The organism is Delftia sp. 11MD, assembly GCF_050907895.1.
In the GTDB taxonomy this organism is placed as follows: Bacteria; Pseudomonadota; Gammaproteobacteria; order Burkholderiales; family Burkholderiaceae_C; genus Comamonas; species Comamonas tsuruhatensis.
Genome location: NZ_CP194333.1, coordinates 612,791 through 669,035, shown reverse-complemented (window position 1 = coordinate 669,035; position 56,245 = coordinate 612,791). Strand labels below are relative to the sequence as shown.

Here is a 56,245-nt window from a genome sequence, read left to right as displayed (position 1 = left end):
CAGTTCATCAATCCGGCCGGCCTGGAGCCGCGCGGCCAGAACCTGTTCACGGAAACCGCTTCCTCGGGCCAGCCCCAGCAGGGCCAGCCCGGTGTCAACGGCATGGGCATGATCAAGCAGGGCTACCTGGAAGGCTCGAACGTGAACGTGGTGCAGGAGCTGGTGACCATGATCCAGACCCAGCGCGCCTATGAAATGAATTCCAAGGCCATCCAGACGTCGGACCAGATGCTGGCCAAGCTGGCGCAGTTGTAATTGATCTCTCCCCCTGAGCGGCTTCGCCGCTTCCCCCTCTCTACTCGCTTCGCGAGGGAGGGGGACGACGCCCTCGCTGCGGGGCGGCCCTTGCTCGGCGTCCCTGACCTGGGCCGCGCCGGTCTCCGGGGTCACGCCACATGCCTATGGCTCGCCAGGTTCATGCGAAGCATGGATCACTGAAACACCGGGAACATCGCCATGACCCAACGAACCTTCTCCCTTTCCGCGACGGGCACGTGCCTGGCGCTGGCGGCAGTCCTGTCGGGCTGCACGACGCTCAATGACCCGCCGCCGGTGGACATGCCGTCCACGGCGCCGCCGGTGCTGCCGCAGCCCGCCCCGGTGGCGGGCAGCCCCACGGGCAGCCTGTTCAACGCGGCCAGCTACCGGCCCGGTTTCGAGAACCGGCGTGCGCGCCTGGTGGGGGACCTTGTGACGGTGCAAATCGTGGAGCGTGTGACGGCCAGCCAGAAGTCGGATTCGGGCCTCAAGCGGTCCAACAAGACCACGGCCGGGATTTCGGCGCTGCCGCTGTTTTCGGGCAATGCGCTGGCCAATCTCAAGGACCGCTCCAACATCGGCTTCAACAACAACAACGACTACACGGGCTCGGGCTCGACGTCCAGCGACAACACGTTCACGGGCGCCATCAGCACGACGGTGGTCGATGTGCTGCCCAACGGCCATCTGGTGATCGCCGGAGAAAAGCAGATCGGCGTGAACCACAACGTGGATGTGCTGCGCTTCACGGGCACGGTGGACCCGCGCACCATGCAGCCCGGCAGCCTGGTCGCATCGACCCAGGTGGCCAACGTGCGCGTGGAATCGCGCAGCCGCGGGCAGGCCGGGGAAGCGCAGTCAATTGGCTGGTTGTCCCGGTTCTTTTTGAACGTTATGCCGTTCTGATTCTCCGGAGAATGGACAGCATGAAAGTACTGTCCATGCTCCTGACATTGCGCCAAGCGCAGCGCCCCTTCTGGGTTGCAGCCGCCCTCGGCGCCAGCATGCTGACCCTGCCGGCGCATGCAACACGCATCAAGGAGGTCGCTGCCATCCAGGGCGTGCGCAGCAACCAGTTGACCGGCTACGGCCTGGTGGTCGGCCTCGACGGCACGGGCGACCAGACCACCCAGATGCCCTACACCAAGCAGGCCCTGGCCAACTACCTGGAGCAGATGGGCATCTCGCTGCCCGCCACAGGCAACGCGGGCCAGCTGCAGCTCAAGAACGTGGCGGCCGTGATCGTCACCGCCGAGCTGCCGGCCTTTGCCCAGCCAGGCCAGACCATCGACGTGGTCGTCTCCTCCGTGGGCAATGCCAAGTCGCTCAAGGGCGGAACCCTGGTGACCACGCCGCTGCGCGGTGCCGACGGCGAGATCTACGCGCTGGCCCAGGGCAACCTCGTGGTCGGCGGCGCCGGCGCCTCGGCCGGCGGCTCCAAGGTACAGATCAACCACCTGAGCGCGGGCCGCGTGCCGCAGGGCGCCCAGGTCGAACGCGCAGTTCCCACCCCGATCAACGAAGGCGACAGCATCACGCTGGGCCTGAACGCCACCGATTTCCAGACCGCCGACAAGGTGGTGCGCGCCATCAACCAGCGCATGGGCCAGGGCGTGGCGCAGGCGCTGGACGGGCGCACCGTGCGCGTATCCGCGCCCCAGGACCCGGGATCGCGCGTGCGCATGATTGCCGAGATCCAGGAGATGCCGATCGAGACCTCCAAGCCCTCGGCCAAGGTCGTGATCAACGCACGCACGGGCTCCATCGTGCTCAACCAGGCCGTGACCCTGGGCCCCTGCGCCATCGCCCACGGCAACCTGGCCATCACCATCAGCACCACGCCGGTGATCAGCCAGCCCGGCGCCTTCTCGCAGGGCCAGACCGTGGTGGCCCAGAAGTCCGACATCCAGATCAAGCAGGAGCCCGGCAACATCATCAACATGCCCGGCTCCCCGCAGCTCACCGACGTGGTGCGCGCACTCAACACGCTGGGCGCCACGCCCCAGGACCTGCTGGCCATCCTGCAGGCCATCAAGGCCGCAGGCGCTCTCAACGCCGAACTGGAGGTGATATGAGCATCGCACTTCCCAATGGATCGCAGACTGCGGCCAGCAATGCGCTGGCGGCCGACGCCCGGTCCCTCAACGCACTCAAGTTCGCGGCCGGCGAGAACAGCCCGCAGGCCGCGAAGGAAACCGCCAAACAGCTGGAATCGCTGTTCATGCGCGAGATGATCAAGAGCATGCGCGAGGCGACCATGAAGTCCGGCCTGCTCGACAGCGCACAGGGCAACCTCAGCACCGACATGCTGGACCAGCAGCTGTCGGTGGCCATGTCGGGCCAGCCCGGCGGACTGTCGGATGCCATCACGCGCCAGCTGGCCCGCACCATGGGCTCGGAAGCCGCCGAGGATGCCGAGATCTCCGTGCCCTCCACGCTGAGCATGAGCCGCATCGCCTGGCGCAGCACGGCCACCAATGCCAATGGCGCCGCCGGCGGCACCGCTGCCATCGGCGCCTGGAGCGGCAGCCGCAGCAGCGCGGCCCAGTCCGTCAACGCCTACGCACCCGCGCCCAAGGGCCGCGACAACTTCGTGGCCCACCATGGCGACGCTGCGGCGCGCGTGGCGCAGGAAAGCGGCATTCCGGCCGCCTTCATGCTGGGCCAGGCCGGCCACGAGACCGGCTGGGGCAAGAGCGAGATCAAGAACGCCGATGGCAGCAATGCCCACAACCTCTTCGGCATCAAGGCCGGCAAGGGCTGGACGGGCAAGGTCGCCGAGGTCACGACCACCGAATACATCGACGGCGTGGCGCGCAAGGTCACGGCCAAGTTCCGCGCCTACGGCTCCTACGAGGAGTCCTTCCGCGACTATGCGCGGCTGATCACCAGCAATCCGCGCTACGAGAAAGCCATGGGCAAGACCGACTCGGCCCTGGCCTATGCGACCGAGCTGCAGAAAGCCGGCTACGCCACCGATCCCGAATACGCCAGCAAGCTCAGCCGCGCCATCCAGAGCGCCGTGCAGAGCGCGGCACGCGCACAAGCCTAAACCGAGAACACGCCATGAGCCTTTTGAACGTCGGATCCCGCGCCCTGATGGCGAATCAGATCGCCCTGCAGACCACCGGCCACAACATCGCCAACGTCAACACGGCCGGCTACTCGCGCCAGAGCGTGGCCTTCCAGACCTCGCCGGGCCAGAACATGGGCAGCGGCTACATCGGCAATGGCGTGGATGTGAACACCATCCTGCGCAACTTCAACGAGTTGCTGAACCGCCAGGCGGCCACGGCCAGCGCCGTGTCGGCGGCCGATTCGGCGCGCGCCACCTCGCTGGCGCAGATGCAGGAAGTGTTCAGCGGCGGCAAGACCGGCCTGGGCGCGGCCATCACGGACATGATGAATTCGTTCGGCGATGTGGCCGGCGCGCCCACCGACCCGTCGGCACGCCAGGTGGCGCTCACGCGCATGAACGAGCTGGCGGCGCGCTTTCGCTCGGCATCGGCCCAGCTCGACGAGCTGGACTACAGCGCCAAGCAGCAGATGGGCAACGATGTGACCGTGGTCAACAGCCTGGCTGGCCAGGTGGCCACGCTCAATGCGCAGATCAGCCGCTCCATCGCCTCGGGCCAGACGCCCAACGACCTGCTGGACCAGCGCGACCAGCTGGTGCGCAATATCAACAAGTATGTGCAGACCAGCCAGATCCCCGCGGACGACGGCACCATCAGCCTGTTCGTGGGCGGCAGCCAGCCGCTGGTGCTGGGCTCCAGTTCGGCCCAGCTCACGCTCAAGGAGGCCACGGAGTTTCCGGGCAGCGGCAAGATGGCCCTGTACTTCCAGCAGCCCGGCGGCCAGAGCGTGGAGCTGACGCCCTCCATGCTGGGTGGCGGCGAGATCGCCGGCCTGCTGCAGTTCCAGGGCAGCGACCTGACCGAGGGCCGCAACCTGCTGGGCCGCATGGCACTGGCCATCGGCGACACGCTGAACCAGCAAAACAACCTCGGCCTGACGCTGTCGGGACAAAGCGGCAGCAATCTGTTCAAGCTGTCCATGGTCAGCAACGGCTCGACCACGGGCGCCCAGTGGACAGGTGCCACCACGCCGACAACCACGGTGGTCGATGCCAGCCAGCTCAAGGCCTCCGACTACCAGGTCGTCTTCGGCAGTACGGCCCCAGCGGGCAAGGTCATCCGCCTGTCCGACGGCAAGGTCACGGACTTCACCGACATGGCCGACCTGAGCTCCAAAGAGATCGACGGCCTGCGCTTCGACCTCAAGGCCGAAGGCGTGCAGGGCAACTCCATCCTGTTCCGCCCCATGGCGGCAGGCGCCCACGACATCCAGGCCGCCGTGCACTCGCCCAACGACCTGGCCGTGGCCAACCCCGTGGCCGCCAGCATCAAGTCCCTGGGCGACGCCACGCTGCAGATGGGCGGCATCCAGGTCAGCGCGGGCTTCGACCTGTCGACCTTTGCCGGCGCCGAGGTGTCGTTCAGCAAGAACGCTGCCGGACAGCTGGAGTACACCATCACCCCGGCACCGGCAGGCGGCATCCCGGCCACGGGCCTGTACACCTCCGGCCAGGCCATCCAGCTGGCGCCGGGCCTGCAGGTCAAGATCACCGGCACGCCCGCCATCAACGGAACCAACAGCGACAAGGTCACGCTGGGCAAGGCCACCGATCCGCAATACGGCACGGCCTACCAGCGCGATGCCGGCAATGCCAGCTCCTTCCTGGCGCTGCGCGACAGCAAGCTCTTCGATGGCTCGACCACGCTGAGCGACGGCTTTTCCACCGCCATGGCCCAGGTGGGCACCCGCACACAGAGCGCGCAGTACGCGGCCAAGCTGTCCGAGACCATCGCCAAGAACCTGGAGGCGGACCGCACGGCCGTCTCGGGCGTGAACCTCGACGAAGAGGCCGCCAAGCTGCTGCAGTACCAGCAGTCCTACCAGGCCTCGGCCAAGATGCTGCAGGTAGCGCAGAGCATTTTCGACAGCGTTCTGCAGACCGTGGGCCGCTGATCACAGGACAGGAGCATTCCACCATGAGCATCTCCCGCATTGGCACGGCCAACATGTACGAAAGCACCATCAACAACCTGAACTCGCGCAACACGAGTCTGGTGGACCTGATGGAAAAGACCACTTCCGGCAAGCGCGTGGTGCGCGCCAGCGACGACCCCGTGGCCGCCGCCCAGGCCGAGCGCGCGCTCACGCGCATCTCCCGCTCGGAAAACGACCAGCGTGTGCTGGGCCTGCAGCGCGATGTGATGGCCCAGGGCGAATCCAAGCTGGGCACCGCCCACGACGCGCTCAAGGACTTCCGCGACCTGATCCTGCAGTCCGGCAATGGCTCCTATGACCAGAAGGCGCGCGATGCGCTGGTGCAGCAGCTCGAAAGCATACGCAACCAGGTGCTGAGCTACGCCAATGCCAAGGACTCCAACGGCCTGCCCATCTTCCGCGGACTGGGCAGCAAGGAAGACCCTCTCACCAACGGCAACCCCGGCACCAATTCCCAGCTGCAACCGGGCCAGGCCACGGGCAGCGAAAACGGCCTGCCGCTGGCGCTGGACGGCTTTGCGACCTGGATGAACGTGCCCACGGGCAACGGCGTGTTCGCCGTGACGCGCCAGTCGCCCACGGGCAGCTCGGCCTATGCCGACCTGGGCACGGTGTCGGACCCCAGCGCCATCACGGGCGCCAGCTACACCCTGAATTTCACCAAGGACGCCACAACGGGCGCCCTGAGCTACACCGTCACCTCCGGTGGCACGACCGGCCCGGCCGTTCCCTACACGGCCGGAGACACCATCACCGTGGGCGGCATGTCGATGAAGATCTCGGGCAACCTGGCCACGGGCGACAGCTTCACGCTGGGCCCCAGCCAGCGCACCGACCTGTTCAGCGTGCTGGACAACGTGATCGCGGGCGTGAAGAACGGCGCCACCGATGCCGGCGCCATGCAGCAGGCGCTGGGCCGCGGCCTCAACGAACTCGACGCCGGCATGAGCCGCGTCCAGGCCATGCGCAGCTTCGCCGGCGACCAGCTCAACCGCGCCGACCGCCTCGAAGACGACATGAAGAACCAGGCGGACCAGCAGGAAGCAGCGCGCTCGCGGGCCGAAGACATCGATATGATCAAGGCCCTCTCCGATGTGGACATGCAGAAGGTGGGCATGCAGGCGGCCTTGCAGTCCTACGCCTCGATCCAGAAACTGTCACTGTTCAACTTCATCAACTGATAACCGCCCGCGCATGCATCCATGGTCCAGTCCGTCCTGAGCTCTCTGACCCTCGGCTATAGGCCGCTCTGGAACCAGGCCCGCCGTCTGGCGGGCGTGCAGCTTTATCTTCACGAGGAGCCCGGCGTCCAGGCCGACGTGGCCCACCTGCTGCGCATACTGCGCGAGACCTGGGGCACGCAGTCGCCGCCGGTGCTGCTGTCGCCCCAATCCCGCCAGGTGCTGTGCGACCTGCTGGAGAACGCCTCCAAGGGAAGCCCCTGGATCGAGGTGCGCGGCGACTGGCTGCAGGACTCCGCCATCTATGACCTGGTGCGCCAGGCCCATGCGCGCGGCCTGATGCTGGTCTGGCGCGGCCCGCTGTCCGACGTGCCCGACGCCCAGGCCGCCCACTGGTTTGCCAGCAGCCTGCTGCACCTGCCGCCCGAAGGCGCCTCGGGCATGCCCAATCAGACCGTGCTTGCGCTGCAGCAGGCCGCGCAGGCCGCCGAAGCGCCGACCAAGCTCCAGGCCCTCAAGCAGGCCGCCAGGCCCGCCCCCACCCTGCCCCCCCTGCAGCTGCTGGGCGGCCAGATGTATGAAGGGCTGGAAAGCCTGGCTCTGGCCGATCTGTGCCTGGACAGCTTCCATGCGGGCGCCATCGCCGGCTGGCCCGTGGCCGATGCATTGCATGCCCAGCGCCATCACCCCGCCCTGCCCAGCCGCGACACCGTGCTTGCGCTGATGCGTGCCGTCGATGCCGAGCAATCGCTGGAAGCCTTCGAGCAGATCCTGGGCGAGGACCCCATCCTGGCCTATCGCTTCATGCTCTACACCAACTCCGCGGCCCTGGGCCTGCGGGGCAATGTGGACTCGCTGCGCCGCGGCCTGGTGATGCTGGGCTACGGCACGCTGCAGCGCTGGCTGTCGGACCAGCTGCCCCACGCCTGCACCGAGCCCAGCCTGATACCCGTGCGCACCGCCATCCGGCTGCGCGCCAGCCTGACCGAACGCCTGATCGAAGCCGGCATCAGCCACGACCTGCAGCGCGAGGTCTATCTGCTGGGCCTGTTCTCGCAGCTGGACCAATTGCTGGGCGAGCCCCTGCCCACCGTGCTGCGCCGCGTACCGCTGTCCGAACGCGTCTTCGACGCGGCCGTGACGCGCACCGGCCCCTACGCGCCGGCCCTGATGATGGCCATTGCGCTGGAATCCGACGATCCCGCACCGATTCGCCAGCTGCGCGAAGACAACGACTTCGAGATCGAGGACGTCAACCGCAACCTGCTGCGCATGCTCAGCGAACTGCAGGTGCAGCCCGCGCCGGCGGCCTGATCGATATACGGCGACCCACAGCGGCCGAACCTGCGGCCTGATCTGCGGCCGCTGCCATCCGCAGATTCCACCCATGAAAAAACCGCCTGGATCTCAGGCGGTTTTTTCATGTCCGGCAGGAAGCTGCAGATGCAGCTGCCGCCGTCAGGCCATGGCTCAATGCATGGCGTGGGGCTGACCGTCGAACATGTGCTCGAACTGTGCCAGCCAGGGCTCGGCCAGCGTGCGGATCTGGGCATCGTTGCGCAGGATGCGCTGCATGATGCGGGCCTTCTCCTTGCGTTGCTCAGGCGCCAGCGGCTCGTCATGGGACTTGAGCCGCAGCTGCTCGATCAGCACGGCACAGGTGCCTTCGTAGCGCGTCACTCCCTCCCAATCCTTGTTCTGTGCGGCCTGCAGCATCTTGGCGCTGCTGTCTTCTATGGCCCGGTAAAAGTCAATCAATGTCAACTCCATTTCTAGGTCCCGGCAACGGCTGGCGTGTTGGCGATATCACGCCAACCATTGGCAATCGGAGCCAACACGTCCTGCGCGCTTTGCAGCAGCGCTGCGTCGTTGCGCAGATTGGCCAGCGTCAGCTGGGTGATGCTGTAGTCGTAGACGGAAATCAGGTTCTGGGCCAGCTCGCCGCCTTCATCGGGATTGACGGAGGCCTTCAGGCCTTCCTCCAGAATGCGCACGGCCTTGCCGATCTGCACACCCTTCTCGCCGATGTCGCCACGCTGCAAGGCTCCCTTGGCCGCGTTCAGCGCTTTCTCAAGCGCGTCGAACAGCAGCTGGATCAGTTGATGGGGCGATGCGCCGTCCACGGAGGACTGGACGCCGACCTGGGCATAGGCACTTGCAGCACGACGGTTGAGCGATGTGTACATGTTCGTTTCCTTGATGTCTTGTTCTTCGGCTGCAATGCCCGAAAATTTAGAGGCACCGGGCATTGGTTACAGAAAACAGGACCGCCGCTCCGCATGGCTCCTGTCTATTTATTCCACTGGGAAACCTGCTGGTTCATGTAGGCACTCAGCGCCGAATAGCCGCTCATCTTCTTGTCCAGCGAAGCGTACTGCTCACGCAGGCGCTTTTCCAGCGAATCGGCCTGGTCATTGATCCGGTCCTGGGACTTGCCGTTGCTCTTCTTGAGTTCCTGCAGGCTCTTGCTCTTGGTGTCGAAGGTGCCATCGAATTCCAGCGCCTTGCGCGTGAAATCCTTCATGCGCGCGGCCAGGCCCTGCGTATCAGGCTGCCCGTCTGTTCCCACCGCGGCAAACATCTTGCTCATGGACTCGGGGTCCTTCAGCGCTGCGTCCAGCTTGGTCTTGTCGCTGGCTGTCGTACCGTAGGCGAGCTTGCCGCCCTTTTGGATCTGAATGCCCATGTCCGACAGGCGCTTGAGCGTGTCCGCTGCGCCAGCAACCGTACCCGAGACCACGCTGCGCAGGCTGTTGGTCATGCCCACCGTGGTGGAGTCGCCCTGCAGCACGCCGGCGGCCTTGCTTTCGGCGTCGTACTTGGTCGAGCTGGCCAACGCGTCATTGAGCGCGTTGTAGGCATCCATGAAGGCCTGGATCTTCTTCTTCATGCCCTCAGTGTCCGAGGACACCGTCACCGTCACCGGGGTGGCGGCCGCCGTCACCTGGTTCACGGTGATGTTCAGGCCAGGCACGGTCTGCTTGAACTCGTTGGTGGTCGACTGCACCGTGATGCCATTGACATTGATCTCGGCATTCTGGGCGTACTGCGCCACGGAGCTCGTGGTTGCCTTGCCGTTGAAGGCCAGGGCCGACAGGCTGGCATCGCCACTGGCACCGACCGTGAAGCCGGCATCGGCACCCGTGGCACGCGAGCGCAGCACCAGGCGTTCACCCTGGGCATCCTTGAGCACCGACGCCACCACGCCCGTGCCCTTGCTATTGATGGCCTGGACCACGTCTTCCAGCTTGGCACCGGCCGCGATATCGATCTCCACGGGAGTGCCGGGATTGCTGAACTGGTCGCCAGTCTTGTCCCAGCTGCCCATGGTGATGGTGAGCTTGCCAGCCCCGAACTGGGTGGACGCCGGCATGACAGCGGTCGCAACAGACTGGCTGCGCGCCAGATCCGTCACCGAGATCACCGAAGATCCGGGCAGAGCATTGGCGTCCGTCACCGTGGCAGTCACGGCCGTATTGGTCGTGGTGGCATTGGTCAGGCGCCATGTATCGGCATCGGCCAGCGAAGTGGCCGCGTCCTGAAGCGTGGACATCAGGGACTTGATCTGCCCGAACGTGGATATCTTGGAATCCAGAACAGACGCTTTTTGCTGAAGCGGAACCAGTGACTGCCTTTGCAGGGCCACCAGTTTGGCGATCATCGTCTCGTCCAGGCCGCTGCCGCTGATGCCAGCTGAGCTCAAGGTGGCCATGACCATCCCTTTCTAAGTGCAGAACACCTCCGCGCCACAGCGCAGAACGCGTCCTTGCGAACACGCACACCAAATGCCCGAAGGCATTCCCCGGTATCTTATCGACCGGTTTCTCCCGAACCTGAGGCTTTTTTTGGCTACGCCTTGCGCAGCCAGGCTCAAAAGCCCCGCAGGCTCCCTCTTACTGGATCAGCTTGAGCACCGACTGGGGCAGCTGGTTGGCCTGGGCCACCATCGCTGTACCAGCCTGCTGCAGGATCTGCGTGCGGCTCAGGTTCGCGGTTTCAGCGGCAAAGTCGGCATCCATGATGCGCGAGCGTGCGGATGCGGTGTTCTCTGCTGCCACCTGCAGGTTGGAGATCACGGCCTCGAAGCGGTTCTGTGCGGCACCGAAGGTGGCGCGCGTGTTGTTGACCAGATCCAGTGCCGTATCAATTGCGGCCATGGACAGGCGAGCATCGGCAGCCGAGCTGCCTGCACCGATGAGGGACCCCAGCGAGCCACCGAGCGTAGGAGGCGTTCCAGCCGTGATATCCAGACCACCGGGCGTAGAGCCCGTCAGGTTCACGGCCATGATCGTGATCTGGTTGTCGGCGCCGGTATTGGCACCCACCTGGAACACGGTGGCATTGTTGTTGTCCAGCAGCTGGCGGCCGTTGAAGCTGGTGCTGCCGACGATACGGGCGATTTCCTGCGCCAGCTGCTGGAACTCCTTGTCCAGCGAACCACGGTCCGTCGTGCCGTTGGTGTCGTTGGCGGCCTGCACGGCCAGCTCACGCATCCGCTGCAGGTTGTCGCTGAGCTTGCCCAGTGCGCCTTCGGCCGTCTGCGCCATGGAAATGCCGTCATTGGCATTGCGCATGGCCACATTCATGCCTCGCACCTGGGCGTTCATGCGCTCGGCAATGGCCAAGCCTGCCGCGTCGTCCTTTGCACTGTTGACACGCAGGCCCGAAGACAGGCGCTGCATGGTGGTGCTCAGCGACGACTGGGACGTGTTGAGATTGCGCTGGGCGTTAAGCGAAACAAGATTGGTGTTGATGATGGATGCCATGGGGCAGCTCCTCGTTAGGCATGAACAATGGCCAACCGTTCGACGACCCCAAGCCGCCAGAACGCCAGAAAGCACGCCAGGACTTCCAGCTCTGCCTATCTGATGCCAACGATTGTGCGGAAAAGCCCTTGCGCCAAAGCGCCGATAAAGCCCATGATCGGACGCCAATTCACCTTTCGAACACCCTCTTCACCCACTCTTTCGCCCATAAAAAAACCCCAGGCAGATGCCTGGGGCCTGGAGAATTCCGGCCGCCTCTTGCTTGGAAAGGCCGCCGGACTCGCACTATCAGCGCAGCAGGGCCAGAACGCCCTGGGGCAGTTGGTTGGCCTGGGCCACCATCGCCGTGCCAGCTTGCTGCAGGATCTGCGAGCGGCTCAGGTTGGCGGTTTCCGAAGCGAAGTCGGCATCCATGATGCGGCTGCGGGCAGAAGCGGTGTTCTCAGCTGCCACTTGCAGGTTCGAGACCACGGCCTCGAAGCGGTTCTGGGTGGCACCCAGCACGGCGCGCTCGGAGTTGACCGTATCCAGAGCCGTGTCCAGGTTGCTGATCACGGTAGCCAGGGCAGTAGCGTCCAGAGCCGTGGTGGCGTTGGAGCCGATCGAGGCGCTGGTGATGCCGGTGATGTCGGTGTTCGTACCCAGATTGCTCGTGGTGACGGTGATCGAGTCGTTGGCCGAAGTGTTGGCGCCCACTTGGAAGTTGATGGCGCCAGCATCGGTGCTCAGGATCTTCTTGCCGTTGAAATCAGCGCCCTTGATCACGCGGTCGATTTCCTTGCCCAGCTCGACGAATTCCTTGTTCAGCGAAACCTGGTCCTTGGCGCCGTTGGTGCCGTTACGGGCCTGCACAGCCAGTTCACGCATACGCTGCAGAGCGTCGGTCACCTTGGACAGGGCGCCTTCAGCGGTCTGGGCCATCGACACGCCGTCGTTGGCGTTGCGCACTGCCACGTTCATGCCGCGGACCTGGGCGTTCATGCGTTCTGCGATGGCCAGGCCGGCTGCGTCATCCTTGGCGCTGTTGACGCGCAGGCCGGAGGACAGGCGCTGCATGGTGGTGGACAGCGAGCTTTGCGAAGTAGCCAGGTTGCGCTGGGCGTTCAGCGATTGCACGTTGGTGTTGATAGACATGGCCATGGTGACAACTCCTAGTAAAGTCAGTTACGTCGCCGCCACGGTGCCCTCGCTTATCGCAAGGCGGGCGGCGGCGGCCCAATCCGACCATCGGCCGCTTTCACATCGAATTACGCGGCTTTTGGTGGGCTCAGGACTTTTTGTCCCTCTGCTGAGTTGGTTTTCGGAGCTGCCCCGGCGAACTTTAGGGGGACTTCACAAGATTTTTTGCACTGCGCGGCATGGCCATCCGCGCGGTGCATGGTTCGCTGTTACAAAACGGGGGCCACAGGAGCGGCCAGACCCAGATCCTCATAGGAGACACGCAGATCCACAGGCTCCTGTCCCTGGCACCAGCGGGCCCAGGCCTGGCGCATCCCCATCGCCACCGAGCGCGCCACGATGTCCGCCTGTTGCGGCTCCTGGTCCTGCAGGCGTGCACGCAGCCCCTGGCGTATCTGCTGCAGCTGCGGCAAATGTGCCTGCCAGAACGCAGCCTGGTCCAGCAGTTGCGCCAGGTCCCGTGCTGCAAAGCCCTGGTCCAGGCCGACACGAGCCATCACTTCGGCCGACTGCCGCCCCGCCAGCAGCTCCCCCATCAGTGTCAGCGTGGGCACGCCCATCCACAGGGCGTGGTTGGTGACCACTCCGCCGGTGAAGGGCAGAGTATCCAGGCAGATATCTATGTCATGGTGCGCCTGCAGATAGTGCTCGAATCCCATCTGCTCCACAAAATCGACGCGCTGCGCGGCCACGCCCTCCTCGGCCAGCCAGTCGCGCAGGTGCTGCGGAGGACCGGAACGGGGGCAGGCCGCGATCTTCAGCCTCGCCGTGGGCAGTGCACGCAGCACCTCACCCCAGACAGAAACCACCTGGCGGTTGATCTTGGACAGGCGGTTGAAGGAGCCGAACGTCAGATGGCCGTTGCGCAGCGCCGGCAGTGGCGCCACGGCCTCCTGGTGGATGCCGCCATCGAAGACGTAGGCCAAAGGAACACGCATCAGCCGTTCGGTCAGCTGGGTCTTGAGCAGTTCGTCCTCCAGGATCAGGTCGCTGAGCACAATGTAGTCCATGCTTTCCAGGCCTGTGCTGCCCGGGTTGCCTATCCAGGTCATCTGCAGCGGCGCGGGCTTTGCGGCAAACAGATCCAGCCGGTGACCACGCGTATGGCCACTGAGATCGATCAGGATATCGATGCCGTCGGCCCGAACCAGGTTGGACAGCGACTGCACATTCATGTCCTTGATGCCGCGCCACAGCTGGAACAGGCCCTGGAATTCCTTGGTGACCTCATCGTGAATCTCGTTGTTGCAATAGGCAACGCACACCAGGTCGCCATGCCGGGACAGCTCGCGCATCACCGGCAGGAAGAACTTGGCCGCCGCATGCGCGCGAAGATCACCGGACACGAAGCCCACACGCAATGTCTTGCCGCGGTCACGGGCGTTCTCATGCCCCATGCCCCGCTGCCCCTCGGAATGCCGCCGCATGAGCGCACCATATTCGCGGTTGGCCCGCCCCACCGAGGCTGCACTGGCCTCAGGCGAATGGATCATGGCGAACAGGCGCGCGCTATAGGCGGGCTCGTAGTCCGGGTGCAGCCTGACCAGTTCATCCAGCTGGCGCATGTGGCGCAGGGCATCGCCGCAGCGGTCCCAGTAGGCGGCGCGCTGGAACATCAGCTCCCGGTCACCGGGAAGGCGTTCCAGCGCTTCGGTCAAGGCCCGGTCGAGCCGGAGCAGGTCACGCGTTTCCAGCAATACCTGGCAGCGCAGCATGTGCGCGCGGGCATTGTCAGGCTGGATGCGCAGCGCCTCTTCGAGCAGTTCCAGCGCCTGCTCCCATTTCTTCTGGGCAAACAGCGTGAAGGCCGTCTCGCAGTGGAGCACGGCATTGTCGGGGCGCAATTGGAGCGCCTTGCGCAAGCAGGTTTCAGCCTCTCCCAGCCGTCCTCCGGAGCACAGCAGCAACGCCAGATGCAGCAGCAGCTCCAGACTCTCAGGCTCGATCTGCAGCGCCATGCGATAGGCAGTTTCCGCCTGCAGCTCCCAGCCAGCCTCGCCCAGCACATGGGCGCTGGCCAGGCACAAACGCAGGTCCTCGGGCCGCTGCTGCATGAGCAGCACCAGGAACTGCGCACATTCCTGCAGCCGTCCGGTTTTCTGCAGCGCGGCCGTCAGCCGCGACAGTGTGTCCACATCCTCCGGGTCGAGCAGCAGCGCATTCACATAGCAGGGCAGGCTGTCCTCGATATAGCCCTGGGCGCACAGCGCATCGCCCAGATGCGAGAAGGCCTGGGTCCAATGCGGCCGCAGCGCCAACGCCGCACGCATCGCACGCTCGGCCTCGGCTGCGTGGCCTGCCTGCAGGCAGATGCCGCCCAGGTTGAACTGCACCTCGGCATCGCGCGGCAGCAGAACGGCTGCCTGGCGCGCTGCCTGCAGGGCCGCCTCGATGCGGCCGTTCGCATGATCGGCTGCCGCCTTGAGCTTCCAGACCAAGCCGCTCTTGGGATACTGGCGCACCAGCGAACCCGCCAGCTGGCTGACCTCGGCATGCTCGCGCTGGGCAAACAGCTGCCCCAGCAGCCGCAGCTGCGCCTCGGGCACCCGACCACGGCCATCGCCAGCAACCGGCGCCGCCTCGGGCTGCGCCGGCCCCAGCGGCCAGCGCGCGGCCTGCACCTCCAGGAACGCAGCTGCCTGCGCGCCCTGCACCAGGGCCACATCCTTTTCCAGCTGCTCCAGCGCAATCTCCTGCATGCCGTTGGCCCGTGCCACGTCGATCAGCGAGATGGCCATGTCCAGCAGCCCCTCGCGGATCAGCATGTGGATGTACAGGCGCCAGTAGCCAAAATCCGCAGGCCGCACGCCGATGGCTGCCTCCAGATAGGGCAGTGCCTCGGCACTGCGCAGCTGGTGCAGACCCAGCAGCTGGGCCATGCCGTGCAGCGCCTCGGCATGGGCAGGCTCCTGCTCCAGCACCTTTTCATAGGCCTGGCGAGCCTGCTCGAACTGCCACTGTTCATGCAACTGGCGGGCCTGCTGCAAATGCTCGTTCGTATTCATCTTGGTCATCAAGGTTGCGGGCAAGCGCCCCACCACAGGCCCGGCGCCCAGGCCGACACCCGCACAAATACCGCCATCGTGCAGGCAAGCCGGCAGGCACGGCCCCCGGATAAGCGGGCGCAAACCGCATTTCTTCCACCTTTGCCAGACGGACCGGTCACCAGCTGCTACAAAACAGGAAGCACGCCACGTGGCTGTATGCCATCATCCCCGGCTTCGCACGGACACAATCGCCTCTCGCAGCATCGGAACAGGCCCCGCTTTTACCTACAGTTCCAACCTTCCGGCGCAGGAGGGCTCTGCGAAAATTCATCGAAGCGTTTGCCCTCATAGGCAGGTGCGCAGCTCTTTTTCAGGAACATATCCCATGCCCTCCATTGACCAATTCATCGAAAGCTTTCTGACCGCCGTGGACTTCCAGGAAGCCGTAGCAGTCACCCCTGACACCGAACTCAGGAGCCTGCCCGAGTGGGACTCGCTGGCCGCGCTGGGCGTGATCGTCATGTTCGACGTCGACTACGGCAAGACCATCACGGGCGACGATCTCAAGAACTGCTCGACCATCACTGATCTCTACAAGCTGCTGGGATAAACACCATGGCGCTGTCCACTCTGCACAACGTCCGCTTTGCGGGCATGGCCAGTTGCGTGCCCAAGCGGGCGGTGTCCAATCTGGAGGATTGCCCACCGTCCATGCGCTCCGAGCGAGAACGCCTGGTTCGCAATATCGGTATCCAGACTCGGCGCCTATGCTCTGAGTGGCAATGCTTTTCTGACCTGGCCTTGGCTGCCGCCGAAAAGCTGCTCGAAGATCTGCAATGGCAGCGCGAAGAGATTGATGCGCTGATCGTCGTCACCCAGTCGCCGGACTACTTAATTCCGGCGACCGCCATCATCATGCAGGACCGGCTGGGCCTGCCCCATACAACCATCGCTTTCGACGTCAACCTGGGCTGTTCGGGCTATCCATTCGGCCTGCACCTGCTGGGCAGCATGATCTCAGCCGGTGGCATCAAGAAGGGCTTGGTGCTGGTTGGAGACAAGTCCGGCAGTGTCAAGGACCCTCTGTTCTCTGACGCAGGTACGGCCACCGCCCTGGAATTCTCGCCCGGCGCAGCACCCATGCACTTCGACCTCAATAGCGACGGAAGCGGTCACCGCGCCATCATGCTGCCGGCAGGCGGGCATCGTGAGCCTTTTGGCGTGGAGCACCTCATGGCGACACGCGATCAGCATGGTGTGCTGCGCTCACCCATGGACCTGATCCTCGATGGCCCGGCCGTATTGAGCTTCTCCACCCAGCGCATCCCGCCATCGGTCGAAAAGCTGTTGGAGCACACCGGGACATCCAAGAACAGCATCGACCATTTCATCTTTCACCAGGCCAATCGGATGATCAACGAGACCATCCGCAAGAAGCTGGGGCTGCCTGCAGAAAAGGTGCCTTCCACTTTGCACGACTTCGGCAACACAAGCGGCGCCTCACTGCCGGTCACCGTGACTGCCCGCCTGCACGAACAACTGGACGGAGCCCGGTCCAGGCTGCTGCTGTGCGGCTTCGGCATTGGTCTTTCCTGGGGAACGGCCATCGTGGACATAGAAAGCGCCCGCTTTCCAGCAATGGTCGAGCAATGAGCACCCCCGATCCCTTCTCGCTGGCGGGCAAGCGAATTCTCGTCACCGGCGCTTCTTCGGGCATAGGCAGGCAGATTGCCATTTCCTGCGCCGAGCAAGGCGCTGAACTGGTCATCACCGGCCGGGACCCTGACCGGCTGGCCTCCACCTCCGAGGCCCTGAAGGGCGATGGACATCAATCCATCGTTGCCGACCTTTGCAATACGGCAGATCTAGACAGTCTGGTCACGGCGGCAGGCGTGCTCCATGGCGTAGTGCACGCGGCAGGAATTTCCAAGCTCGTGCCGTTTCGCATGGTCAACGAGACGCACTTGGGCGAAATTTTTGCCAGCAATACGTTCGCACCGATTCTGCTGACCAAAGGGTTGCTCGCAAAAAAGCGCATTTCCCCTCAGGGCTCCATCGTCTTCATCACATCGGTCGCATCGCACATCGGCCCCATGGCCAGCGCTGCCTACGCAGCAAGCAAGGCAGCATTGCTGGGTGCCGTCCGCACCCTGGGGCAGGAAGTGGCGAGACAAGGCATACGAGCAAATTGCATTGCGCCCGGCTATGTTCGCACGCCCTTGCTCGATGGCTTGAGTCAGAGCGGAGCCAACATGGGCAGCCTGCTCGAATTGGCACCGCTCGGAATGGGCGAGCCAGAGGATGTCGCCTACGCGGCGGTGTTCTACCTCTCGGACGCAAGCCGCTGGCTGACGCGCAACTATTTCATCATCGATGGGGGCTTGACCATCCCCATGGACATCTACGCATGAGCGGCCTAGCACACGCCCCATTTTCCTTGCAAGGCAAGACGATTCTTGTCACGGGGGCATCTTCCGGCCTGGGCCGGCAGACAGCCATCACCTGCGCTCAGCGTGGTGCACATGTCATCATCACGGGCCGCAATGCCGACAGGCTCCAGGACACCTTTGCCCAGTTGCAGGGAACCGGGCATGTGCTGGCAGTGGCGGATCTGACCTCGGCGGCAGACCGCGAACGCTTGGTCACTTCCGCCCCCCAGATAGATGGACTGGTTCACTGCGCAGGCCAGCAAAGGCACTGCCCCATCCGCCAGCTCACCGAACAGGCAATGACCGAGATGTATAGCGTCAACTTTCTCGCCCCGGTCATGCTGACCCAGCGGCTGCTGCAGGCCGGCTCCATTGCCACCAGCGGCTCGATCATCTTTGTGCTGTCCACGGCTGCGCACATCGGCACCCGGGGCGTGGGACCCTATTCGGCCATGAAGGCGGGCCTGGGCGGAATCATCCGATGCTTGGCACTGGAACAGGCCAAGCGCAAGGTCCGGGTCAACGGCATTTCCCCCTCCGCAGTAGTGACTCCGATGTGGGGAGCCGATCAGTTGGAGGCGCAGAGGGCCCGGCACCCCCTTGGCCTTGGCACTCCCGAGGATGTGGCCAACGCAGCAGTCTATTTGCTGTCCGATGCAAGCCGCTGGGTCACAGGCACCAGCCTGATCATGGACGGAGGAGCCATTCTCTGATGCTGCAGACGCTGATCATCGGTGCGGGCGGCTGGGGCCGGGAAGTCCTGGCGCAAATGCAGGGCGATCCGGCCCGCGGGCAGGAGTGGGACATCAAGGGTTTTCTCGACAGCCGGCCAGGTATTCTTGGTGACACGGGCTGCGACACGCCCATTCTGGGTACCCCGCTGGACTACGTCCCGAGCCCGGGAGATGCTTTCGTGTGCGCCATTGGCGACCCCGCCGCAAGGCGTGCCTACGCCCAACCATGGCTCGAGCGCGGCGCAACTTTCATTCCCCTGCGCACCGGCGCCTTCCTGAGCCCACGGGTCCATCTGGGCGAGGGCAGCATCCTGTGCCACAGGGTCCAGATCAGCCCCGATGCCTGGATCGGCGACTTCGCGAACATTCACACCCTGACCGTCGTGGGCCATGACGTACACATCGGTGACTACGCCCAGATCGGGGCCATGGTATTTATCGGGGGTGGAGCGCGAATCGCCCCCCAGGCCGTGGTCCATCCCCACGCAACCATCCTGCCCGGCCTTCAGGTCGGCGAGGGCGCGACGGTGGGAGCCGGGGCCGTGGTCGTCAAGGATGTTCCTGCCGGCACGACGGTGTTCGGCAATCCCGCCAGGGTCATTTTCCACCCCACTTCGAACGAGAAATGAGCTGATGCGCTCTCGAATGCACCCCAGGTACTACCTTTCTCCCGAGATTTTCGAGCGAGAGCGCGAGAAAATCTTCCGTAAGGCATGGTTGTTTGCAGGACTCAAGACGCTGCTGCCCAAGAACAACTCATTCATCACACGCAAGATTGCCGGCATTCCTGTGGTTATTCAGAATTTCCACGGCGAATTGCGTGCGTTTGAAAATGTGTGTTTGCACAGAAGTGCGCCACTCCAGTCGGAGCCCGTAGGCTGCCGTCCCTTAGTCTGCGCCTATCATGCTTGGCGGTATGACGCTGATGGTAGTGTGGCGAACATCCCCGATTGCGAGAAGCTCTATCAATTTCCTCCTTCCGAAAAGCAGAGCCTCAAATTAAGAGAATTCTCTTTGAGAACGATAGGCAATATATTATTCATCAACCTGAATCCTCAACCTTTCCCGCTGGAACATCAGTTTTCTGCCGACTTCATAGAATTGTTGGAAAACAGTTCCGATGCCTATGACACTGAAGTCATGGTGACCACCTGGGAAGGAAAGTATAACTGGAAACTCGCTTACGAAAATCTACGTGATGCGAATCACCCTCGTTTCGTTCATACCAAGACGCTGGCCAAATCCGTCAAATTCAATCCCACAGTGAATATTACCCAGGCGCATGAATCATTGTCGGAGTTGATGAACATATCTTCTGAATCGCTAAAAAATGAAATGCAAAATTTCAGCTATGGCGGCCCAGACGCCCCCATTCCAGATCTAAAGCATTTCGGCTGGCACGATCTGGTGGAACGCTGGGGCTCTCAGGATGTCTACTATAACTGGCTGGCATATCCAAATCTTCACATCGCCAGTGCCAATGGCGGATACTCCTTTACATTGGAGCACCATATTCCAATATCACCGGAACGTACCGATCTGGAGATTTACTGGTTTACCTCGCGCAAAAAACAATCCTATGCATTCTCCAGTCAAACTCTTTTGGCTCAGATGCATGGCAGTAAAATTATCGTTGGCGAAGATATTGAAATAATGGAACAGGTACAGGCAACCCTGCACCCTGGCGCCCCCATTCCAACACAGGGTGCTTACGAATCGATAAATCGATTAGTGGAACGTTGGTATACAACCTTGATGGATACGCAACACTCAATTTGATGATGAATCGAGATCAGAGTAAAAATACATTCATATTCTACAAATGAAAGACTATTCACTCAAAAGCGGGGAAAGATACTCCACATTGGATCTCAACCTTATTGGAGGAGACCATCTATTGCGCTACAGATATGCAGCAAACCGTGCAAAGGAAATCTACCCCAGACCCTATGGTGCAGACATATTCTGCGGATCTGGCTATGGGGCAGAAATTCTCGCGAGCACCACTCAAGGCAGCATCTTGGCCATTGATGGCTCCACGGAAGCCATTGAAAATGCCAACAAAAAAATCCACGACCCGAACATAATATGGGCGGCAAAATTATTCCCCTTTAATTTACCCAAAGAAACTTTCGATTTCATCACAAGCATGGAGTCACTTGAACATGTAAAGGATTTCGAAGCATTTTTCTGGGTTCTTAGTCAATCTCTGAAGAGCGGTGGAACTCTTTTCATTTCTTCGCCGCATGAAGAAATCATGCCATATACAGGATATATATGGCACTATAAGCATTTTCTTCCTGAAGAAATCAGGAGTCTAGCCCGGCAAAACAATCTCATGGAAATCAATGCATTTTCCACCAACAGCAGTATTTTCAAAGACGGGAAGTCTTGCCTTTTTTATCCATTCCAGATGGGTAATGATCAGCCAGTAGATCTTGAAAAAGGCGACACTTTATTCTTCGAATTCAGAAAGAACTGAATATGCAGATCTATGCAGCGGGCTGGGCTTTACAAACACCCATACTCAACCACTTCAAGCGCTTCTTAAAATCAAACCCCCATCATTTGAGTTTGAGTGGAATTGTATATCCCAACAAAATACCTTCCGCCATTGAAGGAATACCTGTTCTTGATTTCAATGAAGTACTCAAGGAATTGGTATCGCCAGCCATTTTCATAGAATGCTTTCTACCATCCAATCAAAATTTATCCACAGATTTCCAGAAGTTTTTCCAGAAAAACAATATCAAATCTATAAAACTACCAGATTTCCTGAATTCACTGATAGGTGATGATAACGAAAACATTCTAACTCTTCCATTTCAGAGAATTTCCACAGCAGATCTACGTTCTCTGCGTAAATATCCAGCACCATCTTTTATTGGTGGAAATTTCTTGGATCCAGAATCCTTTACTACAGCTCAGACCTTGCATTCTGTTCTTTGTCAGTCAAAATGGGAAGCACTGATGAGTTTCGACAAGGACAAGAGTCTGTATCAAACGCTGCTTGAATCGCTGTCTTTGATACAAAAAACAAGACTTCCGGATAATTACAAAATAATAGATTCGCCAAATTTATTTCTAGGCACGCTTCTCAAACTCCGGCACCTGAACGAGAATCAGCCCTTCACCATTACACTGAGCGCCACCTTAGCCGCTCAACTGGGCGATTTGTTGGAATTTTATAAAAACTGCCTCAATAAAAGCCTGATTTTCGAAGACGATGCAGCAGAAAACCCAGCAACCACCGCCTATTTAAGCAGCTCCACATCATTCATTCACCAGCGACTCGATAGCAACCTAGCCACGCCTACCGCATTAATGATCATGCAGCGATCAATCATTGACTATAACAACCTAGCCAACGCCTTTAAAGGACAAGAGTTCCGCATCTCCTTGCGCCAAGTGGATACCCAGCCAGAGCATTTAATTGCAGCATTCTTCTCTTGATTCGAGAATACTCATGTCACGCAAATGGATCATAGGCAGCGGCACTTACCTGGATATTGTGTACTATGCTTGGAAGCGATCTCACCCTGAGATCTCCATTGAAAAAATCGAGATCACACAAAACCCAGACCATTCTTTCAAAATGGATACGCTGGATGCTTTGAGGCCAGATGAAGGAACGGCCTTTGTTGCTTTTGATGATCGCTTTGGAAATTTCAAGCGAATGGAATTGATGCAGGCAGTACTGGCTCTGGGCTTCAAGCTGGAGCCATACATCAGCCCAAGATCCATGCTTTCCGAAAATATTCAAGTAGGGCCTAATACGTTTATTGGGGATGGTGTTCTAATCAGTCATGGCACCCGCATCGACTACAACAGTGTTCTATTGCCAAGTGCACAGATAGGCAGCGAGGCACACGTTCGCTCTTCGTGCTGGATAGAGCCTGGAACCTTCATTGGCGATGGCGCGCAGATTGGAGCCCATAGTATTTTGCGCAGCGGTGCGATGGTCTCCGCTCAAGTAAAAGTAGGCCGAGGCTGTGAATTAGGCTGGCCACGACGCTATGATAAAGATATCGCCGCCAAAACAATATTCGACCCCCGTTACAATTCCCCGATTTACGTCTACGGATAGGATTTTGCTTTCGTCTTGCTGCCGGGCATGGCACAAGCACGGAACCATCGGCCTGCGCCGAAGCAACTCATTTCACGGGTCTCGCGTTCCAAAGTGTGGTGTCATGGCGAACTCCATTGCGTCCAGCATCCGCTGGCGCTGGTCTGGCGACATGCCGACGAAGAACGGTAATCCCAGCAGGGTACGGGACAATGCTTGAGCATGAGGTGTGTCAAGAACGATGCAGCGCTGCTGCAGCACGGGCATGTGCTCCAGCAGCGGCAGATACCAACGCCGTGTCGCAATGCGCGTCTGCTGACAAACTTGCTCAAGGCGATCACGCGCGGTTGCGGTCGGTAGGCGCGAACACAGCAGCGTGGGAGCCATCGTTGGGCCAGCACCATCTTGAGCCTGCCATACCAGCACTTGGCCGCTGGCCTGATGCAAGCTATGCATCAGTTCTGCCTGCAAGCGACGACGCTCGCTAGCATGTAGCTCCCAACAGTTCAGCATCTCCAGAGCAATCGCCGCGTGATACTCGCTCATCTTGGCATTTGTTCCCGCATATGCCAGTGCCCCGACAGCCAGCCGGCCAGCCGGATTCAGATTAATACCGAAGTTGGACAGTTGGCGCACTTTGCCAGCCAGCCCAGGTCGGGTGGAGACGACCAGACCGCCTTCGCCCGCCGGCAGGCTCTTGGTGGTGTGCAGGCTGAAGACCAAAGTTCCCTGCGCGCCGTTCAACCATTGACTGCCAAAGGCTGCGGCTGCGTCAATGACGACAGGCACTCCTGTGCTCTGCTCGAACTGCGCCCAGGCCTGCATGTCATGCGGCATGCCAAAGGTCGCCACCGTGAGCACCGCATCTATCCGCATGTGATTGCACGCAGCGTAAGCAATATACGGCGTCATCATCCAACTGTGCGGATCCACATCGGTCAATACGGGAACGAAACCAGCGCGCAACACTGCCGTGACACTGGCAACGAAAGTAAAAGAGGGCAGCAGCACACGAGCGCCAGCGGGTAAGTCCAACGCCTGCAGCACCAACTCCAGTCCCTGCGTGGCATTTGCCACCGTCGTCACCTGCTCTCCAGGCAGGGCAAAACGCACCGCAAATTCGGCTTCCAATTCACACACCAGCGGCCCAAAATTGGAGTAATGCCGAGCAGCTTGCATTCGCTCAAGCCAAGGCATCATGGCTTGAGGAGATGGCATGTCGGGCACCAGCAATGGCACCCAATCCGATCCAGTCATGTCTGTCATGCCAAAGCGTCCATTTGCGCCAGAAAATGCTCGATGTTTGCACCTGCATCCAGTACCTGATGGTCGCCTCGTAGCCAATTGAGCCACATCAGTCGATAGGATTTCTCTAGCTCTGCGGTACGCTCCAAATAGTTCATCAAGAAGCTGGAACCAAGCCGTGCCCGAGCTTCCCGGCGCGGCAACGTCAGAAGATCTGGACTATCCATAAGTTTTAACGCGACCTGCACGTAGTCATCCATATCTTTGGCAATCCCGCCATCGAAGCCCAGACCGTACAGGGTTCTTGCCGTCGAGGCATCCGCACCCCGTACCGCATCCACCGTCACGATCGGAAAGCCCATCCATAGAGCATGCAAGGTCGTGGTGCCGCCAGAGACAGGCAAAGTGTCAAGCGCCAAGTCAGCGATATGGCCCAATTCCATAAAACGGTCCAACGGCTGCTGGTGCAGTACGGAAACACGGTCCAAAGGCATACCAGCCCTCTCCACACGCGGCTGCATATGAGCCTGCGCCGAATCGGGATCCTGTTCCTTGACCATGATGATCAAGCGAGCATCGGGCCGTGCATGCAAGATCCGTGACCAGACCGTCAACATTTCATCAGTAAGCTTGGCCGAATTATTCAGAGAAATCAGCGTCGGATATCCGTTGCCAAGCATGGGTGGCTCTTCGCATAGCGGCGCATATTCGGGCGGTGCGTAGCTGACCATGCAGTGCAGTTGAAAAAGCTTCTCGGAATAGTAGGGACCGTGCGTCGGCGGTGCTATCGATGCATCCACCAACCGGTAATCCATGGCCTTCATCCCCAGCGTATGCATATAGCCCAGCCAGGTCACCTGCACGGGCGCGGCGCGGCGGGCGAAGACTTCCAGGCGGTGGCCCAGGGTGAAGCCGGACAGGTCCACCAGCACATCGATGCCGTCGGCGCGGATCTGTTCGTAGAGCTGGTCGTCGGTCTGCTCGACCACATCGTGCCAGTGCGGCACCAGGGCGCGCAGCTTTGCGGTCATCGCGTCGGGGCGGCCGCTGGAGTAGACGTGGATCTCGACGTTGTCCGGGTTGTGGTGCTCCAGCACGGGCCGCATGAAGAAGGCCACCGAGTGCTGGCGGAAGTCGGCCGTGACATAGCCGACCTTGAGCTTCTTGCGCGGGTTGCGATCGCGCGGGGGAAAGGGCTTGGCGTTGCGGGTCAGCGGGTCGGCGAAGCGCCGGCCCCAGTCACGCGCCACTTCCAGGGATTTGAGCGGGTCGCTGCTGGTGTGCGAGTGGATGTAGGCCCGCGTCATCCAGTGCGTGTTCTCGTTCTTGGCATGGCGGCAGGCGTCGTCGATCAGGTCGCAGGCCTCCTGCCTGCGGCCCGTGCTGAACAGGGCCAGGGCCAGCAGGCGCTGGGCGTTGGGCATGCGGGGCTCTATCTCCAAGGCCATCTGCAACGCTTCCATGGCCTGTGGCCAGATGCTCATGCGCACGTAGACAAAGCCGATGTGCAGCCAGACCTTGGAGTTGCGCGGCTCCCGGGCCACCAGCTGCGCCAGCTCCGACAGGGCTTCGAGGAACTGCGCGCGATCGACCATGGCGCGGATGCGGGTCAGCTCGCTGTCGATGCTGGGCGGCTGCGCAGGGGCTGCAAAAGCGTTGGCAAGGGGTGAAGATGGCATGGCGGTGGAGCAGAGGAAGTATCAGGCCGGCCCGCGGTCGGCACGCTTGTGCGCGCGGTGACACAAAGAATAAAACTGTGCCGACTATCCTCGCATGCGCGCCGCGCGATCCACCGTTAAGCGCCCGCCTTGCAAGATTCAAACAGGCACCGATTTGCCGGCCTTTTCAGGCTTTTGTCGCGCAGCGGCGCGTTTACACCTTCATCTCAGGGCTCTCAAGTATGGATGCCTGCGGCCGATAGCTTGACAAGCCATGGGTTCGTCGATGGCCGCCACCCCGCCACGGCCCAGTGTCAAAACAAGCGCGCATTTCCAAGCCAGTTCCGACTTTTCCATCGGGACACCTCTGACAGAATCCACTCCCATGCTTGTCATCATCGGATACATCGTCGCCTTCGGTTGCATCTTCGGCACCTATGTGCTGCACGGGGGCAACGTCCAGGTCATTCTCAAGGCACTGCCTTTTGAAATGATCACCATTGGCGGCGGCGCCATCGGCGCCTTCATCGTGTGCAACCAGCCCAAGGTGCTCAAGGCCACGGCCAAGGCCATCCCTGGCGTGATGAAGAGTTCGCGCTACACCAAGGCCCGCTTCATGGAGCTGATGGCCCTGCTGTACGAGATTCTGCAAAAGGCCCGCAAGGAGGGCCTGATGTCCATCGAAGGCGATGTGGAGGCACCCAACGAGTCGCCCATCTTCACCAAGTATCCCGAGCTGCTGGCGGACCACCATGTGGTGGAGTTCCTGACCGACTATCTGCGCATGATGGTGTCGGGCAATCTCAATTCCCACGAGATTGAGTCGCTGATGGACAGCGAGATCGAGGCCCACCACGCCGAAGCGCATGCCCCCGTCAACGCACTGACCCGCCTGGCCGGCGCCCTGCCTGCCTTCGGGATCATTGCGGCCGTTCTGGGCGTGGTGAACACCATGGGCTCGGTGGGCCAGCCTCCTTCGGTGCTGGGCGGCATGATCGCCTCGGCCCTGGTCGGTACCTTCCTGGGCATCTTGCTGGCCTATGCGCTGGTGGAGCCCATGGCCGGCCTGGTGGAGCAGCGCGCCCAGGACGCCGCCAAGGAACTGGAGTGCATCAAGACCACCTTGCTGGCCAGCATGCAGGGCTACAACCCCGCCACCGCCATCGAGTTCGGCCGCAAGGTGCTGTTCTCTACCGAACGCCCCGGTTTCCTGGAACTGGAAACCCACGTCAAGGGCAAGAAGTAATCCTGCACCCAGCAGCGTCAAGCCATGGCAGAGAAAAAGTTACAGCCGATCATCATCAAGCGCGTCAAGAAGACTGCGCATGCGCCCCACGGCGGCGCCTGGAAGATCGCCTATGCCGACTTCGTGACCGCGATGATGGCCTTCTTCCTGCTGATGTGGCTGCTGGGCTCCACGGCCAAGGGCGAGCTGCAGGGCATCGCGGCGTATTTTTCCTCGCCGCTGAAGGTGGCGATGGCCGGCGGCGACGGTGCAGGCAACAGCTCCAGCGTGATTCCCGGCGGCGGCAACGACCTGGCCAAGGTGCACGGCCAGGTACGGCGCTCCGAGGCGGCCGACAGCTCCAACCGGCGCACCAGCGTCGATTCGGGCCGCGCCGATCAGGCCCAGGTGGACTCCAACCGCATCAAGGCGCTCAAGGCCAAGGTGGACGCGATGATTACCAGCAATGCGCGCCTGAACGAATTCCGTTCGCAGATCCGCACCGACGTGACGCCCGACGGCCTGCAGATCCAGATCGTGGACGAGCAAAACCGCCCCATGTTCGACAGCGGCAGCGCCCTGGTCAAACCGTATATGCGCGACATCCTGCGCGAGGTGGGCGCGGCGCTGGCAGGCGCGGAAAACCGCATCAGCCTGTCCGGCCACACCGACGCGGCCCCTTACGGCAATGCCGACCGCGGCTACAGCAACTGGGAGCTGTCGGCCGACCGCGCCAACGCCTCGCGCCGCGAGCTGGTGGCCGCCGGCATGCCCCTGAACCAGCTGGCACGCATCACGGGCCTGGCCAGCAGCGACCTGCTGCTGCCCGACGATCCGCGCGCGCCCCAGAACCGGCGCATCACCATCACCGTGCTCACGCAGGAGGCCGAAAAGCGCCTGCTGGGCCACCGTGGGCCCGTGACGCGCAACGCCTTGCCGCCGTCATTGGCCGGCGGCAGCGGCGGCACCGCGAATGCAGCCACAGCCGAAGCCACGGCCGGCGAGACCGCCGCGCAGCCCGCTGCCGCCGCGCCCGCAGCCGCAGCCGCCCCTTCGGCGCCCGCGTCACCTGATCGTGTAACAAATTAAGGTTTGAGCCCGATGCTGCCGAAAAGCAGGAAAATTCCCACATTGCGCCAAGAAGGTTTCATATTGTTACCATCGCGGCGGATTCTTACCAGTACCGAGCACCTACCGACCGAAAGGGCCTCACGTGGCTAATGCCCTGCGTTTTTTGATCGTTGACGACTTCTCCACCATGCGGCGCATCGTGCGCAATCTGCTCAAGGAGAGCGGCTTTCCCGAAGCCGATGAAGCCGAAGACGGCGTCGTGGCACTGCACAAGCTGCGCAACAGCAAGTTCGATTTCGTGGTGACGGACATCAACATGCCGAACATGAACGGCTTCCAGCTGCTCACCGAAATCAAGCAGGACGACAAACTCAAGCACCTTCCCGTGCTCATGGTGACGGCCGAGGCCCGCAAGGAGGACATCGTGGCAGCGGCCCAGGGCGGTGCGGCAGGCTACATCGTCAAGCCCTTCACCAAGGCCACGCTGGAAGAGAAAGTCAACCTGATCCTCAAAAAGCTGGGCCTGTAGGGCGCGCGCCATGAGCAACCCGGATGTCCCCGACAGCGTCCACTACAAGGTAGGCGTTCTCACGCGCCAGCTGCATGACTCGCTCAACGAGCTGGGCTATGCGGACCGATTGCGCGGCAGCATGGGAGAGCTGCCGGATGCGCAAAGCCGCCTTTCCTACATTGCGCGGCTGACCGGAGAGGCCGCCGAGAAGGTCCTCAACCGTGTCGAGCTGGCCAAGAGCCAGCAGGACCGGCTGGCCGAGCGCGTGCGCGCCATGCGCGCGCAGCTGGTCGAGGATCCCGTGGCGGCCGTGGCCAAGGGCCGGGTGATGAACTTCCTCGAAGAGGTCGAGCAGGACACGCAGCAGGCCGATGAGCACCTCACCGAGATCATGATGTCCCAGGACTTCCACGATCTCACGGGCCAGGTCATCGCCCGCGTGGTGTCGCTGGCCGCCGACCTGGAGGACCAGCTGGTGCAGCTGCTCATCCAGACCTCGCCCAACCCGCAGCAGACGGCGCTGGAGCCGCTGGAAAAGCCCAAGGAGCACCTGGCCGGCCCCGTGGTCGATCCCGAGAAGACACCCGATGTGGTGACTTCACAGTCCCAGGTGGACGATCTGCTGGCCAGCCTGGGGTTCTGACACACCCCGGGGCGCCATGCGCCTTTGCATTTGCATTTGCACGGCAACCCTTCCCGCTGCGGGGCAAGGGTTTGCCGGCGTGCCGCTGCCTGCCGCACCACACCCCAGACAGCGCATAAGCGCCGCTTGAGCCCTGCTTATCGGGGCTTCGCCCATCCGGCTTGTTCCGACAATGACGCAAATCCTTCCGTCATTGCGCCATGGACTCCAGCCAAGACAAAAACCTGCCAGCCACCGAACGCAAACTGCAGAAAACGCGTTCTGACGGCCAGGGTGCGCGCTCCCGGGACCTGTCCCACCTGGCCATCCTGGGCACGGGCGCGCTGATGATGCTGATGGGCGCCGAGCCCCTGATCCAGCACCTGCGCATGGCGCTGGCCCAGCAACTGGCGTTCGACGCGCACACGGCCAAGACCCCGGCCCTGATGATGGAGCGCATGCTGTCCATGGGCAGCCTGGGCCTGAAGATTTCCCTGGGCGTTGCCGCCGTGACCACGGCCGCGGCCGTGCTGTCGGGCATGCTGGCCGGCGGCTGGATCCTGAGCCTCAAGCCCATACAGCCGCAGTTCAACCGCCTCAACCCGCTGTCGGGCCTGACCAATCTGTTTTCCAAGCAGCAGATGGTGACCGTGGCCAAGATGGTGGCGATGACGGCCATCCTCTCCTTCGTGGCCTGGAAGTTCCTGAGCAGCCACATCGCCGAGATCGCCGCCATCTCCTCCCAGCCTTCGGCCATGGCGCTGACCATGACCGGGCAGTGGCTGGCCAGCGGCGTGGCCCTGCTGCTGCTGGTGGTGTTCCTGATGGCCGTGATCGACGTGCCGCTGCAGGCCTACCTGTTCAAGTCGCGCCTGAAGATGAGCCACGAGGAAGTCAAGCAGGAGCACAAGGAGTCCGACGGCAACCCGCAGATCAAGAGCAAGATCCGCCAGAAGCAGCGCGAGATCGCCGACCGTGCCAGCGTCAACGCCGTGCCGCGCGCCGACTTCGTGGTCACCAACCCCACGCACTATGCCGTGGCGCTGCGCTACGACGAAAAGACCATGGCCGCCCCGCAGGTCATCTCCAAGGGCACGGACCTGGTGGCGCTGAAGATCCGCGAGGTCGCGGGCGCCCACAAGATACCGGTGCTCGAATCCCCGATGCTGGCGCGCGCCCTGTACGCGCACGCCGACCTGGACCAGGCCATTCCCGCCGCGCTGTACACGGCCGTGGCCCAGGTCCTGGCCTATGTCTACCGCCTGAAGGCCGCGCTGCGCGGCGAAGGCCCCATGCCTGGCGATCTCGGCGAACCCGCCGTGCCCGCCGAACTCGATCCGCACCAGGGCCGCCGCGCGCCCGCCGCCGCGACCACTGAAGGTACTGCTCCATGACGACGAATCCGCTCCAATCCCTGCAATCGATGTGGTCGGGCGAGAACACCAGGTTCGCCCAGGGCCTGATGGCGCCGCTGCTGGTGGTGGCCATCCTGGCGCTGATGGTGCTGCCGATTCCGCCGTGGCTGCTGGACACGTTCTTCACGCTGAACATCGCCGTGGCGCTGATGGTGATGATGGTGGCGGCCTACATGATCCGGCCGCTGGACTTTGCGGCCTTCCCCTCGGTGCTGCTGCTGACCACGCTGATGCGCCTGTCGCTGAACGTGGCCTCCACCCGCGTGGTGCTGCTGGAAGGCCACACCGGCCCCGGAGCGGCCGGTGCGGTGATCGAGGCCTTCGGCCACTTCCTGATCGGCGGCAACTTCGCGGTCGGCCTGATCGTGTTCGCCATCCTGGTGGTGATCAACTTCGTGGTGATCACCAAGGGTGCCGAGCGTATCGCCGAAGTCTCGGCCCGCTTCACCCTGGACGCCATGCCCGGCAAGCAGATGGCCGTGGATGCCGACCTGAACGCCGGCCTGATCGACGAAAAGGAAGCCAAGCGCCGCCGCGCCGAGGTGCAGGAGGAAGCCAACTTCTTCGGCTCCATGGACGGCGCCAGCAAGTTCGTGCGCGGCGACGCGGTCGCCGGCATCTTGATCCTGGTGATCAACATCATCGGCGGCTTCGCCATCGGCATGATCCAGCACGGCCTGTCGGCCGGCCAGGCCGCCGACAGCTACATCCTGCTGGCCGTGGGCGATGCGCTGGTCGCACAGATCCCCGGCCTGCTGATCTCGGTGGCCGCGGCCATGGTGATCTCGCGCGTGGGCAAGGAAACCGACATGGGCCAGCAGATCGCGCAGCAGCTGTTCATGTCGCCCAAGGTGCTGGGCATCACGGCCGGCGTGCTGGGCCTGCTGGGTGTCATTCCGGGCATGCCCCACGTCGTGTTCCTGAGCACGGGCGCACTGCTGGGCTGGCTGGCCTGGATGCTCTCGCGCCGCCAGCAGGAACGCGCCGCCCAGCAAACCCAGGCCCCCGCCCCCGTGGCCGCGCCCAGCGACGGCGAAGCCACCTGGGACGACCTGCAGCCCGTGGACCTGCTGGGCCTGGAGCTGGGCTACCGCCTGATCACCCTGGTGGACAAGGGCCGCCAGGGCGACCTGCTGACCCGCATCAAGGGCGTGCGCCGCAAGTTCGCACAGGAAGTGGGCTTTCTGCCCCCGGCCGTGCATGTGCGCGACAACCTGGAGCTCAAGCCCAGCGCCTACCGCATCACCCTGCGCGGCGTGATGGTGGGCGAGGGCGAGGCCTTCCCCGGCATGTTCCTGGCCATCAATCCGGGCGGCATCAGCACCCCGCTGATCGGCACCCAGACCACGGACCCGGCCTTCGGCCTGCCCGCCCACTGGATCGACGAACGCCAGAAGGAAGCGGCACAAATGGCAGGCTTTACCGTGGTTGATTCGGAAACCGTGATGGCCACCCATTTGTCACACTTGATGCAAGTGCATGCCGCCAAGCTGATCAGCCGTACCGAGACGCAGCAGTTGGTGGAGCATGTGGCCAAGCTGGCTCCCAAGTTGATCGAAGAAGTCATTCCGAAAATGGTGTCCATCACGACGTTCCAGAAAGTGCTCCAGCTGCTGCTGGAGGACTCGGTGCACGTCCGCGACATCCGCACCATCATCGAGACGCTGGCCGAGCACTCCTCGACCACCCAGGACCCCGTCGAGCTGGCCCGCCGCGTGCGCATTGCGCTGTCGCCGTCCATCGTCCAGCAGATCTACGGCCCGACCCGCGAGCTGAACGTCATCGCCATCGAGCCCGGACTCGAGCGCCTGCTGGTGCAGGCCCTGTCCAACCCCGGCGCCCCCTCACTGGATCCCGGCGTGGCCGAGATCCTCACCCAGAAGGCGGCCGACATGGCCAACCAGCAAGAAGAGCTGGGCCTGCCTGCCTGCCTGCTGGTCCCCGATTCCATCCGCAACTCCATTGCCCGCCTGGTGCGCCGCGTGGCGCCGCGTCTGCAGGTTCTCGCCCACAGCGAGATCCCCGAGACGCACACCATCCGCATCGGCTCGATTCTTAAAGGTGCATCCGCATGAACATCAAACGCTTCTACGCCCCTACCTCCCGCGAGGCCCTGGCCAAGGCGCGCATGGCTTTCGGAGCGGGCACCCTGATCCTGTCCAACCGCAGCACGCCCGACGGCGTCGAGGTCATGGCCACGGCCGAGGACACGCTGGAGCACAGCAAGGCCGCCGCCAGCAGCACGCCGCTGCAGCAGGCCATCGAACGCCGCTCGGCCGAGGAGACCACGGGCCTGCGTCCCCAGCTGCAGGCCCAGCTGATCCAGGCACATACCCAGCCGCGCACGGCACAGCAGCCTTCGCCGGCGCCCTCACAGGCGGCTTCGCTGGCAGCCTCGCTGTCGGCAGATGGTGCCGAGCCCGCCGGCCTGCGCCAGAGCGTGCAGGAAGACACTGAGCAACTGGCCATGAGCACCCTGTCCTTCCAGGACTACGTGCGCGAACGCATGCTGCGCCGCCGCCACGAGGCCGGCGTCGACGAGCCCCTGCCCAGCTTTGCCCAGCGCCGCAGCCTGGGCGACGCCCTGCGCGAAGCGCCGGCCGCCGCGCCCATGGCCGCACAGCAGCCGTTCAAGGCACAGCCCGCGCCTTCCGTGGCCCGCCACAATCCGCTGCGCGCCAGCGCCGAGGCGCCGCTGCGCGAGCCCCTGCGCAGCGAACCCGCTCCAGCCATGGCCTCCCAGGCGCTGCGCGATGAGCTGCAGTCCGTGCGCGACCTGATCGAAGAGCGCTTCAACACCCTGACCTGGCTGGGCCAGACGCGCCAGAACCCCATCCACGCCAATCTCACGCACAAGCTGATCCGCGCGGGCTACTCCCCCGTGCTGGCCCGCGCCCTGGTCGAGCACATGCCCCAGGACCTGTCCGCCGGCGACGCCGTGCGCTGGCTGATGCAGGTGCTGGAACGCAATCTGCGCACCGACGCCGGCCAGGAGCCGCTGTACGAGCAAGGCGGCGTCTTCGCCCTGGTGGGCTCCACCGGCGTGGGCAAGACCACGACCACGGCCAAGCTGGCGGCCCTGTGCGCGGCCAAGTACGGCGCCTCCAGCGTCGGCCTGATCACCCTGGACACCTACCGCGTCGGCGCCCACGACCAGCTGCGCTCCTACGGCCGCATGCTGGGCATGGTCGCCCACCTGGCCCATGACCGCGCCGCGCTGCAGGACCTGCTGGGCCTGCTGGCCAACAAGCAGCTGGTGCTGATCGACACCACGGGCGTGGCCCCGCGCGATCCGCGCAAGGACGAAATCCTGGACCTGCTGGACCTGCCCGGCGTGCAAAAGCTGCTGGCCGTGAACGCGGCCGGCCAGGGCGATGCGCTGGACGATGTGATGCAGGCCTTCAAGGCACGCGGCTCCAGCCAGGCCATCCTCACCAAGGTGGACGAGGCCGTGAAGCTGGGCCCCTCGGTGGACACGCTGATCCGCCACCAGATGCAGCTGCGCGGCGTGACCAACGGCCAGCGCGTGCCCGAAGACTGGGAGCGCGCCGATGCGCAGCAGCTGGTCTCCGCCTCCATGCGCGCCTCCACCCGCTCGGCCTTCGATCCCAAGGCGCTGGACCTGGACTTCTTCTTCACCCCGTCCAGCCCCAGCACCATGGACAGCGAGGTCAGCCATGCTTGAGACCTTCCCCCAACTGCACCAGGGCCTGGGCCTGCACGGCCAGCCCGGCGCCGCAGCACCGTCCAGCCTGCGTGTGCTGGCCATGCTGCGCGACACGGCGGCCGACCCTGAAGGCCAGTCCGAGCAATCCCTGCTGTGGCCGGTCTGCGCCAGCCTGCAGCGCCTGGGCATGCCCGTCCTTGTGCTCGATGCCAGCCAGGGCGAGGCGGCCGACGCGCCTGGCCTGGCCCAGCTGCTGCAGCAAAGCGCCTGGCAGGCCCGTACCGGCCTGCACCCCGACCCCCGTCACAGCTCGGTGGCCGTGCTGCCTGCCCGCCAGGGCCTGGAGCTGCTGCCCCTGCAGGCACGGCAAGCCGGCATGACGCCCATGCAATGGCTGCAGCGCCATGTGCGCGGCTATGCCATCGTCATGCTGTATGCCGATGCCGACACGCTGGCCCGCAATCTGCCCGGCCAGGCCGTGCACCCGCTGATGGTGCTGCCAGAACACGGCCCCCGCGTGCTGGGCTGCTACCGCCAGCTCAAGCAGCTGGCCGTGCATGCCGGCCTGCGCTGCCTGCTGGCGCCGCTGCTGCCCGGCGCTGACCCCGTGGATGTGACCAGCTACGATTGGCGCCGCGGACAGACCGGTGCCCGCAGCCAGGCCGAGGATGCGCAACGGCGCCAGTCACAGATCGACGCGCTGCTGCGCTGCGCACAGCGCCATCTGGGCCACGCGCCCGGGCTGCTGCCCGTGCGCCTGCACCATGCACCGGACCTGCAGCGCCTGGCGCTGCAGTTGCTCAACCATGCGGGCAGCGTATTGCCGCATGGCGGCCAGGACCTGGCCGCCGGCTACGCACCGCTGCCTGCATCCCATGCCTGGAGCCACTGACTGCCATGTACACCGCCAAAGGCCAACTCGACCGCGATGCACTGATCCGTCGGCACGTACCCCTGGTACGCCGGATCGCGCTGCACATGATCGCCAAGCTGCCTCCCAATGTGGAGCTTGATGATCTGATACAGGTCGGAATGATCGGCCTGGCCGAAGCCCTGTCCCGCTTCGAGAGCGAGCAGGGCGTGCAATTCGAGACCTTCGCCAGCCAGCGCATCCGCGGCGCCATGCTCGATGAACTGCGCGAGGGCGACTGGATGAGCCGCAGCTCGCGCAAGAGCCAGAAGGACATAGAGCACGCGCTGCACCGCCTGGAGCAGCGCCTGGGACGCACCCCGCTGGAGTCCGAGATCGCCGACGAGCTGGGCATGGACCTGGACGACTACCAGTCGCTGCTGGGCAAGGTGCGCGGCACGCAACTGGTCTACCTGGAAGACATGTCAGGCGGCGACGAGGGCGAGGACTTCCTCGAACGCCACGTGGCCGACAGCGGCGCCGACCCCTTTGCGCTGCTGCGCGACCACCGCCTGCGCGTGGCCCTGGTCGAAGCCATCAAGGCCCTGCCCGAGCGCGAGCAGTACATCATGGGCATGTATTACGAGCACGACATGAACCTCAAGGAAATCGCCGCCGTGCTGGGCGTGACCGAATCGCGTGTGTGCCAGCTGCACAGCCAGGCGATTGCGCGCCTGCGTACGAAGATGCGGGCGCACTGAAAGCTCCCCCTGAGCCGCTGCGCGGCTTCCCCCTCTCTACCCGCTTCGCGGGGGAGGGGGACGACACCCTCGCGGCGGGGCGGCCCTTGCTCGGTGTCCCTCGCTTTGGGGCGCGCCGGTTTTTGGCGCTGCACATCTGATCAGCGCTCGCGGGTCGATTCTGCTTCAGTCCCCTTCCCCTTCCCTCTTCCTCTTCCTCTCCCATTCCCTTTTCTATGCGCTGCCGCGCATGGCCTGGACTTCGCGTTCGAAGATGCGCCAGAAGGCGGGTTCCTGCGTGGTGGCGAAGTTGATGCGCATGCAGGTGCTGGGCTGGCGGCCTGCGTGGAACATGGAGCCGGGGGCGATGAAGTAGCCGGCGTCCAGCAGGCGCTGGGCCAGGGTTTCGGTGTCCACGCCGGTGTCCACCCAGCCGAACATGCCGGCCGGCTCGGCCGCGAAGCGGGCTCCGGCCTGCTGGGCCAGTGCCACGCTGCGCATGCGGGCCTGGGCCAGGTGCTGGCGCAGGCGCTCGGCATGGCGGCGCAGCTGGCCCTGGTCCATGCAGTGGGCCAGGGCGCGTTCCGTCAGTGCGGGGGTGGTCAGCGTGGACAGCAGCTTGGTGTCCACCAGGCGCTCCACCAGCGCAGGCGGCGGCGCCAGATAGCCCACGCGCCAGTTGGGCGCCAGCAGCTTGGCGAAGCCGCTCACGTAGATGCTGTGGCCCAGGCGGTCCAGCACGGTCATGCGTGCGGCGTGGTCGGGCGCGATCTCGCCATAGGTATCGTCCTCCACCACGTAGAAGCCGAATCGCCGCGCCAGCTGCAGCACCTCGTGGGCGCTGGCCGGCGACAGGCTGTAGCCGGTGGGGTTGTGCAGCACGCTCACGCTGACGTAGAGCTTGGGCGCGCAGCTTTCGCAGTACCGCTGCATCACGGCCAGGTCCGGCCCGTCGGGGCCGCGCGGCACGGGCAGCACGCGCATGCCCAGCGATGCCAGGCGCGCGAACTCCACGGCCCAGCCGGGCTCCTCCACCATCACCGGATCGCCCGGCTGCAGCAGGGCCCGGCTGACCACGTCCAGCCCATGCGTTGCGCCCATGGTGGTGATGATGTGCTGCGGCGCCGCCGCAATGCCCAGGCGCGCCAGGCGCCGCGACAGCGCCTCGCGCAGGCTGATGTCGCCCAGCGGGTCGCCATAGCCCACGCAGGAGTCGTGCAGGGATTTTCCCGAGCAGGCCTTGCGCATGGCAGCGGCCAGAAAGCCTGCCTCCAGCCATTGGGCCGGCAGCACGCCCGCGCCGGGCTGGGGCCTGCCGCCCACGCTCTGGTGGAACATGCCGCGCACCAGCATGGAGGCATTGATGCGCGTGCCCTTGGGCGCGCCGGTGGCCTCGTCCGCAGGCGCGGCGCGGGCCTGTTCGGACTGCAGCAGCGGTGCGTCCTGCACGAAATCGCGCACGAAAAAGCCGCTTTGCGGCCGCGCCTCGACCAGGCCCTGGGCCTGCAGCAGGTCATAGGCGGCCACCACCGTGTGCGTGCTCACGCCCTGCTGGCGCGCGCATTCGCGCACCGAGGGCAGGCGTGCGCCCGCCGGCAGCAGGCGCATGCGGATGCGCTCTCCCAGGCGTTCGGCCAGCTGGGTACTCAGGGTCTGCGGCGCCAGCCGCGAAAGGGGAACGGGCATGAGGGAGTCACCAAAACGTCACTGTATCGGGATGGGCGCCGATACAGAACATGCAATTGAGGGTTCAACTGTATTGGTACTGTACAGGTCTTGCACCTATATTGCAGGCATTCGTGCTGCGGAGCAGGCCTGCCGTGCCCTCCTCCCCAACAGCCCCTTGCCGCCTGTATGGAGACCTCCGGGGCCACCGCCTCATGCCACCGTCCGAACTCACCGCCTTGCTGCTGCTCGCCGCTTCCATGAGCTTCAGCCCCGGCCCCAACACCACGCTGTCCACGGCCCTGGCCGCCAACCACGGCCTGCGCCCGGCGCTGCGCTTCGTCCTGGCCGTGCCCGTGGGCTGGTGCTTGCTGCTGGTGCTGAGCACGGCCGGCGTGGGCGCGGCGATCGTGGCGGCACCGCTGCTGCTGTGGCTGGTCAAGGCCGCCGGCATCGGCTACCTGCTGTGGATGGCCTGGCGCCTGAGCCGCAGCGCACAGATGGCGTCACTGCAATCTCAGCAGCAGCTGCAGGTGGGTTTCTGGCAGGGCGTGGGATTGCAATTCGTGAACATCAAGGCCTGGCTGCTGGCCCTGGCCATCGTGGCCGGCTGGCTGGCGGGGCACGACGACCTGAGCGAGCGCCTGTCCGTGGTGCTGCCCGTCATGGCCGCCTATGCCTTCTCCAGCAATCTGCTGTATGCCTGCGTGGGCGCACTGCTGCGCCACTGGCTGGCCCAGGGACGCAGGCTGCTGTGGTTCAACCGTGCCATGGCGGCCATGCTGGCGCTGACGGCGATGTGGATGGTGGCCGCATGAGGGTCCGCCATCCACACCCAGGCAAAGGCCGTACTGGCCTGCCCAGCTATTGAAGGGAGGATGCGCAGACCCTTCACGGCCGCGACAAAATACCCTCATTGCCGGCGCAAGAGCGAAAGCACCATCCGCACTGCGCTCTTCACATGCGGCCGGCCCGTGCCCCACGACGGCATGGCAACCCATACCAGCCCGCCCGCATGGCGGGCACCGCAAAGACCTGGAACTGCTTTTTTTATGACGACCTGGACGCTGGCAGACCGTGCTGCCAAGATGAACCCCTCCGCCATCCGCGAAATCCTCAAGCTCACCGACCGTCCCGGCATCATCAGCATGGCGGGCGGCCTGCCCTCGCCGCTGGCCTTCCCGCTGGACGCGTTCACCCAGGCCTGCCAGACCGTGATGCAGCGCGATGGCGCAGCGGCCCTGCAATACGCCACCAGCGAAGGCTTCGCGCCCCTGCGCCAGGCCGTGGCCGACTTCCTGCCCTGGGAAGTGGACCCCGACCAGGTGCTGATCACCACGGGCTCGCAGCAGGCGCTGGACCTGATCGGCAAGGTCTTCCTGGACCGCGGCAGCCGCATGCTGGTCGAAAAGCCCACCTACCTGGGCGCGCTGCAGGCCTTTGCGCCGCAGGAACCGATTCCCGTGGGCGTGGACAGCGATGACGACGGCATCCTCGTCGAGGACTTCGCCGCCAAGGCCGGCACCGGCGCCGACAAGGCCCGCCTGGCCTACGTGCTGCCCAACTTCCAGAACCCCACCGGCCGCACCATGGCCGAGGCACGCCGCCAGGCCCTGGTGGACAAGGCGCGTGAACTCGACATCCCGCTGATCGAGGACAACCCCTATGGCGACCTGTGGTTCGAGCAGCCCCCTGCCCTGCCGCTGGCCGCGCGCAACCCCGAAGGCGTGATCTACCTGGGCTCGTTTTCCAAGGTGCTGGCCCCGGGCCTGCGCATCGGCTTCCTGGTGGCGCCCAAGTCCGTCTACAACAAGCTGCTGCAGGCCAAGCAGGCGGCCGACCTGCACACGCCCGGCTTCAACCAGCGCGTGGTCTCCGAGGTCATCAAGGACGGCTTCCTTGACCGCCACGTGCCCACCATCCGCGCCATGTACAAGCGCCAGCGCGACGCCATGCTGGCCGCGCTGGAACGCGAAATGGCCGGCCTGGACGTGCAGTGGACCCGTCCCGTGGGCGGCATGTTCCTGTGGGTTCGCCTGCCCAAGGGCATGGATGCGCAAAAGCTGCTGCCCGCCGCCGTGGAACGCGGCACGGCCTTCGTGCCCGGCGCGCCGTTCTACGCGGACGAGCCCCAGGCCAACACGCTGCGCCTGTCGTACGTGACGGTGTCGGCCGAGCAGATCGACAAGGGCATCGCCGCCCTGGCCGACGCCATCCGCTCGCAGCTGTCGGCCTGATACGCACAGCCCCGGCTGTTCCCTGAAAGCCGGCTTTGCGCCGGCTTTCTTCATCCTGCATTGCCCATCGCAACCCTGCCCCTTGCCATGACCTCCACCGCCGCTCCCCGCCAGCGCCCCTTCATGACCGTGGACGTGTTCACGGCACGGCCCTACCTGGGCAATCCGCTAGCCGTCGTGCTCGACGCCACCGGGTTGACCGATACGCAGATGCAATCCTTCGCGGCCTGGACCAATCTGTCGGAGACCACCTTCGTGCTGCCGCCCACCGAGGCCGGCCGCGCCGCAGGCGCCGACTACCGCGTGCGCATCTTCACGCCGGGCGGCGAGCTGCCCTTTGCCGGCCATCCCACGCTGGGCAGCTGCCACGCCTGGCTGGCGCAGGGCGGCGTGCCGCAGCAGGCGGGGCGCATCGTGCAGGAATGCGCCAAGGGGCTGATCTCGATTGCGCGCCAGGACGGACGCCTGGCCTTCCAGGCACCGGCCACCGACATCGGCGCCGTGGAGCCGGGCCTGCTGGCCGAGGTGGCTGCCGCGCTGGGCGCGGAGCCCGGCCAGATCCTGCGCGCCGCCTGGCTGGACAACGGCCCGCGCTGGATGGGCGTGCTCTTCGAACACCCCGACCAGGTGCTGTCGCTGGAGCCCGACCATGCAAGGCTCAAGGCGCTGAACACCAAGGTGGGCGCCTGCGCGTTGTACGAAAGCGCGCAAGATGCACCGACACTGATCGGCCGCAGCAGCCGCGAGGCACGCGCCTTTGCCACGGGCCAGCGCCCGGCCGGGGCCGATGCGGATGCCGCCCCCAGCCTGGAAGTGCGAGGCTTCGCCAGCCCCGTCGGCGTCACCGAAGACCCCGTCACCGGCAGCCTCAACGCCAGCCTGGCCCTGTGGCTGCGCGGCGAAGGCCTGCTGCGCGCGCCCTACATCGCCAGCCAGGGCTGCTGCGTGGGCCGCGACGGCCGCGTGCATGTCAGCGAGGACGCCCAGGGCGCGCTGTGGATAGGCGGCCATGTGGTGGAGTGCGTGAGCGGCCAGGTGCTGTTGTAGGGCCTGCCGGGCTGCTGGAATCTGTCGCCAAGGCGGCAGCCAGTCGCCCGCAGGACAAACGCCGGCGCCAGCGCTGGCCACAATCCGCGCCATGGGAACCCTCTATCTTGTGCGCCATGGCCAGGCCTCGTTTGGTGCCGAAGACTACGACCAGCTCAGCGAACGCGGCCAGGCGCAATCGCAAAGGTTGGGTGCCTACTGGCGAGAGCGCGGCCTGCGCTTCGACGCGGTCTACACGGGCACGCTGCGCCGCCATGCGCAGACGCTGGCCGGCATTGCCGAAGGCCTGGGCAGCCTGCCTGCCGAGCAGCACCGCACCCAGGCGCTTGCAGGCCTCGATGAATACGACAGCGGCGCGCTGCTGCAGGCCATCCATCCGGCGCCCCTGCCCAAGCCCGACACACCCGAGCTGTACCGCCACCACTTCCGGCTGCTGTGCGATGCCCTGGCCCAGTGGATGGCCGGCACCATCAGCCCCAAGGGCATGCCCAGCTGGAACGACTTCTCCGGCGGCGTGCGTCAGGTGCTGGAGCGCGTGCGGCACGAACATGCCGACGAAAACGTGCTGCTGGTCAGCAGCGGCGGCCCCATCTCCACCGCCGTGGGCCATGTGCTGGGCACCTCGCCGGAGGTCACCATTGCGCTGAACATGCGCATCCGCAACAGCGCCGTGACCGAGTTCACCACCAGCCCCAAGCGCCTGATGCTGCAGACCTTCAACACGCTCAACCACCTGGACACGGACGAGCACCGCAGCTGGATCACGCACGCCTGATCCAGCCCCGGCCAGGCTGCCACACGGCTATTGCGCCAGGGCATAGCAGCCAGAACACGGGCGATCTGGGCCGGCCTGCGCTTTTGCGCCACACTGGCCGGCCAGGAGACAAAAGACCCATGAACAAACGCCGCTTCACGCGCAGCGCCCTGGCCTGCGCGGCCCTGCTGCTGGCCGCCATCACCAGCCAGGCACAGCCCCTGTCGAACAAGCCCATCCGCATCGTCGTGCCCTTTGGCGCAGGCGGCGTGGCCGACGTCACCTCGCGCGTCGTTGCGCAAAAGCTGGCCTCGCAGCTGGGCCAGCCCGTCATCATCGACAACAAGCCCAGCGCGGGCGGCATCGTCGCAGCCGACACCGTGGCCAAATCCGCACCTGACGGACACACGCTGTTCCTCATGTCCAACGGCAGCGCCGTCACCGTGGGGCTGTTCAACCAACTGCCCTTCGACATGGTCAAGGACTTCACGCCGATTTCCACCCTGGGCTACTTCGACATCGGCGTGCTCACCGCCAGCGACTCGCGCTTCAGGAACCTGGGCGAGCTGGTGGCCTGGGCCAAGGCCCACCCCGGCAAGCTCAACATCGGCAGCATCGCCATCGGCAGCACCCAGCACCTGGCGGCCGAACTGTTCAAGACCACGGCCGGCATCGACGCCCAGATCGTGCCCTTCAACGGCACTCCCGCCGTGGTCACGGCCCTGCGGGGCAGGCAGATCGACGCGGCCGTCGAAATCCTCACGCCCATCATGGGCCAGATCAACTCCAAGGCCGTCAACCTGCTGGCCATCACCGGCGACAAGCGCTCGGCCCTGCTGCCCGGCGTGCCCACGGCACAGGAGTCAGGCATCAAGGGCTTCGTCGCCTCTTCCTGGAACGCCCTGGCCGCCCCCGCCAAGACCCCTCCGGAAATCATCGCCCGCCTGAACAAGGAAATCGCCGCCGCCGTGAACTCCCCCGAAGTCACGCAGAAACTGCGCGAGATGAACGTCCAGGCCCAGTCCAGCACGGCCGAGCAGACCGCGCAATTGCTGCAGTCGGAAATCAAGCGCTGGGGCGACGTGATCGTCCAGGCCAAGATCCCGAAACAGTAAAAAAGGCCGAGCGCAGCGAAGGCCCGCAACAACTCCCCGTATGTCAGCGCCTGCGGCGTGGTGGTTGCGGGGTTGCAGTCCTGCCGAAGGACAGGACTGCTTCGTCATCTGACTCGCCGTGATGTTTGAACGTAGCGCGCAGCGCGAAGAGAGTTTCACGGCGAACCCCGCAACCGTCACGGCGCAGGTGGCCCCGCAGCGCAGCGAAGGGGTCGCGGACATTTGGGTGTACGTGTCAAGGACATGGGTAACAACTCAGCTCACAGACATGGGTAACACTTCAAGCTCACATAGTCGTTCTGGGGTCCTCGCACATCCTCTTCGTTGAAGCAGCCCAGTCGCACCGGCCCCAGATACACATCCCACTGCCCAGCGGCCACCTCCTGCATCCCGATCCACTGCCCCGCCAGCAGGTAGCCTATGTAGATCCGCAGCGCTCGCCAGTAAATCAAGCCGTTGTGGCTGACCCGAACTCTTTCCCAATGCTTCGGGTACTGCAGCTCGGGTAGCTTTGAGGGGTATGGCCTGGTCGAGTCGCTGTAATGCTGGGCCGGCATGCTTTGCTGCAAGGCCTCATGCGGGCGCTGCTGGTTGTAGTGCTCCACAAAGGCATCGAGCTGCATCTGCAATGCCGCTTTGTCCGCCGCAGGCTCTTTGCCCAGGGCATGCTTGAGCGTGCGGTGCATCCGCTCGTGGCGACCGTTTTGCTGTGGCTTGCCCCTCTCGATGCGCTCCGGCCTGATGCCCAGCCTTATCCACCATATCGCCAGGCGTGACAGGCCCGCCACGCCAGTAGTCGCGAACGGCGGACCGTTGTCACTGCGTATGCGCTCGGGCAGTCCGTATTGCCGAAACACCTGTTCGAAGCTGCGTTTGGCATCCTCGTAGTTGGGGCTGTCGTAGACATGCACGGCCAGCAAATAGCGGCTGGCGTGGTCCATGATGGTAAATGGATAGCACCAGTGACCATCGGCTGTCTTGAACTGGCCTTTGTAGTCTGCACTCCACACCCCATTGGGCTGCTTGCTCGTTCGCAAGGGCTGGGCCGTAGGCACCGAGCGTCTGCGTACACGCCTGCTGCAAACAAGCCCCTCAGCCTTCAGCACGTTGTAGATGGTGGTTTTGCTGGGTGTCTCCTGTGGGCCCCAGCGCTGCAGGAGCAAAGCGTGCAGCTTCTTGGGCCCCATCTGTGACCTTTGCTGCGTGCGCAGCTCAATGATGGCCCGGCGCTGTGCATAGCTGATCGCCTGATTGTTCCCGTGGGGCCTGCGACTGCGTTCTTGCAATCCATCCATGCCCAGTTGGCGGTAACGCTCAACCCACTTGTAGGCCGTCTTGCGGCTGATGCCGTAGCGCCTGCACAGCTCGCTCAGCGGCACGCCACTGCGCAGATGGTCGGCTATGAAGAGCAGTTTCTCGTCCATGGGTGCGCACTCCTTCCAGGGCATGGTGATCGCTCCTTGGCTGCTGTTGGCTCCAGCTGCCAAGCTTGGATCTGTTACCCATGTCCTTGTACTGATGTGTCACCTATGAGTGTGAGTCGTACCGGGCACATTTCTTTGCCTACTTTCTTGCTGCGCCGCAAGAAAGTAGGTCGGCCGCCGGGCCGAGACCCGGCCTCGAAAAACCACCTTCCGGCAGGGTCCAAAAACGAACCCGCAACAAACCTACAACGGCTCCGGCGCCCGCCCCACCGTATCTGGGGCCAGTGCATGCATCTCCGAGAGCAACTGCACCAGCCCTCTAGCCGACGCCTGCACCATGGCTGCACCACGCTCGGCCGCAGCCCCGGCTGCATTGCCAACGGCGCCGCAAACGTTGTAATCCTCGATGGCCCAGCCCATCTTGGCGCTTCGCCCATTGCCCAGCAAGGCATGCCGCTGCGCCCGATCCTCCGAAGTGGAATGAAAGTCCCGCGCATGCTCCATGCGCACGGTCTCCGGCGCCAGGTGCAGCATCATCGATGTCTCCACCTCGCCGCCATGGATGCCGAAGCGGTGCTCATGCGCGCTGAACTGCGCATTGGCCGCATCGTCCACCAGGCCGAACCAGCTGCTGCTGTAGACCAGCAGGCCGTGGCGCATGCGCAGCTCGCGCGCCACGATGTCCATCACGCTGACCTGTCCGCCATGGCCGTTGAGCAGCAGCAGCCGGCGCACGCCGGCGCGTGCCACGCAGGCGCCCAGCTCGGTCCACAGTGCGATCACCGTGGCGGGCGACAGCGTCAGCGTGCCGGCAAAGGATTGGTGCTCCACGCTGAAGCCGATGTTCTGCGGGGGAAGGAACAGCGCGGGCAGGTCGGCCGGCAGCAGCGGCAGGGCCGCATCGATCACGCCCTGCAGCAGGCGGGCATCGACGGACAGCGGCAGGTGCGGCCCATGCTGCTCCACGGCGGCCACGGGCAGCACCGCCACGGTTTCCGCGGCAAGCCCCGCCTGGGCCAGCGCGAAATCGCGCGCCGATACTTCGGCCCACCAGCGCGATGGCCAGGTACCGAGGGACGTGTGTGGAGGCGGGGAGCTTGGCATGGCCATGATCTTAGCCCCCGCCCCGCGTCTCATTCGACCTTGAAGTTGGATTCCCTGACGATGCGCTTCCAGCGCTCGTTGTCGGATTCGATCAGCCGCGCGAACTCCTCGGGCGTGCCCCGGCGCGGCACATAGCTGTAGCTGCGCAGCTTGGCCAGCACGTCGGGCATCTGCATGACCTTGTCCATCTGCTGCGCGAGCTGGGCCACGATGTCGCGGGGCGTGCCCTTGGGCGCGAGCAGGCCCGACCAGGAGCTGAAGCCCATGCCGTCCACGCCGGCCTCCTTGATGGTGGGCACCTGGGGAAAGACTTCGGCGCGCTGGGGCAGCAGCACGGCAAGGGCCTTGACCTTGCCCGTGCGGATCATCTCCACCGAGGTGAAGGAGTCGAACGAGAAATCCACCTCGCCCGCCACCACGGCCTGCATCTGCGGCGCCGTGCCCTTGTACTGGGCGTTGACGATGCCCGGCGCGCCAATCACCTTCTTGAACTGCTCGGTGATCAGCGAAATCATGCTGCTGCCCGAGGACACGCTCAGCGGCTTGCCCTGTTTGGCCATGTCAACCAGCTCCTGCAGGCTGTTCACGGGCAGGTCCTTGCGCGCAATGAGGACGAAGCCCACGTCGCACAGATGGCTGATGGGCTCGAAGCTGGCCAGCGCCTCGTAGCTGGTCTTGTAGAGCACCGGGCTCAGGGTCTGCGCGCCGGCCGTGTTCATCAGCAGGGTGTAGCCGTCGGGCGTGGCGCGCGCGGCCAGTTCCGTGCCGATGACGCCGTTGGCACCGCCCTTGTTGTCCACCACGAAGGACTGGCCGGTCAGCTCCCCGAGCTTTTGCATGGCCAGCCGCGCCACCACGTCGGTGGTGCCACCGGCGGGAAAGGGCACGATCACGCGCACGGACTTGTCGGGATAGGCAGCGGCCGCGCGCGCGTGCTGCGGCAGCCCCCAGGCGGCGGCCGCTGCCGCGCCGGCGGCCAGGAATTGGCGGCGAGATGTCTCCTGCATGGCTTGTCTCCTTGTGTTGCTCTATCCCGGATGGGTGGCCGGTCCATGATGGGCAACGGACCTATCGCCTGTCCAATACCAAGCGCCTATGCAACGATATCTTTTGCCAATCGTCTTGCAACAACGCACAGAGGATTCCATGGCGCATGGCCGCTACCATCGCCGCCTGTAGCCAGGGGAACCAAAGATCCCGCCCCGGGCTCCCATAGTCCGCCATGCCACTCCAAACGCCTCCTCGCCACACCGCACCCCAGCGCCTCGCCTTCTGGCTTCTTGCCTTCCTTCTGGCCGCATCCAGCCTGCTGGCCTTCCAGGCCGGCGCGCAGATCCGCCTGAAAACCGGCAGCGGGGCGGCAGCGACCGTGGACACGCCGCGCGTGCGCGCCGAACTCGTGGCCCAGGCGCCCGAAGGCGTACAGCCTGGCCAGACACTGTGGCTGGGCCTGCTGATCACCCACCAGCCCGAATGGCATACCTACTGGAAGAACGCCGGTGACTCCGGCCTGGCCACCGAGCTGAACTGGCAGCTGCCTGCGGGCCTGACGGCGGGCGAGATCCAGTGGCCCGTGCCCGAGGCGCTGCGCGTGGGCCCGCTGCTCAACTACGGCTATGAGGGCCAGGTGCTGCTGCCCGTGCCCGTGCAGGTGGCCGCCGACTTCAAGCCGCCCGCGTCCGGCATGCTGGACCTGCGCCTGCATGCGAACTGGCTGATCTGCCGCGTGGAGTGCATTCCCGAGGAAGGCGATTTCCAGCTGCAGCTGCCCGTGCAGGGCAGCACGGCAGGCCAGGGTCAGGCCTTCACCCAGGCCTGGGCGCTCAAGCCCCAGGCACTGTCCGCGCCGGCCCAGGCCAAGGTGGTGCCGGCCAGCCAGCCAGCAGCAGAAGGCAGGACGCCCGCCGAGCGCGTGCAGCTGCGCATCGAGGGGCTGCCTGAATCCCTGCAGGGCCGCACGCTGGACTTCTATCCCGAATCCTCCGACACCTTCCACCACGCGGCCGAACTGGGCAAGGACTGGCAGCAGCATTGGGACGGCACAGCCTGGGTGGCCGAACTGCCGCTGTCCGACATGCGTGGCGACACTCCGGCCAAGCTGCCCGTGGTTCTGGCCCTGCCGCCCGCCGAGCGCGCCGCAGCGCTGGAGCAGGGCCAGCCCGTGGCCTGGCGCGCCGAGGCCCCGGTCGAGGGCCGCTGGACAGCTGCCGCCATGGCCAGCGTCTCGCCCGCACTGGCCGCTGCCCTGGCGGCCAACCAGGCCGCTGCGCCTGCTGCCAGCGCCACCAGCCTGTGGATGGCCTTGCTCGGTGGCTTGGTGGGTGGACTGATCCTCAACCTCATGCCCTGCGTCTTCCCGGTGCTGGCCATCAAGATCCTGGGCTTTGCACGCCATGGACAGGACCGCCGCGCCCAGCGCCTGGGCGGGCTGGCCTATACGGCGGGGGTGGTCCTGTCCTTCCTGGCCCTGGGCGGGCTGCTGCTGGCGCTGCGCGCGGCAGGCGAGCAGCTGGGCTGGGGCTTTCAGCTGCAGTCGCCGGCCATCGTGGCCCTGCTGGCAGCCCTGTTCACCCTGCTGGGCCTGAACCTGGCAGGCCTGTTCGAGTTCGGCTCCATGCTGCCCGGGCGTTGGGCTGCGGCGCATGCGCGCCACCCGGTGGCCGATGCCTTTCTGTCCGGCGTGCTGGCCGTGGCCATTGCCTCGCCCTGCACGGCGCCGTTCATGGGCGCCTCGCTGGGCTTTGCCATCGACATGCCGGCCCTGCAGGCGCTGACGGTGTTCGCCGCCCTGGGCCTGGGCATGGCCCTGCCCTATCTGCTGGCCAGCTTCGTTCCCGCCGTAGTGCGCTGGCTGCCACGCCCTGGCGCCTGGATGGACACTTTCCGCCGTGCCATGGCCTTTCCCATGTTCGCCACCGTGGTCTGGCTGGTCTGGGTGCTGGGGCACCAGAGCGGCATCGACGCCGCCACCGCGCTGCTGGCCCTGCTGCTGGCCTTCAGCGCCCTGGTCTGGACGCTGACGCTCAAGGGCCGCACGCGCGCCGTGCTGGCCACGCTGGCCGTGGTGCTGGGGGGCGCGCTGCTGGCCACCACCGCACCGCTGATCGCCACACCTGCCCAGGCGGAGGGCACGGGCATGGCGTCCGCTGCAGGCCAGCGCTGGCAGCCCTGGTCGGCCGCCCGCGTGGCCGAGCTGCAGGCGGCGGGCAAGCCCGTGTTCGTGGACTACACGGCCGCCTGGTGCGTGACCTGCCAGGTCAACAAGCGCACCACGCTCAACCATGAGGAGGTGCTGGCCGCCTTCGACAGGCACGGCGTGACCCTGCTGCGCGCCGACTGGACGCGGCGCGACCCGGCCATCACCGCCGCGCTGCAGCAGCTGGGCCGCAGCGGCGTGCCCGTCTATGTGCTGCATGCGCCGGGCAAGCCGCCGGTGGTGCTCAGCGAACTGCTGTCCAAGGGCGAGGTGCTGGGGGCGCTGGCCGCGCTTTGACGGCACCCCCTCCTGGGACAAACCCCGATTTTGGGTAGGTGCAAGACCTACATCTGTTGCAGTGCACGCCGTCCTAGACTGGATCCATCCGGGGAATACCGCAATCCGAACGCTAGGCGCCGCGGCTGCCGCCCGACTCCGGACCCGCCCGCGCGGCAACTGCCCGCCCTGCACGACACAGGAGGTGGGCCATGCATGCACTGATCACCCATTCGCACCCTTCGGGGGTGCACCATCGTTCACGCGGCAAGGGATTGCTGCTGGCGCTGGGACTGGCCAGCCTGGCTGTGGCGGGGATCGTCCTGCCCTTTGTGTGGGATCTGCTGGGCTTCGTCAACGGATTGCCCAAGATGGAGTGGCTGCAGTCCATCCTGGCAGTCTCGCCGGTGTTCAGCTGGCTGATGATGTTCGCCTGGGGCCTGGCCGTTCCCGTGGCGCTGATCTATGCGCTCTACCACCCGCAGACCCATCCCTGGGCCAACGCCGCCATGGTGGCGGGCGCCATGCTGGTGGCCATCACCTGGTACGTGCACATGCCGGCCGCATCGCAATGCACGGCCATGTATCCGCAGACCGGCATGGCCTGCTCGGTGCTGCAATGGGGCTTCAGCATGAGCCTGGGCGTGGCTACGGCGGCCTATGTGTTCCTGGTCTTCATGATTGCGCTGTCCTCGCTGGGGCTGCTGGCCGAATGCGTCTCGCGCAACGAACCGCCCAGGCCCTGAATCCGCAGGGTCTTGCGCAAGAGTCCCGGCAGCCGATTTTTTGCCGCCGGGCCGCCCCAAGGCAAAAAGCGGCCCCCTCGGGGGCAGCGGACCTTGCGCAGCAAAGGGGGCGTGGGGGCTTCTTTTATAATGGCGGCTGGGTGTCCAGACCGCATGGGGCGGCAGGACAGGTGTTGATAGCGCAGGTCGGGCCGCCTGCGCACCGGGGCCGCAAGGCCCCTTTGCTGCTTTGCACATGAACACCTACACGACCCCGCGGCCGTCCGGCCCGCGCACGCCCCTTTTCCTGTCTTTCGCCGATCGCGTCGGCGCCTTCCTGTCCCGCTGGTCCCATGCCGAGGCTGCGGGCGGCATCGTTCTGCTGCTGGCAGCTGCCGCCGCCCTGGTCTGGGCGAACTCCGGCTGGGCCGGCTCCTACGAGGCGCTGTGGCACACGCCGCTGAGCGTGGGCCTGGGCCCGTGGCAGCTGTCGCAATCCCTGCATTTCTGGGTCAACGATGCGCTGATGAGCGTGTTCTTTCTCGTGGTCGGCATGGAGATACGCCGCGAGATGCATTCCGGCGCACTGGCCCAGCCGCGCCAGGCGTTGCTGCCCGTGATGGCCGCGCTGGGCGGCGTGGTGGCGCCGGCGCTGATCTTCCTGGCCTTCAATGCCGCACCGCCGCTGCGCAATGGCTGGGCCGTGCCCACGGCCACCGACATCGCCTTTGCCATGGGCGTGCTGGCCCTGCTGGGCCGGGGCCTGCCGCCCGCGCTGCGCGTGTTCCTGTTGGCGCTGGCCATCATCGACGACCTGGTGGCCGTGCTCATCATTGCGCTGTTCTATTCGGGCGGGCTGCAGTGGAGCCAGCTGCTGGTGGCCGCCGCTGGCCTGGCCGGCGTGTTCCTGCTGCAGTCGCTGGGCGTGCGCCGCGCCTGGGCCTATGTGCTGCCGGGAGCCGTGCTCTGGTGGGGCATCTGGCAGACCGGCGCCCATCCCACGCTGGCCGGCGTGGTGCTGGGCCTGGTGACGCCCGTGCATGCGCTGGCCGGCCGCGAAAGCGCCGCGCCCGTGGAGCGTGTGCAGGCGGACCTGCATCCCTGGGTGGCCTTTGGCGTGATGCCGCTGTTTGCGCTGGCCAATGCCGGCGTGCCGCTGCAGGGGGCGGGCACCGCTGGCATCGATGCGGCGGGCACCTCGGCCGTGATGTGGGGCGTGGCCCTGGCCCTGGTGCTGGGCAAGCCGCTGGGCGTGCTGATCAGCTGCTGGCTGGCCGTGCGCCTGCGGCTGTGCGCGCTGCCGCCGGGCATGGGCTGGGGCGACACGCTGCTGGCAGGCCTGCTGGCAGGCATTGGCTTCACCATGGCCATCTTCATCGCCACGCTGGCCTTTGACAGCGAGGCCCTGCTCAATGCCGCCAAGCTGGGCGTGCTGTTGGCCTCGGCCACGGCCGCCGTGCTGGGGCTGGGCTGGGGGATGGTGCTGCGCCGGCGCCATGCTGCGGACGCGACAGTGCAGCCGGCCTGATCCGCATGCGCTGCGTACACTGCGGCGCATGAGTGATACAGCAACAGACTCCCGCCTGCGCGACATCCTCGTGCAGTGCCGCACCCTGGCCGTGGTCGGCCTGTCGCCGCAGCCCGAGCGGCCCAGCCACCAGGCCTCGCAGTACATGCAGCGCCACGGCTACCGCATCGTTCCCGTGAACCCCGTGGTGGCACGCGAAGGCGGAAGCATCCTGGGCGAGCCCGTCCATGCCAGCCTGGCCGACGCTGCGGCCGCGCTGGCCGCACAGGGCCTGCGCATCGACATGGTCGATTGCTTCCGAAAGAGCGAGGACATCCCGCCGCTGGCCGCCGAGGCCGTTGCCGTCGGCGCGCGCTGCCTATGGCTGCAATTGGGCGTGGTCAACGACAAGGCCCTGGAACTGGCCCGCGCTGCGGGCCTGTGGACCGTGCAGGACCGCTGCGTGAAGATCGAACACCAGCGCCTTCTGGCCGATGCCCCGCCCACTGCCCGGTAACTCAGGAATTGCCCATGAAAAAGGCCGCAGCCCCGAAGAGGCTGCGGCCTGCAATTGGCGTGGACCAAGGCCCGGTCAGTCCGGTGCAGGTTACCTGCCTCCGTCCGGGTGTCTGCTTCAGCCCACATCCAGCATCATGCACGGTCTTTGTGACAGCCCTGTGATGCACATCACGGTCCGGCCCATTGCACAAGAAGCCGGCTCCGCCCTCTCTTTCCGAAAATTCCCAATTTCCCCAAAACGCTGCGACGGCCTCAGCCGCGCCGCGTGAACAGGCGCAGGTAGCGCGAAGGCAGGTCCTGCATGCGCATCATGATGGGCAGGTCGGCCGTGTTGAAGTCGCTGTCCCAGGCCGGCGCGCCCAGCACCTTGGCCCCCGTGCGCAGGTAGCCCTGGATCAGCGCAGGCGGCTCCACGCTCATGCCGCTGGTGCTGATGGATGCCAGCTCCTCGGGCAGGGCCACGCGGGGACGCACCTGCAGCTCGGGCTCGGCCAGATGGGTCTGGCGCAGTTGCTGCCAGACGCGCGCCGGGCCCTCGCCATGGGCCAGCCCCGGGTACTGCATGGGGATGCTGGCGCAGCCGACCATGGCGTCGAGCCGGTTGCGCTGCATGAATTCGGCCAGCGCGCCCCACAGCGCCAGGATCACGCCGCCCTGGCGGTGCGATGCGTGCACGCAGCTGCGGCCCAGCTCCACCATGCGCGGGCGCCAGGCGGCGAGCGGGCCCAGGTCGAATTCCTGGTCGGAGTACAGGCCCCCGGCGCGCAGCGCCTGGGTGGGCGTGAGCAGGCGGTAGGTGCCGATGACCACGCCCTTGTCGGCATCGCAGACCATGAGGTGCTCGCAGAAGTCGTCGAAGGCGTCGATGTCGTGCCCGGCCAGCGGCGTCTGCAGCACGGCGCCCATCTCGGCGGCGAACACCGCGTGGCGCAGGCGCTGCACCTGGCGCACCTCGTCGAGATGGCGGGCCCAGCGCACATCCAGCCGCAGCGGTTTGTCCGCGGCCTGGGGTGGCTGGAGAAGCGCGGAAAGCGGGGGCTTGGCGACGTCGATCGCCGCGTTGCGAAGGGTGTCCAGAACGTCCATATGCCCGCCTTCCTCGTCATGTTGGACGCAGTCGGTGACCTGCCTGTGCCACTCGGTTTGCCTGCGTGCCGCCATTGTGGAAAGCGGCCATGAAAGTCCCGCGACGGTTGCGTTACAGCAACATGTCACACCGCACTGCAATGGTGCACTGCAGCAAATGCCTCTATGACAGGTGTTGCGCGCAAGTTGGTGCACGCAACCACAGGGTTGGCATGTCGTCAAGAATGAAACAAATTGTGCGTTAATGACAGGGCCGCATGCCCGGCCATTGCGGCTTGCGGAGTCCTCAGTCTTCCCTTGCCGCGCCATGCTCCAGACCCTTCGCTCCAAGATCCTTGCCATCAGCACAGCCACCGTGGTCGGCGCCCTTGCCATCACGGGGGCTGCCACGTACCACATCGTTCGCGGCAGCACTTTCCAGACCATTGAACAGGACCTGGACGCCATCACCGCCGGCAACACCATGGCCATCGACCAGTGGGTGGCCTCCAAGGCACGCGCCGTCAGCGCCGCCGCCGCCGTGATCGAGCACGGCGACCCGCAGGGCTTTGCCGCCCACATGGGCCAGGCCAGCGGCTTTCCCATCACCACGGTGGGCTGGGAAGACAAGACCTACAAGTCCACCACCAGCACTCCGCCCGACTACGACCCCACGGCCCGCCCCTGGTACAAGAGCGCCGTGCAGGCCGGCAAGCTGGCCCTGACCAAGCCCTATGGCGACTCCACCACGGGCGTGCCCTATGTGGCCTTCGTGGCGCCCATGCTGCGCGGCGGCGCGCTGCAGGGCGTGATCAGCGGCGCCGTGCCGCTGGAGGGCGTGCGCGAGGTGGTCTCCGCCATCCGCCCCACGCCCGGCAGCCTGGGCTTCGTGGTCAGCCGTGACGGCCAGGTGCTGGCGCATGCCGATGCCAAGCTGCTGCTCAAGCCCACCTCCGACATCTCCGAGCTGCTGACGCCGGCCGCGCTGACCGCGCTGGCCAGCGCCACGGCGCCGCTGGAAGTGAACCTGGGCGGCAGCGCCAAGCTGCTCAAGGCCCGCCCGGTGCAGGGCACGGACTGGCTGCTGGTGGTCGCGCTGGACAAGGCCGAGGCCACGACCGGCCTGCAAAGCGTGCTCAAGACGCTGGCCATCGCCATCGTGCTGCTGGCCTGCCTGGCCACGGCCGTGGCGGCGGCGCTGACGGCCCAGTCCTTCCGGCGCCTGTCCCAGGTGCGCGACGCCATGGACAAGATCGGCTCGGGCGGCGGCGACCTGACGCAGCGCCTGCCGGTGTCGGGCAATGACGAAGTGGCGCAGATCGCCTCGTCTTTCAACGGCTTCGTCGAGCAGATCGGCACCGTGCTCAAGGATGTGCGCAACGGCGTGGAGTCCATGAAGACCGCCACCGACGAGATCAAGCTGGGCAACCTGGACCTGTCCAACCGCACCGAATCCTCGGCCAGCAGCCTGCAGGAGACCTCGGCCTCGCTGTCGCAGCTGACGGCCAATGTGCGCCAGTCGGCCGAGGCGGCCGCCATGGCCACGCGCCTGGCGCAGTCGGCCAGCAGCTCGGCCACCAAGGGTGGCGACGTGGTGGGCAGCGCCGTGAGCACCATGGACGACATCTCCCGGGCCTCGTCCAAGATCGGCGAGATCATCGGCGTCATCGACGCCATCGCCTTCCAGACCAACATCCTGGCGCTCAATGCCGCCGTCGAGGCCGCCCGCGCCGGTGAGCAGGGCCGGGGCTTTGCCGTGGTGGCCTCGGAGGTGCGCAGCCTGGCCCACCGCAGCGCGGCGGCCGCCAAGGAGATCAAGACCCTGATCGACGCCTCCGGCGCCAGCGTGGCCATGGGCACGGAGCGCGTGCGCGCGGCCGGCCAGACCATGGGCGAGATCGTGGACGGCATCCAGCGCGTCTCCCAGATCATTGTCGAGATCAACGGCGCCATGACCGAGCAGAGCGTGGGCATCGGCCAGATCAACCAGGCCGTGGCCGACATGGACCGCGCCACGCAGCAGAACGCCGCGCTGGTGGAGGAGTCCACCGCCGCATCGTCCGTGCTCAACGAGCAGGCCCACCACCTGTCGCGCACGGTGGCCGGCTTCACGCTGGAAGGGCGTGCGCCTGCCCGGGACCAGTTGCTGCTCACGCACTGAGCCTTGACCAAGCGCCACTGAACCCCACCGGGGGCTGCGCGCTCAGGCCTGGGCCGGCGCTCCCAGGCGCTGGGACAGGCTGCGCGCCTGGGCCTGCAGCAGCCGGGCCGGCCGGCCCTGGGGGTCCAGGTCCAGCGTGGCCGAGGGGCCGATGGCGGCAATGGCCAGCACCAACTGGCCAAAGCCGTCGAACACCGGCACGGCCAGCGCGCTCACGCCTGACAGCAGCTGGTTCTCGACCCGGCTCAGGCGGCTGGCGCGGATGGCGGCCAGCTCCTTTGCAAAGGCGGGCTCTTCCAGGCTGTGGCCTTCCGCGTCCAGCAGGGGCGCAATGCGCCCGGGCTCGCCAAAGGCCGCAAAGATCTTGCCCGTGGCCGTGTGGCGCAGCGATGCGGGCGTGCCGTGGCGCATGGCCACATAGACATGGGTGGGCCCCTCTTCCACGCGAATGATGGTCGGCCCCTGGCCGCTCCACATGGCAATCGACACCGTGCTGCCCACCTCCTGCGCCAGCGCGGGCAGCTCGGCAATCGCCAGGCGCACGGGATCGGCCTGCTGCAGGCTGATCAGCCCCATCTGTATGGCCAGCGGCCCCAGGCCGTAGTGGCCGCTGGCGCGGTCCTGCTCCATCAGGCCCAGTTTGCAAAAGCTCACCAGGTAGGGATGGGCCTTGGCCGCCGTCATCTCGGCCTCGCGCGCCAGATCCTTGAGCGCCATGCGCCGGCCCGTGCGTGCCAGTGCCTTGAGCAACTGGCCGCCGACTTCCACGCTCTGGATGCCGCGCGGGCCGCGCGCGGGCTCGTCATCGCTGCTGTCAGGAAGGAAGACGGGGCTGTTCGGGGAAGAGGCGGCATCGGACATGGCAGGCATTGTGAAGGCTGGAACCCGGAGTTTGCGGCTCCGAGGGTTTTTCACTATGCCAAACGAATTGTTCAATGTTGAATTTTTCCCTAGCATTCAGGCATTCGATAAAAACAAATGCGTTTGTCCATTTCAAAAGCAGGATGCCCATGACCACCAAGACCTTTGCCTCCGCCGCCGACCTCGAAATCAAGCAGGTCAGCTTCGACAAGCTCTCCGAGCACGCCTACGCCTACACGGCCGAGGGCGACCCCAACACCGGCATCATCATTGGCGACGATGCCGTGATGGTGATCGACACCCAGGCCACGCCCGTCATGGCGCAGGACGTGATCCGCCGCATCCGCGAGATCACCGACAAGCCCATCAAGTACGTCACGCTGTCGCACTACCACGCGGTGCGCGTGCTGGGCGCCTCGGCCTTCTTCGCGGAAGGCGCCGAGCACATCATTGCCAGCCAGGACACCTTTGACCTCATCGTGGAGCGCGGCGAGCAGGACAAGGCCAGCGAGATCGGCCGCTTCCCGCGCCTGTTCCAGAACGTGGAAAGCGTGCCCGACGGCATGACCTGGCCCACCCTGACCTTCACCGGCAAGATGACGCTGTGGCTGGGCAAGCTGGAAGTGCAGATCCTGCAGCTGGGCCGCGGCCACACCAAGGGCGACACCGTGGTCTGGCTGCCCCAGGACAAGGTGCTGTTCAGCGGCGACCTGGTGGAGTTCGGCGCCACGCCCTATGCGGGCGATGCCTACTTCCAGGACTGGCCGCACACGCTGGACGCCATCGCCGCCCTGCAGCCCGAAAAGCTGGTGCCCGGCCGGGGCGCCGCGCTGCAGACGCCGGCCGAGGTGCAGGCCGGCCTGGCCGGCACGCGCGACTTCATCAGCGACCTGTGGACCGAGGTCAAGGCCG

At 64.9% G+C, this 56,245-nt stretch carries 50 protein-coding genes (2 of these 50 cut by a window edge); 36 read left to right on the top strand and 14 right to left on the bottom strand.

The features are described 5' to 3' along the window. The 7 genes from flgG to ACRSCF_RS03010 form a co-directional block, all read left to right on the top strand. Window positions 1–255, top strand: partial view of a flagellar basal-body rod protein FlgG gene (gene flgG, locus ACRSCF_RS03040; protein WP_012202560.1) — the 3' portion only. It extends 528 nt beyond the left edge of the window; the window shows 255 of its 783 coding nt (coding positions 529–783); the start codon falls outside the window, past its left edge; it ends in the stop codon at window positions 253–255. 201 nt (window positions 256–456) lie between these two features. After that, window positions 457–1,164, top strand: a complete 708-nt coding sequence (locus ACRSCF_RS03035) for a flagellar basal body L-ring protein FlgH (protein ID WP_012202559.1) — start codon at window positions 457–459, stop codon at window positions 1,162–1,164. Window positions 1,165–1,184: 20 nt separating this feature from the next. Beyond that, a complete protein-coding gene (locus tag ACRSCF_RS03030; RefSeq protein WP_016449310.1) occupies window positions 1,185–2,333 on the top strand; it encodes a flagellar basal body P-ring protein FlgI in 1,149 nt (382 codons plus the stop codon). Beyond that, window positions 2,330–3,310 (top strand): flagellar assembly peptidoglycan hydrolase FlgJ, encoded by a 981-nt coding sequence (gene flgJ / locus ACRSCF_RS03025; protein ID WP_016449309.1) that lies wholly within the window; start codon window positions 2,330–2,332, stop codon window positions 3,308–3,310. The genes ACRSCF_RS03030 and flgJ overlap by 4 nt, the downstream gene beginning before the upstream one ends. Before the next feature lie 14 nt (window positions 3,311–3,324). Beyond that, on the top strand, window positions 3,325–5,289 hold the full coding sequence (gene flgK / locus ACRSCF_RS03020) for a flagellar hook-associated protein FlgK (protein ID WP_034366512.1): 1,965 nt from the start codon (window positions 3,325–3,327) through the stop codon (window positions 5,287–5,289). A gap of 23 nt (window positions 5,290–5,312) precedes the next feature. Continuing rightward, window positions 5,313–6,512 carry a flagellar hook-associated protein FlgL gene (flgL, locus tag ACRSCF_RS03015; RefSeq protein ID WP_016454332.1) on the top strand — a complete coding sequence of 400 codons (1,200 nt, stop codon included), beginning with the start codon at window positions 5,313–5,315 and terminating at the stop codon, window positions 6,510–6,512. A gap of 21 nt (window positions 6,513–6,533) precedes the next feature. Next, entirely contained in the window at window positions 6,534–7,826 is a 1,293-nt protein-coding gene (locus tag ACRSCF_RS03010) for an HDOD domain-containing protein (protein ID WP_016449306.1), read from the top strand. A gap of 156 nt (window positions 7,827–7,982) precedes the next feature. Here ACRSCF_RS03010 and ACRSCF_RS03005 read toward each other — a convergent pair whose 3' ends face one another. From ACRSCF_RS03005 to ACRSCF_RS02980, 6 genes are all read right to left on the bottom strand, one after another. Continuing rightward, window positions 7,983–8,282: a flagellar protein FliT gene (locus ACRSCF_RS03005; RefSeq protein ID WP_016449305.1), complete on the bottom strand. Its 300-nt coding sequence runs from the start codon at window positions 8,280–8,282 to the stop codon at window positions 7,983–7,985. Between the two features lie 2 nt (window positions 8,283–8,284). Beyond that, window positions 8,285–8,698: a flagellar export chaperone FliS gene (gene fliS / locus ACRSCF_RS03000; RefSeq protein ID WP_016454333.1), complete on the bottom strand. Its 414-nt coding sequence runs from the start codon at window positions 8,696–8,698 to the stop codon at window positions 8,285–8,287. Between the two features lie 104 nt (window positions 8,699–8,802). After that, window positions 8,803–10,224 (bottom strand): flagellar filament capping protein FliD, encoded by a 1,422-nt coding sequence (gene fliD, locus ACRSCF_RS02995; RefSeq protein WP_016454334.1) that lies wholly within the window; start codon window positions 10,222–10,224, stop codon window positions 8,803–8,805. A 181-nt stretch (window positions 10,225–10,405) separates the two neighbouring features. Next, window positions 10,406–11,278, bottom strand: coding sequence for a flagellin domain-containing protein (locus ACRSCF_RS02990; protein WP_017404687.1), 873 nt, complete (start codon window positions 11,276–11,278; stop codon window positions 10,406–10,408). 288 nt (window positions 11,279–11,566) lie between these two features. After that, entirely contained in the window at window positions 11,567–12,418 is an 852-nt protein-coding gene (locus ACRSCF_RS02985; RefSeq protein ID WP_017404688.1) for a flagellin domain-containing protein, read from the bottom strand. A gap of 248 nt (window positions 12,419–12,666) precedes the next feature. Continuing rightward, window positions 12,667–15,471 carry a tetratricopeptide repeat protein gene (locus ACRSCF_RS02980; protein WP_244387759.1) on the bottom strand — a complete coding sequence of 935 codons (2,805 nt, stop codon included), beginning with the start codon at window positions 15,469–15,471 and terminating at the stop codon, window positions 12,667–12,669. A 358-nt stretch (window positions 15,472–15,829) separates the two neighbouring features. Here ACRSCF_RS02980 and ACRSCF_RS02975 point away from each other — a divergent pair, with 358 nt between their 5' ends. Genes ACRSCF_RS02975 through ACRSCF_RS02935 form a run of 9 tightly spaced genes read left to right on the top strand, consistent with a single transcriptional unit; the run spans window position 15,830 to window position 22,694 of the window. After that, the gene (locus ACRSCF_RS02975) at window positions 15,830–16,054 is read left to right on the top strand and encodes an acyl carrier protein (protein ID WP_034366508.1); all 225 of its coding nucleotides are present in this window, start codon (window positions 15,830–15,832) and stop codon (window positions 16,052–16,054) included. 5 nt (window positions 16,055–16,059) lie between these two features. Then, window positions 16,060–17,097: a ketoacyl-ACP synthase III gene (locus ACRSCF_RS02970; protein WP_034366506.1), complete on the top strand. Its 1,038-nt coding sequence runs from the start codon at window positions 16,060–16,062 to the stop codon at window positions 17,095–17,097. Then, window positions 17,094–17,855 carry an SDR family NAD(P)-dependent oxidoreductase gene (locus tag ACRSCF_RS02965; protein WP_034366503.1) on the top strand — a complete coding sequence of 254 codons (762 nt, stop codon included), beginning with the start codon at window positions 17,094–17,096 and terminating at the stop codon, window positions 17,853–17,855. The genes ACRSCF_RS02970 and ACRSCF_RS02965 overlap by 4 nt, the downstream gene beginning before the upstream one ends. Then, a complete protein-coding gene (locus tag ACRSCF_RS02960) occupies window positions 17,852–18,586 on the top strand; it encodes an SDR family NAD(P)-dependent oxidoreductase (protein ID WP_034366499.1) in 735 nt (244 codons plus the stop codon). Before ACRSCF_RS02965 ends, ACRSCF_RS02960 begins: the two co-directional genes overlap by 4 nt. Then, complete coding sequence (locus ACRSCF_RS02955) at window positions 18,586–19,236, top strand: acetyltransferase (RefSeq protein WP_034366496.1); 651 nt, start codon at window positions 18,586–18,588, stop codon at window positions 19,234–19,236. The genes ACRSCF_RS02960 and ACRSCF_RS02955 overlap by 1 nt, the downstream gene beginning before the upstream one ends. Window positions 19,237–19,240: 4 nt before the next feature. Next, window positions 19,241–20,386: an aromatic ring-hydroxylating oxygenase subunit alpha gene (locus tag ACRSCF_RS02950; RefSeq protein WP_082254170.1), complete on the top strand. Its 1,146-nt coding sequence runs from the start codon at window positions 19,241–19,243 to the stop codon at window positions 20,384–20,386. 43 nt (window positions 20,387–20,429) lie between these two features. Further along, window positions 20,430–21,089, top strand: a complete 660-nt coding sequence (locus ACRSCF_RS02945) for a class I SAM-dependent methyltransferase (protein WP_244387758.1) — start codon at window positions 20,430–20,432, stop codon at window positions 21,087–21,089. 2 nt (window positions 21,090–21,091) lie between these two features. Beyond that, the gene (locus ACRSCF_RS02940; protein ID WP_158528279.1) at window positions 21,092–22,060 is read left to right on the top strand and encodes a hypothetical protein; all 969 of its coding nucleotides are present in this window, start codon (window positions 21,092–21,094) and stop codon (window positions 22,058–22,060) included. Window positions 22,061–22,073: 13 nt separating this feature from the next. Then, on the top strand, window positions 22,074–22,694 hold the full coding sequence (locus ACRSCF_RS02935) for a UDP-3-O-(3-hydroxymyristoyl)glucosamine N-acyltransferase (RefSeq protein WP_082254168.1): 621 nt from the start codon (window positions 22,074–22,076) through the stop codon (window positions 22,692–22,694). A gap of 72 nt (window positions 22,695–22,766) precedes the next feature. On the opposite strand, the gene ACRSCF_RS02930 is transcribed toward ACRSCF_RS02935, so the two are convergent. Then, window positions 22,767–23,939 (bottom strand): DegT/DnrJ/EryC1/StrS family aminotransferase, encoded by a 1,173-nt coding sequence (locus ACRSCF_RS02930; RefSeq protein ID WP_052013946.1) that lies wholly within the window; start codon window positions 23,937–23,939, stop codon window positions 22,767–22,769. Beyond that, window positions 23,936–25,597, bottom strand: coding sequence for a hypothetical protein (locus ACRSCF_RS02925; RefSeq protein ID WP_034366490.1), 1,662 nt, complete (start codon window positions 25,595–25,597; stop codon window positions 23,936–23,938). Before ACRSCF_RS02925 ends, ACRSCF_RS02930 begins: the two co-directional genes overlap by 4 nt. 364 nt (window positions 25,598–25,961) lie before the next feature. On the opposite strand from ACRSCF_RS02925, the gene motA reads away from it, so the two are divergent. The 9 genes from motA to ACRSCF_RS02880 all read left to right on the top strand — a co-directional run bounded on the left by motA (window position 25,962) and on the right by ACRSCF_RS02880 (window position 35,698). Beyond that, window positions 25,962–26,822: a flagellar motor stator protein MotA gene (gene motA, locus ACRSCF_RS02920; RefSeq protein WP_016449292.1), complete on the top strand. Its 861-nt coding sequence runs from the start codon at window positions 25,962–25,964 to the stop codon at window positions 26,820–26,822. 24 nt (window positions 26,823–26,846) lie between these two features. After that, window positions 26,847–27,890 carry a flagellar motor protein MotB gene (motB, locus tag ACRSCF_RS02915; RefSeq protein WP_016449291.1) on the top strand — a complete coding sequence of 348 codons (1,044 nt, stop codon included), beginning with the start codon at window positions 26,847–26,849 and terminating at the stop codon, window positions 27,888–27,890. 124 nt (window positions 27,891–28,014) lie between these two features. Then, a complete protein-coding gene (cheY, locus tag ACRSCF_RS02910) occupies window positions 28,015–28,401 on the top strand; it encodes a chemotaxis response regulator CheY (RefSeq protein WP_012202534.1) in 387 nt (128 codons plus the stop codon). A 10-nt stretch (window positions 28,402–28,411) separates the two neighbouring features. Beyond that, window positions 28,412–29,026, top strand: a complete 615-nt coding sequence (locus tag ACRSCF_RS02905) for a protein phosphatase CheZ (protein WP_016449290.1) — start codon at window positions 28,412–28,414, stop codon at window positions 29,024–29,026. A gap of 200 nt (window positions 29,027–29,226) precedes the next feature. Further along, the gene (locus ACRSCF_RS02900) at window positions 29,227–30,399 is read left to right on the top strand and encodes an EscU/YscU/HrcU family type III secretion system export apparatus switch protein (RefSeq protein WP_016449289.1); all 1,173 of its coding nucleotides are present in this window, start codon (window positions 29,227–29,229) and stop codon (window positions 30,397–30,399) included. After that, a complete protein-coding gene (flhA, locus tag ACRSCF_RS02895) occupies window positions 30,396–32,495 on the top strand; it encodes a flagellar biosynthesis protein FlhA (protein ID WP_016454350.1) in 2,100 nt (699 codons plus the stop codon). Before ACRSCF_RS02900 ends, flhA begins: the two co-directional genes overlap by 4 nt. Then, window positions 32,492–34,105 carry a flagellar biosynthesis protein FlhF gene (gene flhF, locus ACRSCF_RS02890; protein ID WP_047327025.1) on the top strand — a complete coding sequence of 538 codons (1,614 nt, stop codon included), beginning with the start codon at window positions 32,492–32,494 and terminating at the stop codon, window positions 34,103–34,105. Before flhA ends, flhF begins: the two co-directional genes overlap by 4 nt. Further along, window positions 34,098–34,979, top strand: a complete 882-nt coding sequence (locus tag ACRSCF_RS02885) for a hypothetical protein (RefSeq protein ID WP_016449286.1) — start codon at window positions 34,098–34,100, stop codon at window positions 34,977–34,979. The genes flhF and ACRSCF_RS02885 overlap by 8 nt, the downstream gene beginning before the upstream one ends. A 5-nt stretch (window positions 34,980–34,984) precedes the next feature. Continuing rightward, the gene (locus ACRSCF_RS02880; RefSeq protein ID WP_012202528.1) at window positions 34,985–35,698 is read left to right on the top strand and encodes an RNA polymerase sigma factor FliA; all 714 of its coding nucleotides are present in this window, start codon (window positions 34,985–34,987) and stop codon (window positions 35,696–35,698) included. A gap of 213 nt (window positions 35,699–35,911) precedes the next feature. Here the strand turns inward: ACRSCF_RS02880 and ACRSCF_RS02875 are convergent, their stop codons facing one another. Beyond that, a complete protein-coding gene (locus ACRSCF_RS02875; RefSeq protein ID WP_016449285.1) occupies window positions 35,912–37,363 on the bottom strand; it encodes a PLP-dependent aminotransferase family protein in 1,452 nt (483 codons plus the stop codon). 194 nt (window positions 37,364–37,557) lie between these two features. Here ACRSCF_RS02875 and ACRSCF_RS02870 point away from each other — a divergent pair, with 194 nt between their 5' ends. From ACRSCF_RS02870 to ACRSCF_RS02850, 5 genes are all read left to right on the top strand, one after another. After that, entirely contained in the window at window positions 37,558–38,160 is a 603-nt protein-coding gene (locus tag ACRSCF_RS02870) for a LysE family translocator (RefSeq protein WP_016449284.1), read from the top strand. Window positions 38,161–38,394: 234 nt separating this feature from the next. Next, on the top strand, window positions 38,395–39,579 hold the full coding sequence (locus ACRSCF_RS02865) for a PLP-dependent aminotransferase family protein (protein WP_016454353.1): 1,185 nt from the start codon (window positions 38,395–38,397) through the stop codon (window positions 39,577–39,579). A gap of 87 nt (window positions 39,580–39,666) precedes the next feature. After that, complete coding sequence (locus ACRSCF_RS02860; protein ID WP_244387757.1) at window positions 39,667–40,626, top strand: PhzF family phenazine biosynthesis protein; 960 nt, start codon at window positions 39,667–39,669, stop codon at window positions 40,624–40,626. Window positions 40,627–40,717: 91 nt separating this feature from the next. Then, window positions 40,718–41,401, top strand: a complete 684-nt coding sequence (locus tag ACRSCF_RS02855; protein WP_034366477.1) for a histidine phosphatase family protein — start codon at window positions 40,718–40,720, stop codon at window positions 41,399–41,401. 119 nt (window positions 41,402–41,520) lie between these two features. Beyond that, on the top strand, window positions 41,521–42,495 hold the full coding sequence (locus ACRSCF_RS02850; RefSeq protein ID WP_034366474.1) for a Bug family tripartite tricarboxylate transporter substrate binding protein: 975 nt from the start codon (window positions 41,521–41,523) through the stop codon (window positions 42,493–42,495). 260 nt (window positions 42,496–42,755) lie between these two features. On the opposite strand, the gene ACRSCF_RS02845 is transcribed toward ACRSCF_RS02850, so the two are convergent. The 3 genes from ACRSCF_RS02845 to ACRSCF_RS02835 form a co-directional block, all read right to left on the bottom strand. Next, window positions 42,756–43,943: an IS481 family transposase gene (locus ACRSCF_RS02845; protein ID WP_411165089.1), complete on the bottom strand. Its 1,188-nt coding sequence runs from the start codon at window positions 43,941–43,943 to the stop codon at window positions 42,756–42,758. A gap of 219 nt (window positions 43,944–44,162) precedes the next feature. Continuing rightward, window positions 44,163–45,023 (bottom strand): creatininase family protein, encoded by an 861-nt coding sequence (locus tag ACRSCF_RS02840; protein ID WP_244387755.1) that lies wholly within the window; start codon window positions 45,021–45,023, stop codon window positions 44,163–44,165. 29 nt (window positions 45,024–45,052) lie between these two features. Then, window positions 45,053–46,030, bottom strand: a complete 978-nt coding sequence (locus tag ACRSCF_RS02835) for a Bug family tripartite tricarboxylate transporter substrate binding protein (RefSeq protein WP_016449278.1) — start codon at window positions 46,028–46,030, stop codon at window positions 45,053–45,055. A 215-nt stretch (window positions 46,031–46,245) separates the two neighbouring features. Here ACRSCF_RS02835 and ACRSCF_RS02830 point away from each other — a divergent pair, with 215 nt between their 5' ends. The 4 genes from ACRSCF_RS02830 (at window position 46,246) to ACRSCF_RS02815 (ending at window position 51,244) form a co-directional block, all read left to right on the top strand. Next, complete coding sequence (locus ACRSCF_RS02830) at window positions 46,246–48,516, top strand: protein-disulfide reductase DsbD family protein (RefSeq protein ID WP_244387754.1); 2,271 nt, start codon at window positions 46,246–46,248, stop codon at window positions 48,514–48,516. Window positions 48,517–48,707: 191 nt separating this feature from the next. Beyond that, window positions 48,708–49,241 (top strand): hypothetical protein, encoded by a 534-nt coding sequence (locus tag ACRSCF_RS02825; protein ID WP_016449276.1) that lies wholly within the window; start codon window positions 48,708–48,710, stop codon window positions 49,239–49,241. Between the two features lie 235 nt (window positions 49,242–49,476). Further along, window positions 49,477–50,748 carry a Na+/H+ antiporter NhaA gene (gene nhaA / locus ACRSCF_RS02820; RefSeq protein ID WP_244387753.1) on the top strand — a complete coding sequence of 424 codons (1,272 nt, stop codon included), beginning with the start codon at window positions 49,477–49,479 and terminating at the stop codon, window positions 50,746–50,748. A gap of 28 nt (window positions 50,749–50,776) precedes the next feature. Continuing rightward, entirely contained in the window at window positions 50,777–51,244 is a 468-nt protein-coding gene (locus ACRSCF_RS02815; protein ID WP_016454716.1) for a CoA-binding protein, read from the top strand. A 254-nt stretch (window positions 51,245–51,498) separates the two neighbouring features. On the opposite strand, the gene ACRSCF_RS02810 is transcribed toward ACRSCF_RS02815, so the two are convergent. Further along, a complete protein-coding gene (locus tag ACRSCF_RS02810; protein ID WP_034368458.1) occupies window positions 51,499–52,332 on the bottom strand; it encodes a GNAT family N-acetyltransferase in 834 nt (277 codons plus the stop codon). Window positions 52,333–52,639: 307 nt separating this feature from the next. On the opposite strand from ACRSCF_RS02810, the gene ACRSCF_RS02805 reads away from it, so the two are divergent. After that, window positions 52,640–54,472 (top strand): methyl-accepting chemotaxis protein, encoded by a 1,833-nt coding sequence (locus tag ACRSCF_RS02805; protein WP_017406066.1) that lies wholly within the window; start codon window positions 52,640–52,642, stop codon window positions 54,470–54,472. Between the two features lie 42 nt (window positions 54,473–54,514). Here ACRSCF_RS02805 and ACRSCF_RS02800 read toward each other — a convergent pair whose 3' ends face one another. After that, entirely contained in the window at window positions 54,515–55,333 is an 819-nt protein-coding gene (locus ACRSCF_RS02800; RefSeq protein WP_016449271.1) for an IclR family transcriptional regulator, read from the bottom strand. A 149-nt stretch (window positions 55,334–55,482) separates the two neighbouring features. On the opposite strand from ACRSCF_RS02800, the gene ACRSCF_RS02795 reads away from it, so the two are divergent. Further along, window positions 55,483–56,245, top strand: the 5' portion of a protein-coding gene (locus tag ACRSCF_RS02795; protein WP_016449270.1) for an MBL fold metallo-hydrolase. The gene runs 203 nt beyond the window's last position; the window shows 763 of its 966 coding nt (coding positions 1–763); its start codon is at window positions 55,483–55,485; the stop codon falls past the right edge of the window.

What these genes read in the sequence shown, in the direction of transcription:
- ACRSCF_RS03035 (WP_012202559.1), top strand. Translation starts at nt 457, where the DNA reads ATGACCCAACGAACCTTCTCCCTTTCCGCGACGGGCACGTGCCTGGCG.
- ACRSCF_RS03030 (WP_016449310.1), top strand. Translation starts at nt 1,185, where the DNA reads ATGAAAGTACTGTCCATGCTCCTGACATTGCGCCAAGCGCAGCGCCCC.
- flgJ (WP_016449309.1), top strand. Translation starts at nt 2,330, where the DNA reads ATGAGCATCGCACTTCCCAATGGATCGCAGACTGCGGCCAGCAATGCG.
- flgK (WP_034366512.1), top strand. Translation starts at nt 3,325, where the DNA reads ATGAGCCTTTTGAACGTCGGATCCCGCGCCCTGATGGCGAATCAGATC.
- flgL (WP_016454332.1), top strand. Translation starts at nt 5,313, where the DNA reads ATGAGCATCTCCCGCATTGGCACGGCCAACATGTACGAAAGCACCATC.
- ACRSCF_RS03010 (WP_016449306.1), top strand. Translation starts at nt 6,534, where the DNA reads ATGGTCCAGTCCGTCCTGAGCTCTCTGACCCTCGGCTATAGGCCGCTC.
- ACRSCF_RS03005 (WP_016449305.1), bottom strand. Translation starts at nt 8,282, where the DNA reads ATGGAGTTGACATTGATTGACTTTTACCGGGCCATAGAAGACAGCAGC.
- fliS (WP_016454333.1), bottom strand. Translation starts at nt 8,698, where the DNA reads ATGTACACATCGCTCAACCGTCGTGCTGCAAGTGCCTATGCCCAGGTC.
- fliD (WP_016454334.1), bottom strand. Translation starts at nt 10,224, where the DNA reads ATGGCCACCTTGAGCTCAGCTGGCATCAGCGGCAGCGGCCTGGACGAG.
- ACRSCF_RS02990 (WP_017404687.1), bottom strand. Translation starts at nt 11,278, where the DNA reads ATGGCATCCATCATCAACACCAATCTTGTTTCGCTTAACGCCCAGCGC.
- ACRSCF_RS02985 (WP_017404688.1), bottom strand. Translation starts at nt 12,418, where the DNA reads ATGGCCATGTCTATCAACACCAACGTGCAATCGCTGAACGCCCAGCGC.
- ACRSCF_RS02980 (WP_244387759.1), bottom strand. Translation starts at nt 15,471, where the DNA reads ATGACCAAGATGAATACGAACGAGCATTTGCAGCAGGCCCGCCAGTTG.
- ACRSCF_RS02975 (WP_034366508.1), top strand. Translation starts at nt 15,830, where the DNA reads ATGCCCTCCATTGACCAATTCATCGAAAGCTTTCTGACCGCCGTGGAC.
- ACRSCF_RS02970 (WP_034366506.1), top strand. Translation starts at nt 16,060, where the DNA reads ATGGCGCTGTCCACTCTGCACAACGTCCGCTTTGCGGGCATGGCCAGT.
- ACRSCF_RS02965 (WP_034366503.1), top strand. Translation starts at nt 17,094, where the DNA reads ATGAGCACCCCCGATCCCTTCTCGCTGGCGGGCAAGCGAATTCTCGTC.
- ACRSCF_RS02960 (WP_034366499.1), top strand. Translation starts at nt 17,852, where the DNA reads ATGAGCGGCCTAGCACACGCCCCATTTTCCTTGCAAGGCAAGACGATT.
- ACRSCF_RS02955 (WP_034366496.1), top strand. Translation starts at nt 18,586, where the DNA reads ATGCTGCAGACGCTGATCATCGGTGCGGGCGGCTGGGGCCGGGAAGTC.
- ACRSCF_RS02950 (WP_082254170.1), top strand. Translation starts at nt 19,241, where the DNA reads ATGCGCTCTCGAATGCACCCCAGGTACTACCTTTCTCCCGAGATTTTC.
- ACRSCF_RS02945 (WP_244387758.1), top strand. Translation starts at nt 20,430, where the DNA reads ATGAAAGACTATTCACTCAAAAGCGGGGAAAGATACTCCACATTGGAT.
- ACRSCF_RS02940 (WP_158528279.1), top strand. Translation starts at nt 21,092, where the DNA reads ATGCAGATCTATGCAGCGGGCTGGGCTTTACAAACACCCATACTCAAC.
- ACRSCF_RS02935 (WP_082254168.1), top strand. Translation starts at nt 22,074, where the DNA reads ATGTCACGCAAATGGATCATAGGCAGCGGCACTTACCTGGATATTGTG.
- ACRSCF_RS02930 (WP_052013946.1), bottom strand. Translation starts at nt 23,939, where the DNA reads ATGACAGACATGACTGGATCGGATTGGGTGCCATTGCTGGTGCCCGAC.
- ACRSCF_RS02925 (WP_034366490.1), bottom strand. Translation starts at nt 25,597, where the DNA reads ATGCCATCTTCACCCCTTGCCAACGCTTTTGCAGCCCCTGCGCAGCCG.
- motA (WP_016449292.1), top strand. Translation starts at nt 25,962, where the DNA reads ATGCTTGTCATCATCGGATACATCGTCGCCTTCGGTTGCATCTTCGGC.
- motB (WP_016449291.1), top strand. Translation starts at nt 26,847, where the DNA reads ATGGCAGAGAAAAAGTTACAGCCGATCATCATCAAGCGCGTCAAGAAG.
- ACRSCF_RS02905 (WP_016449290.1), top strand. Translation starts at nt 28,412, where the DNA reads ATGAGCAACCCGGATGTCCCCGACAGCGTCCACTACAAGGTAGGCGTT.
- ACRSCF_RS02900 (WP_016449289.1), top strand. Translation starts at nt 29,227, where the DNA reads ATGGACTCCAGCCAAGACAAAAACCTGCCAGCCACCGAACGCAAACTG.
- flhA (WP_016454350.1), top strand. Translation starts at nt 30,396, where the DNA reads ATGACGACGAATCCGCTCCAATCCCTGCAATCGATGTGGTCGGGCGAG.
- flhF (WP_047327025.1), top strand. Translation starts at nt 32,492, where the DNA reads ATGAACATCAAACGCTTCTACGCCCCTACCTCCCGCGAGGCCCTGGCC.
- ACRSCF_RS02885 (WP_016449286.1), top strand. Translation starts at nt 34,098, where the DNA reads ATGCTTGAGACCTTCCCCCAACTGCACCAGGGCCTGGGCCTGCACGGC.
- ACRSCF_RS02880 (WP_012202528.1), top strand. Translation starts at nt 34,985, where the DNA reads ATGTACACCGCCAAAGGCCAACTCGACCGCGATGCACTGATCCGTCGG.
- ACRSCF_RS02875 (WP_016449285.1), bottom strand. Translation starts at nt 37,363, where the DNA reads ATGCCCGTTCCCCTTTCGCGGCTGGCGCCGCAGACCCTGAGTACCCAG.
- ACRSCF_RS02870 (WP_016449284.1), top strand. Translation starts at nt 37,558, where the DNA reads ATGCCACCGTCCGAACTCACCGCCTTGCTGCTGCTCGCCGCTTCCATG.
- ACRSCF_RS02865 (WP_016454353.1), top strand. Translation starts at nt 38,395, where the DNA reads ATGACGACCTGGACGCTGGCAGACCGTGCTGCCAAGATGAACCCCTCC.
- ACRSCF_RS02860 (WP_244387757.1), top strand. Translation starts at nt 39,667, where the DNA reads ATGACCTCCACCGCCGCTCCCCGCCAGCGCCCCTTCATGACCGTGGAC.
- ACRSCF_RS02855 (WP_034366477.1), top strand. Translation starts at nt 40,718, where the DNA reads ATGGGAACCCTCTATCTTGTGCGCCATGGCCAGGCCTCGTTTGGTGCC.
- ACRSCF_RS02850 (WP_034366474.1), top strand. Translation starts at nt 41,521, where the DNA reads ATGAACAAACGCCGCTTCACGCGCAGCGCCCTGGCCTGCGCGGCCCTG.
- ACRSCF_RS02845 (WP_411165089.1), bottom strand. Translation starts at nt 43,943, where the DNA reads ATGCCCTGGAAGGAGTGCGCACCCATGGACGAGAAACTGCTCTTCATA.
- ACRSCF_RS02840 (WP_244387755.1), bottom strand. Translation starts at nt 45,023, where the DNA reads ATGCCAAGCTCCCCGCCTCCACACACGTCCCTCGGTACCTGGCCATCG.
- ACRSCF_RS02835 (WP_016449278.1), bottom strand. Translation starts at nt 46,030, where the DNA reads ATGCAGGAGACATCTCGCCGCCAATTCCTGGCCGCCGGCGCGGCAGCG.
- ACRSCF_RS02830 (WP_244387754.1), top strand. Translation starts at nt 46,246, where the DNA reads ATGCCACTCCAAACGCCTCCTCGCCACACCGCACCCCAGCGCCTCGCC.
- ACRSCF_RS02825 (WP_016449276.1), top strand. Translation starts at nt 48,708, where the DNA reads ATGCATGCACTGATCACCCATTCGCACCCTTCGGGGGTGCACCATCGT.
- nhaA (WP_244387753.1), top strand. Translation starts at nt 49,477, where the DNA reads ATGAACACCTACACGACCCCGCGGCCGTCCGGCCCGCGCACGCCCCTT.
- ACRSCF_RS02815 (WP_016454716.1), top strand. Translation starts at nt 50,777, where the DNA reads ATGAGTGATACAGCAACAGACTCCCGCCTGCGCGACATCCTCGTGCAG.
- ACRSCF_RS02810 (WP_034368458.1), bottom strand. Translation starts at nt 52,332, where the DNA reads ATGGACGTTCTGGACACCCTTCGCAACGCGGCGATCGACGTCGCCAAG.
- ACRSCF_RS02805 (WP_017406066.1), top strand. Translation starts at nt 52,640, where the DNA reads ATGCTCCAGACCCTTCGCTCCAAGATCCTTGCCATCAGCACAGCCACC.
- ACRSCF_RS02800 (WP_016449271.1), bottom strand. Translation starts at nt 55,333, where the DNA reads ATGTCCGATGCCGCCTCTTCCCCGAACAGCCCCGTCTTCCTTCCTGAC.